Here is a 57,671-nt window from a genome sequence, read left to right on the forward strand (position 1 = left end):
ATGGTAGTCCTACTCCGTTGGTGGTCGCTTTGAGTAGTACATCCGGTTCACCAACCTATCAATGGTATTCCAATACTGCTAATTCAACAGTGGGCGGTACCTTGATCAGCGGAGCAACAAATGATACATTTATACCCCCATCAGCTACTGTGGGAACAATTTATTATTATTGCATTATTTCGTTAAGTTCCGGAGGATGTTCTGGTTTGACCAGCAATGTAGCTACGGTTACAATAAATCCATTACCCACAATTACGGTTCAACCTCTTGTCACTCAAAATAGTTGTGTGGGTGTTACCATTCAGACTCCTTTTTCAGTAAGTTACGCCGGAGGCCAAGGAACACCAACCTATCAGTGGTTTTCGAATACTGTAAATTCCACAAGCGGTGGAATAGCAATAGCTGGAGCAACGAATGCAACCTATTCTCCACCCGCATTTACTACTTCCGGAAATTACTTTTATTATGTAATAATCACTTTGGATGGAAACGGTTGTGGTACAGTGACCAGTACGGTTGCAGAGGTAATCGTTTTTGATGATCCCATAATTACATCGCAACCAATAGTTTCACAAATTTTGTGTCAAGGAGCAACAGCCCAAACCTTAGAAGTTACCGCAAGTGGTGGGAACGGTAGTTTTACTTATCAATGGTATAGTAATGTGAACAACAATAACACAACGGGGACAATTATTACCGGTGCAACAAATGCAACTTATATTCCAAGCACAGCAGCGGTTGGTACAACCTATTACTATTGCATAGTTTCACAAACAACACCGGGATGTAGTGTTACTAGTGCTACTGCTTCCATTACAGTAAACCTCTCTCCTAACATTGTAAATCAACCTCAGTCAAGTATCGTTTGTTTGGGCGGAACACCTTCAACTTTAGCGATATCATTTAGTAATGGAGCAGGAACAGTCTCTTATCAATGGTATAGCAATACAACCAATGATATCACCACTGGAGTTGCCATACCAGCCGAAACAAATGCAACTTTCGTTCCTCCAGCTAATGCAGTAGGCACTTTATACTACTATTGTTTAGTTTCTTTTTCGGGCATTACCGGTAGTTGTGCTACCATTTCAACCAATACTGCTAGCGTAACGGTAATATCGGGAGCAACGATTGACCAACAACCGACAAGTACTCAAAACTTATGTATTGGCGTAACAATCGCAAATCCATTAAATATCTCTTACACTGGAGGAACAGGAACACCTTCCTATCAATGGTATTTTAATACATCCAATTCAAATATAGGCGGAACATTACTTTCAGGGGCAACAAACGCTACGTTTACACCACCGGTTTTTACAACATCTGGGAGCTATTATTACTATGCTACTATAAACTTTTCTGGAAGTGGATGTGGTGCAGTAACGAGTGATGTTGCTGAGATAATAGTAGTGAATGACCCTGTTGTTGCTTCTCAACCACTACCTAGTCAAACTTTGTGTCAAAATGCAATTGCCAGTACATTAACTATTAGTGTTACTGGTGGAGTTGGCAGTAGTTATAATTACCAATGGTATGTGTCTACAACTAATTCTACAACATCAGGAACAGCAATTACGGGAGCGACAAATGATACTTTTACACCACCAACAGCTACAGCAGGGACATTATATTATTACTGTATTGTAACACAATCTAACGATACGGGTTGTAATGTAACCAGTGAGGTTGCAATGGTAACTATCAATTTATCTCCCGCAATTGATATACAACCTCAACCGAGTATAATCTGTTTAGGTGAATCTACAACTGAATTGAATTTTACTTTTATAAACGGATCGGGAACTCCAACTTACCAATGGTATTCAAACACTATTAATTCAACTAGTGGAGGTTCGATTATAAGTGGTGCAACAAATGTAACTTATAACCCACCCGTATCTGCTGTAGGAACTGTTTTTTATTATTGCGTAGTAACATTTCCAACGCTAACTGGAGGTTGTGAAATCATCACTACAGCTGCCGCAGAAATTACAATTAATCAAGTGCCAATTATAAATGATGAAATAACTACTATTTGTAGCGGCACATCATTTTTAATTTCGCCAACAAATTCAGGAGGAAATAATATACCGACCAGTACAACTTACGTTTGGTCTCTTCCTACTGTAAACCCCAACGGCTCAGTAACAGGTGCATCAGAAGAAACTACACCTCAAAATGAGATTAATCAAACGTTAATTAATATTACGTCAAATGTAGCAACCGTTACCTATACAGTAACACCAACTTCCGGCGTTTGTACAGGTGATGCTTTCACAATTATAGTAACAGTCAACCCTTCCATCAATCCAAATACCATTGTAACTAATAACACTTGTTTTGGAATTAATAATGCTTCCATCAGCACCGCTATTACGGGAGGCGTCCCTTTTCCATCAGGTAATCCCTATTTAATCAATTGGTCGGGACCAAATGGATTTACATCAACTGCATCAACTATTACCAACTTACAACCCGGTACTTATTCCATAACCGTAGATGATGCAGGCGGATGTCCTTTCTCTGACTCATATACTATTACAGAACCGGATGATATACAAATTATTATCGATAGCGAAAATGATGTTACTTGTTTTAATAGTGCCAATGGAAGTATCAACATTTCTGCGACTGGAGGAACCGGAAACTACTTTTATACTTGGACTTTTAATGGATCGCCTTTTGGTACAAATGAAGATCTATCAGGTTTGAGCCCGGGTACATATGTTGTCTCAGTGACTGATATAAATAATTGTGGTCCTAAAACAGCCTCCTTTATTATCACTGAGCCTCCTTTGTTAGAAATCAATTTGGTTACTCAAATCAATGTGGAATGTTTTGGCGACACAACAGGGTCAATTCAAGTAGTTGCAACCGGTGGTACTGTCGCTGGTAATTATAATTTTTCGTGGTCTGGCCCTAATGGATTCACTAGTACAACACAAAACATAATAAACTTATCTGCTGGAGTTTATGAGTTAACAGTGACTGATGATAATAACTGTACAGCAGTACTTTCTGTTACATTAACCGAATCACCTGAAATTATTATTTCCTATTCCAAAACCCCCATTTCTTGTTATGGTGCCAATGATGCAACCTTAACTGTTACATTATCAGGAGGTGTAGCCCCCCTTCAATTTACTTGGAATAATTTATCGACCAGTCTGAACCAAATCAATCTTTCAGCCGGAGACTATGTTATAACAGTAACAGATGCATTAGGATGCGAAAGAATTGAAACCATAAATATTCCGGAAGCTCCTATTTTTACTGTAAATCCTATTGTAAATAATGTTAGCTGTTTTGGTGCTAATGACGGAAGCATTAATCTAAATCTTACAGGCGGTATTGCTCCGGTTAGTCTGCAATGGAGCGATGGAAGTACAGCTGGCTTGATAAGAAATAATTTACCCCCTGGCATATATTCAGCAACAATCTCAGATGGCACACCTTGTTTTATAACAAGAACTTTTACTATTATTGAACCACAAGCTTTAGTAATCACTTCTTCCTTAACTCAGCCTCTGGACTGTTTAAATGCAGCAAGCGGGAATATTAACCTTATCGTTTCAGGCGGTACTCCACCTTTTACATATCTATGGTCAAATGGTTCTACAACTGAGGATTTGTCTGGTTTGGTCGCAGGAAATTACGGTGTAACGGTTACTGATGTAAACGGTTGTGAGGTTTCAGGACAATTTGCTTTAATACGTCCAAATCCATTGGCTGTAACTGTAGAAACCGAAACTGATGCGGATTGTGAAACTAGGGATGTTATTCAATATTACATAGCTGAAGCTTCCGGTGGTGTTCCTCCCTATACATATCAGTGGTCAAGCGGAACAATTAGTGGTACACAAAACGAAATTATGCAAACAAGTGTTAATGGCATGGTGATACTAACAGTTACAGATGCGATTGGTTGTTCAATAGACTTCAATGTAAATGTTGAAAATCCTGTCATTGGAAACCCCAACATAACATCAGAATCTTTCGGTTTTTTAACCTATGGTATTTATTCTGTGAACGATCCAATTCAATTTTTTAGTAATGCAACGGGGAATTATGAAAATATAGTTTGGGATTTTGGAGATGGAACATTTTCAAATGAAGAAAACCCAGTTCACACCTACTTACTGGAAAGAGAATACATTGTTACCTTAACGGTTACTTATCCATTCGGATGTGTTTATGTACGAACTATTTCTCTTCTAGTTGAAAAAGGATATTTATTAGTGATTCCTTCTGCATTTACACCCAATTCAGATGGTGTTAATGATACGTTTAGACCCGTTTCAAAAAGATTAAAAAAGCTTAAAATGGATGTTTACGATTCATGGGGATCGATGATCTATTCTGAATCGGGAGATGTTCTTGTGGGTTGGAATGGAAAAATAACTGACGTTAATGCTGAAAACGGAAATTATTATACGATGATTACCGCCGAAACTTTTTACGGTCTAACCATTGAAGAAAAACAAACCTTTGTACTTATTAAATAATATATAATGATTCGACATATAATTTTCGGTTTAGTTTTTTTATTTACGTCAAATGTAAATGCACAAGACCCTATATTTACTCAATTTAATTTAGTACCTGAAACACTTAATCCTGCATTTACGGGTATAACAAATACTTGGAGTGCCGGTATCATGCATAGAAGACAGTGGCCTAATGGTAATACTAAAATGGATACTCAATTTGCGTATGTAAATAATTTGGTAAGCGATCAAGTTGGTTTGGGCATCACAGTTTTAAATCATAATGAAGTATTCACTAACTACAATTATTTCAAGTTTAATGGCGTCTTCTCCTATATTTTAGAGCTTAACTATGATTGGCGAATTCGATTTGGAGTTGAAAGCGGATTTGGTAGAAAAGATTTTAATTTTAACAATCTATTGTTGGAAGACCAAATAGATACCGATACAGGAGCAATTAGTTCAGGAAGTATAGATCCGGGTGTTTTGGATAATAGTAATAAAATTAATTTCTTTGATGTAACAGCGGGCTTTGCCTTTGATACCGAAGATGCTTGGTTTGGTCTAGCTGTTAGACATTTAACTCGTCCGGATATTTCGTTTAGAGAGAATGGTAATGTACCATTGAATTTGTTTTTTACACTACATGGGGGATACTATTTTGAAATTCAAAACTCACCAGCTTCTATCATTCCTGAAGGTTCAAACTTACTAGTTACTGCAAATTACATGCGACAATCGCAATACAACAGGCTTGATATAGGAACTATTTTAGAAACAGATTTTTTTGGCATTGGTGCTTTCGTTGCCACCAACCCAGAAGGCAGAAGTAGTAATAGTCAACTTTTTACCTCTATCAATCCTATCGTTTATCTTAAAATGGGTGAGTTCACTTTTGGTTATTCGCATGATTTTAATACTTCTAAATTTCGACAAAATCAAGGTGTGCATGAATTCTCCATTACTTGGCAATCTAGTCGTGATTGCAGTCGATGTGACAATTATAAAGTTAAACTCAAACGACGAGGGAGTGGCTACCAGAGAGCTTGGTGGTAAAATTAAAATTCACAAATCTATACAATGAAAAAAATTATTTTAATTCTTTTTATTAATTTAACCTTATCAGCCCAACCTACCATCCTCTCTTGGAATCTTGCCGACTTTGGCTCTTCCAAATCAGACAGTACAATTGTTTTTATTGCCAATCAAATTAAAGATTACGATATAGTTGCTTTACAAGAAATAGTAGTTAACCCCACTGGTGCTCAAGCGTTGGCTCAGTTGGCAGATGAACTCAACCGCACCGGCAACAAGTGGGATTATGCCATTAGTGACCCGACCAGTAGCAGTGCATACAAAACGGAACGGTATGCTTATTTGTGGCAGACGGCAAAAGTGCAGTTGATTGGGAAACCTTGGCTAGAAAAAAAGTATGCGTTGGAAATTGACCGTGAACCGTTTTATGCTACATTTCACTACCAAGATAAAGAATTTACGGTGGTGAATTTTCACGCCATTACCAAAAAAAGACAACCTGAAACCGAAATTAAGTATTTTAAATTTTTACCGGAACAATACCCTCATTTAAACTTACTCTTTGTGGGCGATTTTAATTGTCCGGAAACACATACCGTATTTAATCCGTTAAAAAAAATGGGGTATGCTTCCGCTTTTGAGAATCAAAAAACCACCTTGCGTTCCAATTGCATTGAAGAAGATTGTTTGGCTTCGCCGTATGACAATATGTATTATCGGCTGGATAAAATAAAAATTGTTCAGCAAGGTGTTTTAACTTTTTATGTGCATTTTGATTCGCTAAATGATGCTCGAAAAATATCTGACCATATTCCTATTTGGATTCAATTTGATTTACTTTAAAAATTCGACATTATGAAAAAAATACTACTCGTATGTTCTCTGCTGCTACTCTTTTTAAGCAGTTGCAGAAAAGAAAAACTAGACACGAAAACTGATGTTACGCCTAAACCTTTCTATGCACCCTCCACAGTTTTGGAAGAACCGGAGGCAGAACCTACTTATCACGAAGATACCTCCACCCAGTATGAATACCGCATTGGCAAATCAGGCGATTACACCTACAACTATGATGTAATTGGCGAAGATAAGAAGGGTACTAAAGTGAGTGGCAACATCACGATCAAAGACAAATATGGCAATGGACAACTAACCAATTCAAATGGTGAGAGTTTTGAAGTAACCGCAGAATGGATTGGTTATGGAAAATTATTGGCTAAGGATGAAAAAGGGAATGAGTATTTTTTGGAAGCTGAATGAAATTGAACCCTCGAAGGGTTTGAAACTCTTCGAGGTTGTATTGTACCAAAGGAATTAGTATTTTACCACCTCATTTTTTCATGAGCATATAGGCACAATATAAAAACATTTTTATATATTTGAACTATGAGTACAACAGCCAAACCAAAACACATCGGGCGTAATATTAGCCGCATTAGAGAAATGCGTCAAATGAAGCAAGAAGCGTTAGCCATAGCCATTGGAGTCAGTCAGCAAACTATTTCTAATATTGAAAATAGTGAAAATGTAGATGATGAAAAATTACTTGCTATAGCTCAAGCACTTGGCGTTACAAAGGAAGCGTTACAAAATTTTAGTGAAGATGTAATGTTTAATTTTTTCAATAGTTTCAATGATGCGGATTTTACAAATAGTAACGGAGCATTTGGAAGTATTGCATGTACCTTCAACCCACTTGACAAAGTAGTAGAATTATATGAACGTTTGGTTCAAGCCGAAAAAGACAAAGTAACTTATTTGGAAAAGTTATTAAACAAATAATCTCCATTTTTTTCAAATTTCCCTTTAATGCCTTTCTTTTTGGAAGGCATTTTTTTAGAAGGACCTTTGTCTAATCACTAATCAAGTTTATTTTTTTCATCCCAACTAAACGTGTATATTTATATTTCAATTTAAATGACTGCAATGAAAAAACTACTTCTTGTCTTACTCTTTCCACTTTTATCAAGCTCCGGGAGTGCAGATGACGTTTATATCTGCGACAGCAAAAACGCCACCAAATACCACAAAAAAGAGTTTTGTCGTGGCTTGGGTGCTTGTAAAAAAGAAACTAAAAAAGTTACTTTGAAGGAAGCAAAAGACTTGGGATTAACGTTGTGTGGTTGGGAGGATTGACAGCAAATCATTAAATTAACCCGTTGGGTGCAACTAAATTTAGGAAGAGTTTTGCCACTAATGCACTAATTTTTTTAGGATGATTATTCGATTTAATTCGAATTTTCATCATAGATGAACAAATTATCGCGGATGTTTATTTTAAAATTAGAGAATTCGTGGTAAAATAGTTACAGTATTCTTGAATTAAATAATTACACCTAACGGGTTAAATTACTAACTAAAACCATGAAACAGTATTTTCTTTTTATATTTATTTTTTGGGTGGGAGTTACTTTTTCTCAACAAAAAATACTCGAAGGGAATTTTAAAAACCTGAAAGGGATTTCAAAATATACCGTAACCTTTGATTATTCAGGCTTGCAAGTGCATGGCTTTGATTCGGAAGAAGAGTATCTGAAAGAAAAAATGGAAAAAAGAGCCCATAAAGAAGGTGAAGCAGAAAAATTCAAATCGGATTGGTATGCTGATCGTTCTGCTAAATATGAGCCAAAATTTATTGAATACTTCAACAAGCGTTTTGATAAAGGTGAAATCATACTAGCCAAAGACAGTAACGCTAAGCACACCATGAACGTAAAAACCACTTGGATTTATCCCGGTTATAATGTGGTTGCCGGCAATGAACCTGCCAAAATTAGTGCAATCATCACCATTTTCGAAACTGAAAATCCAACAGATATTCTTTTGAAAGTAGAATATACCCGATCAATTGGTTTAGAGGAAGGAATGTTTGATTTTGATCAAGGCTACCGAATTGCCGGAGCGTATGAAAAACTGGCAAAAAATATAGTGATGCAGTTAAAAAGGTTATTATAACAACCCAATTACAAAGATTACATTTATTTAAGTACATTTAATTCCTGAAAAAATATTCATACTATGAAAAAGATACTGCTTTTGTTGTTGGCTTCTGCACTACCCTATTCCGGTTTTGCTCAAAAAAGTAAGAGTGAACGCTTAGACAGTTTGTTTACGGCTTTGCACACCAAAAAAGCTTTTAACGGTAATGTGTTGATTGCCGAAAAAGGCAAGATTCTTTTTGAAAAAAGTTTCGGACTCGCGAACGAACAAACCGGACAAAAAATAAATCCGCAAACGGTATTTGAATTGGCTTCAGTTTCCAAACAGTTTACGGCTATGGGCATCGTTTTATTGGCCAAACAAGGGAAATTGAACTATGATGATAAGATGGCGAAGTACATTCCTGAACTGGATTTTTATGGCGACATCACTATTCGTCAATTGCTTCATCACACGGGTGGACTTCCCGATTACATGGAGTTATTTGAAAAACATTGGGACAAAACTACGTTTGCCGTGAATCAGGATATCGTGAATTTGATGGCTACCCACAAACCTGCTGTGGTTTTTCAACCCAATGAAAAATATGAATACAGCAATACCGGCTATGCTTTGTTGGGTTTAATTATTGAAAAAGCCTCTAAAAAAACATTTGGAAACTATTTGAAAGATAATATTTTTACTCCCTTGAAAATGAAAAACACATTGGTTTATAGAAGCCGATATGCTCCACAAAAAATAGAGAATTATGCGTTAGGCTATGTGCCTGACAGTTTGGGAAAAAAAGTGTTAACTGATAGTTTTGGCAAAACCTTCTACACTTATTACCTCGACGGAATTGTGGGTGATGGAATGGTGAATTCTACTTTGGGCGATTTGCTTTTATGGGACAGAGCTTTGTATACAGACAAATTAGTTAATGCTACCGACAAAGCCCTCATTTTTAACTCTAGTAAAACCACCAACGGAGAAGAAACCAATTATGGTTTTGGGTGGGCAGTGGCCAAACATGAAAAGTATGGTAAAATTGTCAATCATTCCGGGGGTTGGGCTGGTTATATTACTTTTATCGAAAGGCATATAGACCATGACAAAACCATCATTTTACTGCAGAATAATGAATCTGTTTTAACGGTTTTACCACATAAAGAAGTTCGTAAAATTTTATATAATGAAAAGATAGAAAGCAATAGTCTCAAAGCAGTAACGCTAAAATCGGAAGATTTAGATGCCTATCTTGGCGTTTATGCCAGCGAAGGTTTTCCGCTAAAACTTACCATTTTTAAAAATGATAACGTTCTTATGACGCAAGCCACGGGACAAGGAGCCATTCCGATGAGTGCGTTTGAAAACCACACGTTTACTTTTGACCCGGCGAATATTAAGCTTATTTTTAATCCGGAGGAAAAAACAGTGCAACTAAAACAGGGTAAAATGGAAGTGTTGTTTGTGCGTGAGTAGTTAGAAATATTATTGCTGATTATTTACGAAAAAATGCTCCATTTAGAAGACGCATCTTTTTTTGGATTTTAAATGAATTGTCTTATTGATAGTTCCCCTTTTAGAAATTAAAAAGAGTACTAACAATTAAAAAATAAAAGAACTACTTTATATTATAACTCCGCAATTGCGTAAATAGAAATCACCATGCGTATACGAACATTTGAATCATTTTGGTTAGTAAAAAATGGTATTTTATACAGTTACCCTTCGCTGCAAGAAAACCTTGAAACAGAGATTTTAGTGATTGGTGGCGGAATTACCGGAGCTTTGATTAGTCATGCTTTGATGGAAGCCGGACACCAAGTAATGTTGATAGACAAAAGAGATATTGCCATGGGAAGCAGCAGTGCAACCACTAGTATGCTGCAATATGAAGTGGATGTTCCATTGTATGAATTAGCCGAAATGATTGGCGAAGAAGGTGCGGTAAAATGCTACAAAGCAGGCGTAGAAGCGATTCATAACTTACACACATTAGTCAAAAAAACTAAAGTCAAGTGTGGATTTAAAATGCAAAAAAGTTTGTATGTGGCTCACAACAAAAAAGCAGCAGTTTGGCTGAAAAAAGAATTTGACATTCGGAACAAATATAATCTTGGCGTAAAATGGTTGGATGGCAAAACGATTGAAAAAAAATATGGACTCATCACGCATGGTGGAATTTTATCCGATGTGGCGGCGAGTGTTGATGCCTATCAGTTGGCTCATGAACTCATTCAACTGAATGTGAAAAGAGGAATGAAAGTGTATGATCAAACGGATATTGAAAAAATAGATACAACCGACTTTCGACCCAAAGTGATTCTAAAAAATGAACATGTGATTGAAGCGAAAAAAATCATTTGTTGCACCGGTTTCGAAAGCACTGAATTACTAAAGGAAAAAATTGCAGATTTATTTTATACGTATGCAACGGTGAGTGAACAAGGCATTTCGTTAAACAAAAATGTTCAAAACACACTTATTTGGACCACTGATGATCCATATTTGTATATGAGAAGCACCGATGATGGTCGTTTTTTAATTGGTGGTGAGGATTCTAACTTTAATTTTCAATTCTTTCAACAAAAAATCAAAGAGCGAAAAGCCGATAAATTAAAAGCAAAACTATTGGAGTTAATGCCTGATGTAGTATTTACAGAAGATTTCAGTTGGGCCGGAACTTTTGGCAGTACAAAGGATGGTTTGCCCTACATTGGTAAAAGTCCTGAATATGAGAACACTCTTTTTGTGTTGGGTTTTGGTGGAAACGGCATCACTTTTTCGGTGCAAGGAATGGAAATGATTGTTGATTTCTTGAACGGAAAAGAACATGAATTGGCAGAATATTATCGATTTGGTAGATAAAAAAATGATGATGAGTGAATTTCCAATATCTTCCGATATACAATTCATACGTAACGTTTATGGTAAATGTGGTTTGAATTTGACAAACTTTAAAATGCATTCTGAAAGTGTAGAATATGGAGCTTGTTCATTTGAACTTAATAATCAAGTAATAGAATACCGTGTTTCCAAAATTACACCCACCAAAACAGGTCAATTTGTAACGATTTGGAAACGAAACAACGAAGGCATCACGGCACCATTTGACACTTCGGACACAATAGATTTTATTGTAATAACAGCAAAAAGCGGTGACAAAATCGGGCAATTTATTTTTCCAAAATCGGTATTGGTGGAAAAGGGGATAATCACAAACAACGGAAAACAAGGAAAAAGAGGAATTAGAGTTTACCCTCCTTGGGATGTTGCAACTAGCAAACAAGCGGAACAAACACAACGTTGGCAAACAAAGTATTTTGTGCTAATTGAACCTGAAAACACTCCAGTACTTGAATTGAAAAAAAATTAAAAGGTGCCTTCCAAAATAATTCGATTTAGATGCCGCAAGGCTAACAACTAATTTTATCAAAAAATAAAAAACTCACTCCTCTCCAAATAAATAGAAAGAAGTGAGTTTATAAAATATCGTTGTTTATTTTTTCTTTTTAGAAGTAGCTTTTTTTCCTTTTGATTTCGCTTTTTTTGCCTTTTCTTTGGCTTTCTCTTTTTCTTTTGCCTTCTTAGACTTCTCCTTTGCTTTCGCTTTTTCTTTGGCTTTTTTAGCTTTTTCTTTGGCTTTGGCTTTTTTTGCTTTTTCTTTTTTCAGTTCTTCTTTAAGTTTCTCTCGCTCTTTTTTATATTTCTTAAGTTGATTTTGAATTGATTCCGGAGTTTCAACTTCCTTTTCTTCAACTTTGCTTATTGTTTTCACTTTTGGCGTTCCGTTTGCAGGTGTTTTTGAAGCTGGCGTTCTGCTACTAGTAGCAGATATATTTGCAGCTGTTTTTGGAGTTGCGGTCTTGGCAACAGTTGTTTTTGCTGCTACTTTTGGTGTGGCAGGCTTGGCAGTAGTCGCTTTTGCTACAGCAGGTTTTGCAGTAGTTGGCTTTACAGTAGCAGGTTTAGCTGCAGGTTTTGTTGCCGTTCTTCGTGGTGTAACTGTTTTTTTTGCCTCCGGTTGCTTATTCTCTGTTGCTGTTTTTTTTACTTCATTTGAAGTAGCTTCGGGTGATTTATTTTCTTCCATATTTTTTAATGTAAATTAATTGTAAACGTATTGATAATTACGTGTTAAGCAAATTTAAGTCATTTGTGTTAAAGGGCAATGTTAAGTTTTTGGTTTGGGTGAAATGTTAACATTGAGAATGGGAAAATGTGTCAATTTGAGAATGTGTCAATTTGGGAACGGAATACAAAAAGTGTGTTTTGAACTATATTTTAGTATTTTAGTGGAGAAAACAACTACTATTTCATGAATCTAAAGCAACTGAAGATATTCCCCGAAAACAACTATTCAATCGAATTAACAAATGATAGCACATCTGCTATTTCAAATTTAAAAAATTGTACTGTATCAAAAGAACAGTATGTTACAAATTGGAATAATCAACTATTTATTGGCAAAATCAAAGAAAATGAATTTGAACTAAAACTATCAAAAAAGTTGTATGGAGATTTTTGCATTGTACACGGAAAATTGGAAAATAAAAAAGGAACGTTAGAAATTCAGACCGGGAAAATCTTAAAAATACTATTTATTTTGATAATTACATTCACTCTTTCCGGAATGGTTACAGCGATGGTTCAACATAAATTTGAGCTGCTTTTTAAGCTTATGATTGCAATTGTAATTATACGATTTATTTTTCTGGAATTAGGTTTTAGATATGTTTCCAAAAGACTACTAAAAAGATTGACTGAAGAACTCAAAATAAAAACGCTACAAGAAAAACGATTTTAATTACTTGTTTTTCTAAAAAGTAAGTGGTTATATTATCTAATTATAATATGAACCGCAACAAGTAAATTTACGCAATTAAAACCCCTACGACGCATGAAAATCAATTCCTTCCCATCCATTTCAGATAAAAATTCAAAGGTATTGATTTTGGGTACAATGCCCGGGATTGCTTCATTAACGTTGAATCAATATTATGGTCATCCGCGGAATGCGTTTTGGAAATTGTTATTTACACTATTTAATGAGCCCTACTCGACCGACTATGAGGTTAGAAAAAAATTAGTTTTAACCCACAACATTGCCCTTTGGGATGTACTGCAAACCTGCGTGCGAGAAGGAAGTTTAGACAGTGCCATTGAACAAGAAATTCCGAATGATTTTACCATTTTTTTAGCTTCGCATCCAGAAATTCAAAAAATCTTTTTTAACGGACAAAAAGCAGCAAAGTATTTCAAAAAGTATGTTCAAGTATCCAGTCACTATCAATTGGTAACTTTACCTTCTACTAGTCCTGCGAATGCTGGAATTTCGTTTGAGGAAAAATTAAGTATTTGGAAGAATGTGGCAATTTGACAATGTGTTAATTTGGGCATTAATTTTTTTAAAAAAATACTGCCCGTACAAGTAAGAAAAGTAGGTTTAAGATTTCTTAATTAATACAGGCAGTACAAGCAAAAAAGTGATTCTTACATAGCTTTTTCGTTGAGTCTATTCTCTGCTAACTTATTCAACTTCTCATCAGCAGCATATTCCTCATCTAGCGTTTTCTGCAGTTTTGCAGCAACATCGTCATGACCAAGCTCTTTTGCATATCTAACAGCTGTTCCATAGCCTGAAATTTCATAGTGTTCTACACGTTGAGCTTCGGCAATTAATCCGGCATCCATTACGTTCTTATCTTCCACTTCTTTCATAAAACTGTCTGCTTCAGCAATCAACCCTTTCATGGCTTTACAGGTTTCACCATCCGTAGTAATGCCCAAACTATCGCAAATTTCATTTAGCCTTTTTTGTTGCCCTTTCGTTTCTTCAAGATGATCTGCAAAAGCTTTTTTTAATTGACTGTCATTCGCTTTCTAAACCATTTTTGGCAATGCATCCAACAACTGACTTTCTGCACTAAATAAATCTTTTAATTGGTGTTCAAATAAATCTTCTAAGTTCTTCATAGTATAAGTGTTTTTGTTTATTTGATAAAAGTAGTTTCAAATCGTATTTCGGATTAATCGAAAAAAATCAAATCGTAACTCAAATGAAACAAAATAGGCTTTCTTCATTTTTTGTATGTTTGTCTACTTGCAATAAAAAAAGAAAATTTTATTATGGTTTAAATCATTTTCAATGCACTCTTTTTGCAACGTTAATAGCATTCGGGTTGAGGGTCGTAAAATCAAGGTTAGCACAAAATCATATTTCTTTATAATTTCCTGTTCATCGGTGATTATTTTGTGTAAAATTTTCTCATCATCACACGTAGAAAAAAACCAGTTAAAATCAAACCATATTTCTTGTGCATAAGCAGAAATGCTATGTTCATCCTCTTTCGGATACTCTAAAAAGTCTAATTCTCCCTTAAATTCAGAAGCAAAATCTTTACTTTCCATAGACTTTTTATGAAAAAAAAGTTTAATTTCACTCTTAGATGTATGTACTGCTGCAATCATAAATCCCCTTTCATTTTCTTGAATGGATACCAAAAGCATTTTTAATTCTTCACACAACGATTTGTCAATTTCCATAAATATTATCGTCTTTGCCAATTACTGTTAAGCATTTCATCTCTCAGAATATCGTTATAAGATTATCTCATCCTACTTTATTCGCTTCATTTTAACTATTGCTATGTACATATATGAGATGAAATTACAAGTATCCTATTTCAACAAATCTAACGGATTAGTATTTAAATTAGTTACATTAGATTTTTAATTTGTTACATAATTATTGTATAATAATTATGAGTAAGTTTAGGTATCAGAAACAAAACATCAAAAAAAACCCCAAACTCAAGCAACTTGAGTTTGGGGTTTTTTTTAAATAGAAGTGTAAATTATTTTTTAATCACTTTTAGTGTTTGCACCTCATTATCCACTTGAACTTTTACCAAGTAAGTTCCGGCAGCGAAATTTGAAACATCAATAGTCGTTTCGTTTGCGTTAATTGATTTAGTAAATACTTCCTGACCCAATAAATTGTATATCGATACAGAAGAAATTCCTTGTTCAAATGAAATGTTTAAAATATCATTCACTGGGTTTGGATAAACTTTTACAGTATTTGTTTCTGTAAAATCGCCAATTCCTAAATTATTTGTTGGACAAGCAATAGGTGTTAGTGAAATTCTATCAGTTGTTGTACCATCTCCTAATCGTCCTTGTCCATTTAATCCGCATACTTTCAGTGAACCATCAGTATGTAATGACAAGGTATGAAATGCTCCTGCAGAAATTTGTAGATGATCAGTTGAATTTGTAGCACTCACCCAGATTCTATCAGAAGTAGTACTATCCCCCAGTTGTCCAAAATTATTTTGCCCGCAAATTAACATATTTCCAAATGTTGTTGTGCCAACTGTATAATACCATCCTGCTTCAATACTTTCTACTTGATCGTATACACCTGTTGGAGTCAGTTTGTTTGTAGTTGTACTATCACCCAATTGACCATTTGCATTATTTCCCCATGTGTAAAGTATTCCATTCGTTTTTAATCCAACTGAGTGAGCATATCCTGCGGCTACATTTGCCCAGTCATTTTCGGTTCCAATTTGTAAAGGAGTAATTCGGTTTGTGGTTGTGCCATCTCCTAACTGACCGGAATTATTATAACCCCATGCCCAAAGTGTACCGTTTGTTCTTATGGCTAGTGAAAAACCAGCTCCTGCCGCAGTACTTTGCCAATTAGTTGCTGTTCCTACCTGTGTGGGTACTGTTCTGTTTGCGGTTGTACCATCACCCAATTGACCATAATTATTATATCCCCAAGACCAAAGTGTACCATTGTCTTTTACTGCTAAGGCAAATCCTTCTCCTACAGTAACACTATTCCAGTTGGTTGCTGTACCAATTTGCGTTGGCGTGGTTCTATTTGTAGTTGTTCCATCACCCAATTGACCAAAGGCATTATTTCCCCAAGCCCAAAGCGTTCCATTTTCTTTTATGGCAATGGTAAAACCACCACTTGCAGAAACACTTTCCCAGTTGTTTGCTGATCCTATTTGGGTTGGTGTATTTTTACTTATTGTTGTTCCGTCACCTAATTGGCCGTAACCATTGTCTCCCCAAGCCCATAAAGTGCCATCTGTTTTTATACCTACTGAATGGGTATAACCGGCACTAATTGTTTGCCAACAGCTAGTAGCAGTACCAGGTGTAGTAAAAGAACCTCCATAAGCCCAATCACTTTGACTGCTTACACAGTCTGAAGAAACCCACCAGTAGTATGTTGTGTTCGGTAATAAATCGGTTAAATCTGCACTTGTAGACCCAGTACTTCCATCCATACCACCAATTATTGGAGTAGTATTATATACATAAAGATAACCCCCATTTGGTGCTGATGTAGATGGTATCCAACCAATTACAGCTGATGTTGAAGAAAGAACTTCACTTCCAAAATTAGTTGGCGGATTACAAGACGATACATTTGCACACGTTATCGAACGAACTCTAGCGGTATTCTGCACTCCACAATTTGCATTGGTGTGCAAATAATACCTGATTAGTCCAGTTGTAGCATTTGAATTCCAAACTAATGGTGTTACTCCACTAGCAAAAACCGTTGTTCCGGTTGCATTTGTAATAGTAATATAATCAGTAGCAATCGAGCTGGTAAAAGTATATTGTTTATTTGACTGAATATTCACATTAGTAAATTCTCCAGCCCATGCATTGGTGACAATTTGTTCAGTTTGTCCCGAACAATTTGGTGTAAAAGTCGCTTCTGGAAACAATCCATAACTTGCACCATTACAATTTGAAAATGCAACAGTCGTAAAACTTCCTCCTGCTACCCAATCACTTTTTGTACCATTACAATTAGAACGTATCCAATAATAATAAGTAGTAGATGCAGTTAAACCACCTAACACTGCCAATTGAGTACTCATACTACCAGCTGTCTGATTGGTTGTAGAAATTGGAGCAGTAGTAGTTGTTGCAACATAAATTTCATACGTTGTTGGTGCAGGTGTTGGTGCATTCCATGTAAATCGACACGAATTAGACGTAATGTTTGAAACAGCTAAATTGGTTGGCAATCCGCAACTAGACGAAGCCGTACATTGAATAAATTTTGTTCTTCCGCTGTTTTGAACACCACAATTTGCATTGGTGTTAAGATGGTATCGTACAACTCCAGCTGTAGCACCAGAATTCCAAACTAAAGGCGAAGTACCACTAGCCAGTACTGCTGTTCCAGAAGCGTTTGTAATGGTAATATAATCCGTTGCAATAGAACTTGCAAAGGTATATTGATGATTTGAACTTACGTTAACATTCGAATATTCACCTGCCCAAGCATCTGTAGCAATTTGTTCACTGCTTGGCGAACACGTTGGTGTAAATGTTGCTTCTGGATATAATCCGTAAATAGCACCATTGCAATTTAAAGCGGCAATTGTTGTGAAACTTCCACCCGATACCCAAGCACTTCTTGTTCCGTTACAATTGGAACGTACCCAATAATAATAAGTTGTAGATGCTAACAATCCATTTAACGACCCTACTATATTGCCATTGCTCGTTTGAGTAGCTGCAGTTGTAGCAATTGGAGCAGTATTGCTTGTAATGATGTAGATGTCATAGGAACTGGCAGCCGGTGTAGGTGCGTTCCAAGTCAATCGACAGGAATTAGACGTAATGTTTGATACAGCTAAGTTAGTAGGCAAACCACAACTTGTTGATGTTGTACATTGAATATATCGTATTCTATCTGTGTTTTGTGCACCACAATTAGCATTTGCATGCAAATAATAGCGTATCACTCCGGCAGTGGATTGAGAAGACCAGCTTAAAGGTGTTGTTCCGCTTGCTAAAATTACATTTGAATCATTCGTGATCGTAATAAAATCAGTTGAAACAGAACTAGAAAAAGTATATTGTCTATTGGCTACTATATTTACGTTTGTAAATTCACTTGCATAAGCGTTTACAACAATTTGTTCGGTTGTTCCGGTACAAGCTGGTGTGAAATTTGCTGCAGGCCATTGACCATATAAAGCAGCGTTACAACCGGATAAATTGTTGGTTACAAAGTTTAAAACTGGTGTCCAATTACTTTTTGCAGTTCCACAATTTGATCTAACCCACGCATAATAGGATGTTGCAGGAGTTAAACCACTCGCAATGTTTACATTGGTTGTTGTTGATGTATAACTAGGTGTAGTCGTTGCAATTGGTGCTACATTACTGGTTGACAAATACACTTCATAACCATTACTAGGCACAGATGTTGGTGCCGTCCAACCGATAATACACGAAGTAGCTCCTAAATTATAAACCGTTGTATTGGTTGGGGCATTACAGGTTGGTGCTTGCAGTGTACCAAAGAATCCACCCAAGACCCAATTGGATTGTTGTTCGCCACAAACTGAGGCAACCCACCAATAATAATCTGCATTTGGGTTTAAGTTTTCTATTGAAATAGAAGTAGAAGCCGTAGCATCTTGTATTCCTCCTATCACATTGGTTGTATTATAACGAATCACATAACTATCAGGTGCCGGAACTGCTGGCAACCAATTTAGGGTAGCGGTTGTAGCGGTAATATTATTAGAATACGGTTGTGTTGGAGCGTTACATGTTGAAGCACTAGGTGTCATTTTAGTTAAACCAAGTTGCAATGTACCTGCCCAAATAGTTCCGTTCGATTGCGTTCTAACTGTGCTTATATAGTTATCAGGCAAGCCAGAGTTGGCAGTATAAGAAATACAGTCGGTAAAGTTTTGCAAACCATCTCCTTGAAATGCAATCCATACTTTGTTGTTGCTATTTACATCCAAAGCGTTAAGTTGATAACCCGCAAGACAAGAAGTGCTTTGATAATATAATTCATAAACACCACCATTGATGGTATAGGTCATTAAACCATCAAAAGCATCAATATAAATAGTATTGTTTGCTATTCGTAGTATTTTTTGTACTCCATCAGTAATGATGTTAAAATCTGTTCCATTAAATTTATATAATAGATTTCCTGTTGATACCCAAACACCGTTATCGCTATCTGTTGCAACAGAATTAATATTGGTTAGTGAGTTATAAGTTGTCCAAGTAGTTCCGTTGAACTTTGAAAGTCCTGAAGCAGTTGCTACCCAAAGATTGTTTAAACCGTCTACTGCAATGTCGTTAATTGTATTGTTCGGAAGTCCTGAATTGGAAGTTGTGTAATTGGTCCAAGTGGTTCCATTCAAACGGCTGATACCATTGGATTGTGTTGCCATCCATTTTCTATTCAAACCATCAATTTGAATTTTTACAATTGAGTTGGATGCAATACCTGAATTACCGGTATTATACTTGGTAAAAGTAGTTCCGTTAAAAGTAGATACTCCTGAAAAAGAGGCTATCCATAACAAACCGTTTGCATCTACCTTAATGTCACCTACGTAGTTGCTGGCAATTCCCGAATTGCTGGTATTGTAAATAGTGTAATCATAGTTTTGCCCGAAAGAGCAAACTGAAAACAGGATTAGTAATAAAAAGTAAATTTTTTTCATGTAGTGGTTATTGATTACTGTTTTAATTAATGATTATTTATTTTTTTCAAAAAAGAGACAAACATAGCTAATTAAAATTGATTATGAATAGGAAATTAGCTATGTAGATGTTAAATTTTAAAAACAAAGAAATGATTATTTTGAAGTATTATTTTTATAAAATTACTTCTCCAATTTAATTCGGAAGCTGTCATTCCATTGTTCATTAAATCGCATAGCATCCATGTTTTTAGTTCTGTTTTGCTAGGAACAAAAGTGGCTAATTTTAGTGTTGTCATCGTAAGTGTTTTAAATTAACAATTACTCTTTAATAACTTTCACTGTTTTTACTTCATTAGCAGAAGTTACTTTTACTAAATAAGTTCCTGCAGATAAACTAGCAACATCGATTGAAGTTTCGCCGTTGATTAGAGATTTTGACAACACTTCTTGTCCTAGTAGATTGATGATTGAAACGGCTGTAATTTCTTTGTCAAACGAAAAGTTTAAAATATCTTTAACTGGGTTTGGGTATATCACAATTTTTGAAAACGAAAATTCATCACTTCCTAAAACAGTTTCAATATAAATTACATTTTTAAAGATTGGACTCCAGTTCCCATTACTATCTTTTATTCGTGAATTGAAAGTGTGAAACCCTACAGGATTTACAATTGGAATAGCTATTTTTTCAAGTTTTTCAAATGCAGTATTAAAATTTCCATCGGTTGCTAAAAAAGCTATTCCATTTCCTTCTCCTGGATCAGTATCCCAAAAATATTCTGCTTCTGATAAACTAACTATAGATGGTGTTGTTGTAGTGTCAACATTAATAACATTTGTAAAAACAGGACTCCAAATTCCTAAATCGTCTTTTATTCTAACTGAGAATTTATGTAGCCCAACACTGGGAGCATTTAAACCAGAAACAGCAATTTTTTCAAAACTAGTATTAAAATCTCCATCTACTGTTGAAAGTGCTATTCCATTTCCTTCTCCAGGATCAGCATCCCAAAAATATTCAGCTTGAACTAAATTAATCGTTGCTGGTGATGTTGTTGTCTCTACTTTTATAACATTTGAAAAAACAGGACTCCAAATTCCTGTGTTATCTTTTATTCGAATAGAGAACTTATGCAATCCAACACTCGGAGCACCTAACCCGGAAACAGCAATTCTTTCAAAGCTATTATTAAAATTTCCATCTACTGCTGAAATTGCTATACCATTTCCTTCTCCAGGATCGGTATCCCAGAAATATTCTGCTTGTATTACAGATGTAAGTTGGGCAGAACAAATTCCTACAGTAAAGCAAAATAATAAACTATAAATATATTTTTTCATCTTTATGTTTATTTATTTAGAATATCCTGAACCAGTTGCATTCATTTCTGTTGTGCCTGTATAAATTCTTCTTGGAGTGTTTAAAAATGAAATTCTTGGTTTATTTCCAGGATTAATTGGCCAATAGTTAGCCCAAGAGTTTGATCCGCCTAATGGACCAACATCATTAATTGTTAAATCTAGATCATAAAATTCTTCATCTGTTAGTCCACCATTTACAATAGATCCGGTTGCAGTTTGTGTAGTCAAATTTAAAGTATAAGATGAATTACCCAAATTATTGTTTAAAATATCAACTCCAGTGGTATTAAAAGTAGTACTTGAAATATTATTATTCGCAATTACTGTTGCATTATTAGTGTTAACATTAATTTTATTTACAGAACTGCTTGAAGCACTTGTGTTTAAAATATTATTATTAAGTACAATGGTTCCATTTGGTATTGTTGAACTCAGCAACACTTGAACTGTATTATAGGAAGTAGATACAACTCTATTATTCTGTATATAGTTAGTTGAAGATGTTTTTAAATCCGAAATGACTAAAGGGTTACCTGTTGAGTCACTAATATCGTTATTTAAAATGTTTACTGCATAAGCTGATGTACTAGACTCTAAACGTCCTGAATCATTACCTACAATAAAAACATCCGTTGTGGCTAAAGGTGCAATATCATTATTAAGATTAATTCGACCACAATTGTTACCTGCAACTTCGCCATGAACAAAATATAGTATTGTACACTCGCTACCAAAAACATGTACAGAAACATTTTTAGTATTATCTAAATCAAAGTTACTATCAGCAATACTGTTGATAATATTGATCGTAGATCTACCGCCTGTAATTGTAGTTGACGTTGTACTGATGCTACTTTGAAAGGCATACATATTATTTATTGTTACAACTCTGTTCACAGCTGGAGCTATTAAAATTGTACCTTGAACGTAATACCTGCTGAAATTTGTTTCTGATACAAATGTTAATGATTTATTGATTGTAATGTTTTCTAAGTAGGGTACATTTCCTGATTTTGGTTTAATGATAATACGGTCACCATCATTAGCTGCTGTTATAGCTGCACTTATGGTCGAATAAGCACCGCCTGCTCCTAAATCTCTAACGTACAAATCGGCCGCAGAAGCTATTGAACTAAAGAAACCAGCAATAGCCAAAAAAAATAATTGTTTTTTCATTTTTTTATTCATTTTTTATTCTCCTACTCATATAGCTTTTCGGAATCGCTTCGTTTGTATGGTTTCTGAACTCCATAAAAAAGTTTTCTAAATACGAAAAAAACAATTTTCATGACCAAAAATAAACCATATGAAAACAGAAATTTTAACCAATGAACCAACGTAATGTATTACAACATTAACGTAGAAAATCGGAATAATAACGTTTTATAAAAAGAGCTATAAATTTTCAAGCAAAACCATAAACTCTTCTTTTTTGCGAACAGAAAGCGGAACAGCGGTTTTGTTTTTCATCACAATCGTGTTTCCTCCTTCCGATTTAATGAAGTGATCAAAATAAGCCATGTTGATTAAGTGCGACTTGTGTGTTCTAAAAAAGTTATGTGGACTCAACAAAGTCTCGTACTCTTTTAAATTGGTAGAAACAATGAGTTTTGGAGAATTTATAAAATGAAAAGTAGTATAATTTTTGTCTGATTCGCAATGCACGATATCCTGAATGTTGATGGAATAAATTTTATCGGCCGTTTTAAGAATTAGTTTTTGAAGGTTTTTAGGACGCTCTAAATTCGAGAATAAATTATGAAGTTTCACATCAAAAACTTCTTTACTTAACGCTTCTTTGGCTTTTTTTACTGCTTCTGTTAATTCTTGACTATCCAATGGTTTCAATAAATAATCAATTGCCGAAAAGCGAAAAGCTCTGATGGCAAAATCTTCATAACCCGTAATAAAAATAACTTTAAAAGCAATCGGGCTCATCTTTTGCAACAGGTCAAAACCGGTGCCGTCGGGCATTTCAACATCCAAAAAAACCAAATCGGGCGATACTTGTTTAATTAGTTTTATTCCCGAAGCTACCGAATCAGCTTGCCCAATAATCGAAATACCGGGGCAAGAAGATTTAATAATCGCGATGTTTTCTTTTCTTATTTTTTCAATGTCGTCAATAACGATAGCTCGTAGCATAATTGATTTTAGTTTTCGTAAATATATGGAATTTCAAAAACAACTTTGGCTCCTCCAACAGTTCCTTCTGACGTGAATAGGTTATCGGTTTGCACGACAAAGTCTTTATTTTTAGTATACGAAACCAATCGTTCTTTAGTAATAGTCATCGCCAATGATTTGTGATTAGTGACTTTTTTATCCGTGCCAAACCCTTTGCCGTTATCAGTTACTTCAAAAAACAATTTGTCTTGTTTTAAATAGAAATGAACGTCAATTTTACCGTTTTCTGTGGTATTACTCAATCCGTGTTTAATGGCATTTTCAATAAACGGCTGGGCCAACATTGGTGGTAAGAAAATCGATTCTTTGTCAATTCCTTCTTGCACATCAATGGTAAAGTTGAATTTATTGTCATACAAAAGTTGTTGAATGGAAAGATAATTTTCAATCATTTCAACCTCTTCTTCCAACGAAATATAGTTCTCATTTGAATTTTCAAGAATTTGTCGGGTGAGTTTAGAAAATTTGTCTAAATAATTCACCGCTTCATTGTTTTGTTTATTATTGATTAAACCGCGAATGTTTTGTACTGAATTGAAAATGAAGTGCGGATTCATCTGAGTGATAAGTAGCTTTTGTTTGATTTGGTTTTTCTCCAAAACAGTAATAGCTTGTTTTTGTTTGTTGTTTCGATAATAAAAATAAGCTGCTAACAGAAGTAGTACAAGTACAGCAGAAAGAGCAATGAGCCAATTGTTTTTGATGGCTGCCTTCTTTTCGGCATCCAATTTTAATTTTAATTCCTTTTTATCAAAATTGTACTTGAGTTGTTGCTTTTCCAATTCATTTTTTGATGATTCAACGTTCTTATAACCAACAATTTTGTTGTGAAGTTGATACATCTCCAATGCTTTTTTATAATCGTTTCGCATTTCACTCAATTTAAACAAAAGTTCGCTTCCCACCTCTTGAAGATCGATGCTTTCTGTTTTAATACTCAAATCTAAACCTTTGGTTATATAAAAATAAGCTTGCTCATAGTCCTTTTTTTCAAAATACAGTTGTGCAATGCCGGTATAACCATTGGCTAAACTCTTGTCATCTAAATCACCTTCGAGTGCTTTTTTGTAATACGCCTCAGCTTCATCAAATTTTTGCTCGGCCAATTTTACACTGCCAAGGCGACTCAAAACATAACTAACTTTAAATGAACTGTTTGAATTTTTAGCAATAGCTAAAGCTCTATTTAAATTATCTAATGCTTCGGTATATTTTTTTAGGTTACGATAGGCTACACCAATAATAGAGTACGTCACAAATTTTGTGTTTTCGTTGTTTTCCACGTATTCATTGCTCTTATTTGCTTCACAACAAACAATAACTTTTTTACCATACTCTATTGCTTTTTCATGATCGCCTTGAATAGAATAAAGTCCGGCAAGGTTAGAATAGACCGATCCAATTTCCACAACCGGATTTTCACCGGGATGCTTTTCAAAATAACGAAGAGCCTCAAACAGGTATTCTGCTCCTTTTTCAAAATGTTTAAACTTTGCATACAATCGACCTTTATCCATCACGGAATAGTACATATCGTTATATAATTTTTCCGATTTAAAAAGGGCAATACTTTTGTCTATCGCTGCCAAAGCGGGTATAAGATCTCCTTTGGCTTTGTGCTCTTCCATTAAACTACTGTAGTAATTGGCAAGGCATTGCACGTAGGCCGTACGCACTTCTGGTGAGCTTTTTTTCTTTAGGCATTCCAACGCATAACTCCCTTGCATTCGGTTGAGAATGTAGTGTTTTTCATCTGTCTCGTGATACTTTTGCATCTTTGCAGTTAGTATAGCAAACAGCTTAACAGTGTCATGCACTTTGGGGTTTTTGAGAAGCAATTTTAACGAATCAATCGTTCTATCTTGCGAAAAAAGAGTTGAAGTAAAAAAAAGAATAGTTATCGTTATAACTAATCGTAAAGTTTTATGCATAAAGTTAAATTGAAAGCGTTGTAAAAATTTGGTGGCTAATGTAGGAAATAAAAAAATATGCAAAATAAATTTAACTAGTACTTGGAAAGTAAAAAAACAATTTAACCCTCGAAGAGTTTTGAATCCTTCGAGGGTTAATAAAATCTGCATACAGTAAAAATCGAAAAATTTACTATTTTAAATATAAAAAAAACAAAACCTGTAAATTAGTACTAATTCCCTCTATAGGTAGTATATCCAAAAGCGGATAGAGTAATCGGAACATGGTAATGACTTTTATCTTTAATTTGAAAAACTACTTCAATAAAGGGATAAAAACTTTCCGTTTTACTACTTTTAAAGTAGTCGCTGGTGTAATAAGTTAGTTTATAAATTCCGCGATTATCATTTTCATTCGCTAAGAAATCTGTAATTCTGCCATTGTGGTCTGTTTTTTTCTCATCTACAAAAATCCATTTCTTTGTTTCCTCATTCATTTGCTCCAGCTTAATTGTTACTCCTGTGGCTGGTAAACCTTTTGAAACATCTAAAATATGACTTGATAATTGATGTTTACTATCTTGTGCAGCTGCAAACATCGAAATTAAAATAAACAGAAAAGAGAAGATTGAATTTTTCATAATTTGTTAGTTGTTATAGTTTATACTAATTTATAGTTGTTATACTAAATTCAGGGATAGCTGCTGCTTTGGCAATGATGTCGTCGTTTTCCGGACTCCCTCCGCCTGCAACACCAACGCTTCCTATCAACTTTCCATTATACAAAATGGGACGTCCGCCACTTAAAAGTAAAAGTTCCGGTAAAGTAGCTAGATTTTTAGTATCTAAACTTTGTTCTGCATTTCTCAATAACACCCACGTAGATGTTTTTGTTGATAATGCCGTAAAGGCTTTTCGTCTTGCAGCTTCTGTATTATGCGGACCAACTCCGTCGCCTTGTGCAACCAATATACTATTTCCTGCATCATCCAAAATAGCTATTGAAACACTTTTGTTTAATTCTTTTGCTTTTTGATTGGCACGAATCAACAATTCAAAAGCAGCATGTTGTGTTAATTGAAAAGAAGGTTGAATGTAGGTGTTTTCGGTTTGTTGAGTTGATGTGTCTTTCTCTTTTTTCTGACCATAACCAATGGATGAAAATAGTGCCAATAATAGTAAGAAATAGTTCATAGCTGAAATTTTTCTGCAAAGTTAATGTACAGAAAAAAACTAATTGTTGCTCTAGAGCAACACTTTTATAATTTTGATTTTATTCGGCTAAGTGTAGAAGGTGATAAACCCAAGTAGGAAGCAGCCATTTTATTGGAGACCCGAAGTAGTAATTGTGGTTGATTTTTTATTACCCATTTCACTTTTTCCATGGCATCAAAACCTTGAAAACCGTAGATTCTTTTTTGTGCAACAACAAATCCAAGTTCGAGAATTTCCGTATAAATTTTGGCAAATTCAGGAAATTCATGCACCAATTTATAAAAATCCGACCTGCTCACAAACAACAATTCAGATTTTTCAATAGTTTGCAAAAACTCTTCTGCCGGTTTTTGATCTATAAAACTGGGAAGTGCAGTAACAAAATTTCCCTCATAAGCAAAATACCTCGAAATTTCTTGTCCTTCTTTTGTAAATGTAAATAATCGAACACAACCACTGCTAACAAAATAATAACTATTCGCAATGTCGTGATAAGCAATTAAAATTTCGTTTCGTTTGGTCTGAACAGATTTAAAATGCGAGCAGATATAGTCAATAGAATCTACATCCTTTTTCATTTTACCTTTCAAAAACGTTTTTAATACTGTAAACAAACTAAAAAAATTTAATTAACAAAATCAGTTCAAAGTCAAACGTCAATTTTATAACTTACCCGCTTTAACTGTGTAAATATAAGTAGTATTAAGTAGTCAACTAAAATAAAATTTATAAAAGAACTTGTATGGGTAAACCAAACCCTTTCAAAACAGGTTATGTTCTTACAACTCTTTGCAGTTAAAAAAAGATAGCGTAATCAAAAAAAACATTACCACTACCCATCAATTTCCAAATAATAGTATGATTATGAATAAAATACTCAATTGTGGGGATGTTTTTAATTTATAAATTTAATAAGTTTGAAAATAAATCCAGTCAGCCGAAAAGGGAAGTATAGAGTAGGCATAAAAATCAATGCTATGTTAACAAAAAAATTAAAAAAAGCGGGATATGATTTAATTGAATCTCCCGTTAGAAATCACAAACTTACCCAATTATGGTTAAAAAAAGATTTTGATAAAATTCAGATGTATTATGACCAAATCAGCTTTGCTATGAAAAGTGATGTTGAGTTAACGGTTATAACAAATTCTGCATTAACAGTAAATTCTACCTCAAAAAACGAATACAATTTCAATATTGGTTTAACGGCTCTTGAAGAAATTCTCAAATCGTTGGGTCTTGCAAATTTAAATCTATCGGCCGAAATTAAAAGTGGAAAAAAAGTCTCTATCAGCTACGACAACTCTATAACGAAAGAAATTCAGCTGGGTCAATTAGAACAATATTTATCAAATTATGATTTTTTACATCCCAATATCTTACTCTACAACAACCTAAACAAGAACGATGTAATTATTGTAACCGGCGTTTTGTATGCAAAAAATTTAAAAGTTGAAATTGAAACCGATTTAGAAATTTCTGCAGAAGTAAAAGCAAAATTAACCGACTTGGCAGAAGGCAAAATCGACTTTAGCTCTAGTTCAACCAAAAAATTAGTCATGACTGCCGAAACCGGCGACCACTACCCCATTGCTGTAAAAGCAAGCAGATTAAATTTCAACAAAGGTATTTTTAAAAACCATAAAATGATTACGGATAATAGAGATATGTTTTAATCAAATAGTCACTTTTTAAAATGTACCTTTAAAAAACTTACTGCTAGAGTGAATAGTAAACAAAAGTGCTGAGAAGAGAAAGCTTTAAAAGTGTAAGAGTTCATAGCTACCGGGATTCTTACGCTGTAAGAATGACAAGATTGTCTATTTACATTGTACCGAATAGTAGCTTAAAAAAACAAATTAATAAACTATATACAAATGGGACTATTTTCAGCATTATTAGGCAACGCAGGAGCCGTTAGCCAGGAAGAATTAATAAAAAAATATGGGCAACTCCTCACCGATTCGGAAGAAATTGAATTGGGATTTAAGCTCATTCGAGATACGTTTATCTTCACTAACAAACGGTTGATTTTTGTGGAAGTACAAGGTATAACCGGAAGCAAAACCGAATACAAATCGATTAATTACAAAGCCATCACACGATTTAGCATAGAAACAGCAGGAACATTTGACTTGGAAGCAGAATTAAAAATTTGGATTTCAAGTGAAGTTCAACCCAGCATTCGAAAACAGTTTAACAAATCGGTCAATGTGTATGATGTACAGAAGGTGCTGGCTCATCATGTGTTGAAATAAACCCGCGAAAGGTTAGAAACCCTTCGAGGGTTGAAAAAATCTTAAAAAATTTTAAATAAATTATGCGTTACGTCATCGCTTTCTTCCTCCCTTGGCTTTCCTTGCTTTTACAAGGAAAAATACTTTCGGGTATTATTTGTTTACTTCTTCAAATCACGATTATCGGTTGGATACCTGCCGTGATTTGGGCTTTTACGGCATTAAATCGGATGTATGCGGATAGGAGAACGAATAAAATTATTAAGGAGATGAAGCGGAATTAAAAAAGAACAGTAAAATTACAAAGTTTGAAATACATGCCTCGAATTTGGCACTCACCAATCCGTGAACATCTGCTTTCGCAAAGCGAATCAAAAATCTGCGTCAATCCTCTTAATCCGTTCAGATGCAATCGGAATATCCGTGTTAGATTCATTAAGCAGTCATGACAGAAGTGCTATAAAATAAAAAACCCCAGCGTTAACTGAGGTTTCCTTTGTAGCGGGAACAGGACTCGAACCTGTGACCTTCGGGTTATGAGCTAATTTTCCTACTTTTAAAAACTGCCTTTTTAACCCGCTAAAACGTTGACTTTATTTAAAATCGTGTACGGAATTGTGTACGATTAATATTCATTTTAACTGGTACTAAGGTAGTTTTTTTTGGTAGTAAAACGGCGTTTATTTCGGATATTTTTTAATGCTATTTTTTTAAATTTTTCTGATCAAAAAATAATATTGGTGTAAATTAAATTTTATTATTTTAGTAGAACTATAGCTACTTCTTTAGAGTTGGTTTATATTATAAAAAAACAACTATCTTTAAGTTATCGGCAAGTTAAAAATACTAACAGTAAAAGACAGATTAAAACATGAAACTGATTTTTAAATTAATTATTCTAACTTGTTGTATTTATAATTCTACCCTACTACATCCTATAAAAAAGCAAAGGTTTCTTTTACTATTTTCGCTTTTTAGCTTTCTCACTTATGCTAATGACGGAGCATTTTTTGCAAAAGGAAATCAATTGATTCCTATATTTGAAACCAACATAAGTGTAAAAAAAGAAATCTTGACCGTCAAAAAAGTTCGTAATCAATTTATTGAAGTATCCGTTTATTATGAATTTTTCAATCCAAAAGAAGCCAAAACAATAACCGTGGGTTTTGAAGCTTTTTCACCGGAGGGTGATGCAGACGGAACGCCTAAAAATGGAAAGCATCCTTACATGCGGGATTTTACAGTAGAGGTAAACAACAGCATTTTAAAGTACAATGTGGCGTATGTTGCGGATTCATTATACGCTAAAAGCGGAAAAATAAAGTCGTTGGATTTGGCAATTTTAGATGAAAATCAAAATATTAACGATGTCAATTTTTATTATGTCTATCATTTTGAAACCCATTTTAAAAAAGGATTGAATATCATCAAACACACCTATAACTTCAACATATCCCGTTCTGTAGAATATAACTACAACTTTGAATATGTTTTAACCGCAGCCAATCGTTGGGCAAATAATCAAATTGATGATTTTACGCTAATTATTGACATGGGTGAATTTGAGACATTTTCAATTCCGAAATCCTTCTTTAAAACTACTGATGATTGGTTAATTAACGGCATCGGAAAAGTGGAAAACATCAAAGAAAATCAAAATACTTTGTTTGAAAAAGGTGCTTTAAAATTTCATTTACAAAAAGGTACACTTATTTTTCAAAAAAAGAATTTTAAAATTGAGGGCGAGTTGTTTCTCTTTGCTCAAAATTATTTTGGTTTTCAAAATTTTAGCTACCTCCCATTTTCCTATTTTCAAGATGATAAAATCAATTCACCGGAAAATGATTTCCATCGAAGAGTTTTGAAAAATTTACCTTTCGCAAGACGTGGTTATATTTTTCAAAACCAAGAACTGAACCATTATTTCCAAAAAATGGATTGGTACATATCCAATCCCAATTACATACCGGAAGTAGAAATGCTATCTGAAAATGAAAAAAAGTGGATAGAAAAATGGAAATAAAAAACGATAATTTTATGAAACACGTTCTATTTACAATTATAACTTTACTATTTATAAGTTGTTCAACAAAAGATAATGACAAGATGGGATTATTTGACAAAATATTTGGACGAAACAAAAAAGCACCACAAGAATCCGAAAAGTTTAAGATGGTAAATCCAAATGACCTTTGGTTTACTTTACCAACAATTTCAAACGAATTTCCTCAAACTTCACCAAAAACAAAGGATACGGAGTTTGACATTTATATTCATGAAGACGATTACCGACAAAATGAATTTTTAAATGGTAGTGCTTTATCTGCTATACAACTCGAGTTTAAAGAGATAAAAGAAATTTGGGATAATCATAGTAAAAAGGCTGAGGATTATACATTATTCAAAAATTGTCACGTTAGAAAAACAATCGGTTTGCCTAATTTGACAGTCAATTTTAACGAATTGAAAACGCTACTGAAATTCAATTCGGTTGGACAAGTGATTATAGATGGGAATGCACTTGTAAAGGGTTTTGCATTTAAAACAGAAAATACTACTTACTTTGGGACACTAAAAGACGATCAAGTAATTGAACTTTGTATTGCTAAGTGGAACGAAGCTACGAAAAACGAAATTTTAAAAATAAATAAAACCTTTAATTTAGTGTTTGTTAATTGGTATCATTACGAAATAATAAAAAATGATTAACGACAAACAAGTGGTTGAAATAAGTAAGTTGGAGTTTAATATATCTTAATTTTTTAAAAAGAGAGTTATGCAAATACATGTTGTTTTAATTTTTTCCATTATTGTATACTCTTGTTTTCCTCAATTAAGTTTGGCACAAAGTCAAAATAAATCAGAACAGAGTAAGACAAATAGTAACTCGAAAGCGTCGATAGACTCTTTTTATTTAGAAAAACAAGCATATAAAAAACTTGGCCAATTAGTTTTGAATTCTGATTATCAAAAATCATTTAACAGTTTTATTGACACAATGAATAACTATTCAGGAAGTGATTTATATTATACAAATTTGAATTTTATACTCGAATTTATTGAGAAAAACAACATCCCTTTTCTAATCAGAAAAAATAAAAATAATAGCTTTTTTGATAGTACACTTGAAGTAACTGAACTAATGAATAAAAATTTCAACATACAAGTAGATCTTTCATCTGCTTCAGAAAAGTATCAATGGAATGATTTCAACTGCACAATTGAAAGCGATAAACTATTAAGGAACTATGGTTTTCAATATGGCTTTGTTGATACAGAAAGTGATGAAAATATTATTTTAATTCACAAAGTTTCAGATGAAAAAACTGTCCGTACTCTCGTAAAAGAAATAGGATACAATTATTTTATAGCAGATGAATAAAATCTCTGAAAAAATGCACTTTAAAAAATATGTAGTATTGAAATACAAGCAGTAACACTATTTTTTTTATTTTAGTAAAATGATAGGACATTGGAAAGGTTATTATAAGTTTGAGAAAGAGCGAATTCAAAAGATGATAGGTTTTGAAAAGACCTATTTTGAAATTACCATTGAAAAATTTGACGGAGTCAACTTTAGTGGTAGAGTGAATGATGATATTGCCACCGGAGGAATGGAAGAAACCGGTAAAATTATCGGTAAAATTGAAAAGAATAAAATTTCATTCCAAAAGTTAATGCCTATAAATGATCAAATTAATCTGAAAGGAGAAAGAATAAAAACAAATAAAAAACATCCAACCTTATATTATTTTGGCACATTTTCCGAAAATAAAACCACAATTGTTGGCACTTGGAAATTCAAACGAAGAATTGAATTTATCTTTGGAATAATTCCAATACTATTCAATCCCGGAAATGGATTTTGGGAAATGAATTTTAGTAGTGAAAAGAGATTTTAAAAAAGTTAATAAACATGGGTTGGAACACATCATTAATTATAATCGAAAACAAAGAAAATTTCTCAAATGAAAATGAACTTTTAGAACTATTGGGCTTCATCAATTATGAACAAATTGAAAATACTACGTTTGATGAAATTTTAAACCCTAAAAACAACCAGATTGGCATAGGCTATTATAACGGAAATATTATCATTTGTGACGGCTATAAATTAACAACAAAAGCTATTGAAGAGGCTAAAAACTTGAATTTAGCAGCCTACGAAAAAAAGTTAGTCAACCAATTTCCAACAGCAGAAATTGTAACGGTAAGTTGTGTGAGTTCAGTGAATTTTCAAGGCTATTCCTTAATTCAAAACGGCGAAAAAAAACGACTGAAATACGTAGCCGAGGATACTAAGCAGGAATTCGGTCAACGATTTGAAGAAGAAATTGAAATCTATCAAAACGCCTACGAAGAAAACGGAAAATTGTATTGGAAAGATGAAGAGGATGAGGATGAAGTCTATTTTGAAGACCAACTCATGGAAGATTTTACTTTTAAAATCGCCAAACGACGATTAGGCGTTCAAATAGATACGGAAGAAGCAGACGATTTGTTTGAAAAAACTACATTCCACGTATATCAGCCAGCTCATCAAAAAAAGTCAATAAACCAACCAACAAAAACATCAGACTTTAAATGGAAAAAATATATACTAATAGCAGCAATACTGATTATAATTAGAATAGTGTTGAAACTCCTGTAAATGTAAAACTGATTTAACAAAAATACCCTATTTGTTGAGCTGATAACCTATTTAAAACAATAGAACAATGAATAAAATTTTAATTGTACTTGCTTTTTTAATTACTTTCCTGAGTAGTACAGCTCAAGAGAAGTATAAAAAAAGTGCATCAAAAGTGGTATTACAAAAATGGACTACAGAGGATTGTGATAACACATACGATCCCTACCGATTAGTCAACAGAATTACTCATTTTGAGTCTAATAATGGAATTACCTCCATTACCGTGAATTTTTCAGATAATTGTTGCATTTCATTTAGACCGGAAATAGCCTTTCAAAATAATAAATTAATGCTCCTTCCTTATAAAGAACTTAACGGTGAACTTTGCACTTGTAATTGCTGCTTCTCTATTAACTATGAAATTACAGGATTGGTAACCGAAAATTTTGAAGTGTATTTTAATAATGAAAAAATAGAACTTTCAGATGACCACTACTCAACAGTAGAACCTAGAAGTGAATTATATAAAGGAGAAACAATAAACAAGCTAAATAAATATGGCTTTGAAGAAGGAATTTGGATTGAATTCTATGAAAACGGCAATCAAAAAAGTGTAAAAAAATATCCCGAAAGTTCATTATATTTTGAACCAATACCCCACCTATATGAAAGATTTTATGAATCGGGAGCATTAAAGTTTAAACACAAAAACGACACAATAGCTGCGTGGTTTGAAGACGGAGAACTTGAGTCTGAAATCACCATTTTTTCCAAAGGAGATACGGTTTTTGAAAAAAATATAAAAAAACACGACAATCGAAAAATTCAGCAAAGATATTTAGAGAGAAGGTATCCAATAGTCCAACGAAGTGAATTTAACCCTTCATTTCAAGATACTATATCCACTCGCGATTATCTTTATAAAGAGGAATATTTTGAGGATGGTAGACCAAAATACATTCAACAAAAAGACACTAGTTATACGTGGTTTGAAAATGGAAAGATAAAATTTAAAAGCTACAGTTCCGGCAATATGAGATACAACGAAGAAGGTCTTTTAGTTGAAAAATCATTTAATTGGAAAGTTCCCGGAACAAAAACTAGCGGTGATTTAACCCAATACCTCTATGTGGAATATAATGCAAATGGAAATATTGAAAAAATACTTTTTATCAGAGATGAATATGATGAAATCTTTCAAGGATTTTCACCTAATGTCCGTTATCATTGGAAATGGAATACAAAGTTTCAACTAATAGAATCGCCAAAAAAATGGAAAGAAGCATTACCATGGAAAAAAATAAATGAAATAAATCAGCTCCTTTCAAAGTATGAATTAGATTAAACAGTAAATATTTCACATAAAAAAACCTTAAATCAATACAACCCCACCTCCCTAATAAAACACATCATCTTAACAAATGCAATCGCCTCTTCATCAGTGGGGTTGTTACTAAAATTACAAAATTTTCAAAACTTCGCATAGGAGGTGCTCGCATTCAATTTGAAAAAGCTATTCTAATCTTTCCAACATATTCATTACAATTTAGTAATAAAACTACTGTACAAATCTTTAAATTGAAATCCCTCTGTCAAACGCTCCTTGCTTAATTTATTGTATTCTACTAAACCCCATAAAATTAATTCCTTTAAAAAATACTTGTCTTCAATAGGAAAAGAAGGTTGGTACCGCTGAATTAAATCTTCCAAGGGTTGAATCTTATCCAATTGTTTTTGATACACGTCATCGGGGGCATCATCAAGTAATTCAAAACCGGTTTCAGCAAAAAACCATTCGAGTACTTTCGCATACGGACTCGCATCAGCATCGCGTTCGAGTTTTTCTATTTTAGGAAAAAAAGCGGGAAAGAAAGTGCGGATGGAATCAGTAATAAGGTGTTGTGCCACAACAGCAGCCCCTTCTTGCTCGCCTTCATACACTAATTCTACTTTTCCGGTAATAGCCGGAATAATGCCCATAAAATCAGACAAACGAACCACTGTTTGGTCGTTGCCGGAAAGTAGTGCTCGTCGCTCTGCCGTACTAATTAAATTTTCATAAGCCGTGATACTCATCCGGGCACTCACGCCACTCTTGGCATCAATAAATTCACTTTCACGAGCTTCAAAACTAATTTGTTCCAATAAATCTTTAGCGATGGAGGGAACATAAACCGCATCTGTTTGTGTGGTATTTAATTTGGCCTCTTGCTGTGTGATATTCCGAGCAACCGCCAGCGTTTCGGGGTAATGTGTCAATATTTGCGAACCAATACGGTCTTTTAGCGGAGTGACGATACTTCCTCGATTGGTGTAATCTTCCGGATTGGCAGTAAAGACAAATTGCATATCCAATGGCATGCGGACTTTGAATCCGCGAATTTGAATGTCACCTTCTTGTAATATATTGAACAACGCCACTTGAATTCGAGCCTGCAAATCGGGCAATTCGTTAATCACAAAAATGCAACGATTAGCCCGGGGAATCATTCCAAAATGGATCACGCGATCATCAGCATAGGAAAGCTTTAAATTAGCTGCTTTGATTGGGTCAACATCGCCAATTAAATCAGCTACGGTAACATCCGGAGTGGCCAATTTCTCTGCAAAACGCTCACTTCGATGCAACCACGCTATTGGTGTAGCATCCCCTTTCTCCGCCAGCAAAGTAGTAGCATAACGTGAAATGGGGTTTAACGGATCATCATTAATTTCTGAACCGGCTACAATAGGAATATATTCGTCTAATAATTCAATCATTTTACGAGCCAATCGTGTTTTGGCCTGACCGCGAAGACCTAATAAGTTGATGTTGTGTCGCGATAAAATGGCACGCTCTAATTCGGGTATAACGGTATTTTCAAATCCATGCACACCTTCAAAAACAGGAACTCCGGCTTTAATTTTGTCTCGTAAGTTATCACGCAATTCGTCTTTGATGCTTTTGGATATATATCCGGATGCTTTTAATTCAGCTAATGTTTGTATGTTTTTCATTTTTTTTCTGTTGTCGGTTGGCTGTTGTCTGTTATCGGTTGTCGGTTATCTGTTGTCGGTTGTCTGCAGTTAGTAGTAGTACATTCCATTCTAAATTCTAAATTCTAAATTCTAAATTCCCTACTTCACCCTCTTCTTTCGATTACTCTCATAATCTTCAAAAATCATTTCACCCAATCCTTTAAGTCCGGTGTAAAATGCTTTTCCTTGATTGGCTTCGGTAAAATGGTTCACAAACTGTTGTAAATAAGGGTCATTGGCAATCATAAACGTGGTAATTGGAATATGCAATTTTCGTGCTTGTGCAGCATGGTTATAACATTGTTCTACTATGTACTCATCCAAACCATTGCTGTTCATGTAATAGGTGCCGTCTTTTTCTCTCACGCAACTGGGCTTTCCATCCGTGATCATAAAAATTTGCTTATTGGTGTTTCGTTTTCTGCGAAGCATGTCCATTGCCAGTTGCAAACCCGCCACCGTGTTGGTATGATAAGGGCCAACCTTAAGATACGGTAGTTCTTTGATGGCAATTGGCCAAGCATCGTTTCCAAAAACTAAAATATCAAGTGTATCTTTTGGGTAACGAGTGGTAATGAGTTCTGCCAAGGCCATAGCCACTTTTTTGGCCGGCGTGATGCGGTCTTCGCCATACAAAATCATACTATGACTGATGTCGATCATCAAAACGGTACTCATCTGGGCTTTAAAATGAGTATCTTCTACCACCAAATCATTTTCTGTTAATTGAAAATCAGCAATTCCATGATTAATTTGAGCATTGCGAAGACTTTCGGTAAGCGAAATACGGTCTAAGCAATCGCCGAAATGATAGGCACGAAATTCGCCGGTTTGTTCATCACCGCTTCCGGCATGCTTGGTTTTATGGTTTCCGGTTCCGGATTTTTTTAAATTACCAAAAATTTGATTCAACGCTTGTTGCCGTATGGCACGTTCTGTTTTAGAAGTAATGCCGGTTCCTGACGTTCCATCATCTTTAATTTCTTCTCGGATGTATCCTTTTTTCTTTAAATCTTCTATAAAATCATCAATCGTATAATTTTTATCGGTAAGTTTATATTCTACATCCAATTGACGAAGCCAGTCGATAGCCTCGTCAAAATCACCTGAGGTGTGTGTAATTAGCTCCTTAAAAATTTCAAATAATTTGTCAAAAGGTGAAACGAAAGGTGCTTCGTAGTTTTTGAAGAAAAACCCTTTTTTACTTTCTTTTTTCATAACCATAAAATTACTAAAATCGAACGCAGTCTAATGTACAACGAATACTAATTTTTAGTTAAAGTAAATAAGATCAATATGCTTTGAGTAACTAAACACTCCCAACCTATTTTACCATCCCTTTTGTTGAAGGGAAAAATTATTTCCGGAATGATTTTTAAGATTACTATATTGAAATAATTAAAAATAGGACATTTAACACAACCGATGATAAGCGTTGCAGCCTATTTTGGATTCATGATGGATAGTTGCGTTGATAAGGTAGAGTTCAACTCAAAAAAAGCTGAAATGGATAAAAACCAAAATAAATTAGTGAAATTTGAATACTGAATTAATACGAACCCTGTGAAGGAAGAATAGATTTGCTCAACAAAACTGGCTATAAAAAACGGCTAATCCGTTCACAAATGAACTTTAAAAATCAATACAACCCCACCTCCCTACTAAAACACATCTTCTTAATAAATTCAATCGCCTCTTCATTTGTAATAGCATGATGAGATTTAATTTTATTTTTACGAGTTTTACTTTTCACCCTCTCCCCGATCATTTTATACAAGCGAATTTGCTCCTCTATGGAGAGCTGTTCGGCTATGACTAAAATGTTTTCGGCAACCATTTCAAAAAAGTTTTTTCAAAGGTTACACTTTTATGATTTTCTAAAGTTGGATTGTGTAATGTAGTGTATGGCTAGTGTACGATGGTGGACAATACTGTATGATAGTGTACGATAGGGGACAATAATGTATACTCGTTTTGGCTATCCTCTCACCTTTTTAATTTACTTTGAAGATTATTTTTTACTTTTATAAGCAAATTACAATCACAAAAACAGAATTAGTTTTTAGTATAATTTCACATGAGATTAGAAGTATCGGTTGACAAAGCAATAAAAAGAGGTCATTTAATGGTGAACGTTCCGGTGGTTTTAATGATCATGGGTTGTCCAGCGTTAGGATTATACTTATCCGACCAAAATTATATTCCTAAATGGGGTAGTGCAATTGCCTTTTTAATTGGATTTATTTTAGCTTGGCTAATTTGGAGTTATATGATAACCAAATGGAGAATTTGGGCTTTTGCCAATGTACACAATGTAAACGAATTAAAAAAAAGAGCAATTCAAGAAAAATTAATTTGGGAAGACGGAAATGTTTTTGAGAAAACCGAAATCAGAAACGACCACGACAAAAATGAATTAAAAAAGATTGCGAAGAAATTTGAAAAAGAAGACACTTTTAGAGAGGATTATTCACTTCCTCCAAAAAAAGAAATCAACTTTTCTAAGGTAACTATGTATGTAGAGATGGGTGTTGCCTTTTTTATAGTTGCTCTTGGCGTTTATTATTTTCTTCAAGGGGAAACAAAATTCTTACTGTTGGGTTCTATTTTGTTTTCTGTCGGAGTTTATACCTTATTTAAAGAATCTAAGAAAGTATTTAACGCTAAACCACAAATCAGCATCGACAGTAAAGGAATAACAACCAGTAATGTGCATTTTAAAGACTGGTCTACCATTGAAGGTGAAGAAGTAATTCAAGAAGGTTTTGGTAAATCTTCCAAATCCTATCTGACTTATTTTTATGACGAAGATGGATTTGAAAAAATTGAACTTGATCCGTTAAACGTATCACATAGCGAAATGGAAAACATTATCAGAACCTATCGAATCAGGCATACTAAAAATTTACGATAATATTTTTTAGCTATGTATACATGCTCTCTTTTCTACTAAAACACATTTTCTTAATAAATGCAATCACCTCTTCATCTGTAATAGTTTGCTGAGATTTAATTTTATTTTTAGGTGTCTTACATTTCACCTTCTCCCCGATCATTTTATACAAGCGAATCTGCTCCTCTAGAGAGAGCTGTTCGACTATGACTAAAATATTTTCGGCAACCATTTCAAAAATGTTTTTTCAAAGGTTACATTTTTATGATTTTCAGAAGTTGGATAGTGCACTATAGTGTATGGCTAGTGTACGATACTGTATGCATAATGTACAATACTGTACAATAGTGTCCTTTTAAGTCATATAAAGTTCCCGAGAGTAATTTCCGTGCAGTTTTCCCGGGATGATTCCCGGATGTTTCAGGACAGTTTCCAGAACGATTCCCGGAAATTCGAGGAAATTCGAGGAATTCGGAAGAGGTTTTCTTATAGAAAACTGTATCTATTTTATAATGAAATCATTTTTACGGAAAGAATTAAATTTTTAAAGAAAGTGTTTTTAAGAATAAATAGACTTGAAACGGAAGCGTTATCAATATATTTTTTATTTTAGTAAAATGGTAGGACATTGGAAAGGACATTACACCTATGAAAACAAGCAATTACAAAAAGTAATAGGCTTTGAAAAAACCTATTTTGAAATTACTATTGAACATTTTGATGGCGTTAATTTTAACGGAATTGTAAAGGACGATACCGCCACCGGAGGAATGAAAGAAACCGGAAAAATTATCGGTAAAGTTGAAAATGATAAAATTTCATTCCAAAAGTTAATGCCCATAAATGATCAAATTAATCTGAAAGGAGAAAGAATAAAGACAAATCAAAAACATCCAACCTTATATTATTTTGGCACATTTTCCGAAAATAAAACTACAATCGTTGGCAACTGGAAATTCAAACGAAGAATTGAATTTATCTTTGGAATAATTCCAATACTATTCAATCCCGGAAAAGGCGATTGGGAAATGAATTTTAATAGTGAAAAGATTTAAAAAAGAGTGATTAAAAAACCGAATCAAGGTAAATTTTAAAATCTTACTTATATTTTATTAATTAAAATAGATCAAAAAATGAAGAAGCTCACTAAACTAATTATTATTGGATTGACACTGTTTCTTAGTTCATGTGCCACATCAATGTCTCCTATTGAAGTAAACAATAGTCTCCCAACACTAACAAAATCAAAATTTGTTTCACAATCACAAGTAGAACAAGTTTTTGAAACTAATAAATGTAAGTATCTTGTTAAGAATAGAAGTTATGTTGCTCCGATTGGACTTACTACAAAAGATGACTTGAAAAACGGTGCAATAGGAATTGACGAATGGGTTAACATCGATGGAGGGAACGCTTATGTTCTTAAGAATTTTAAATGGATAACTGTTGACCATAATGGTTCAACTCAGCTTCATTTAGAATTTGACACTTTACTATGTGAGGAATAGTTTAAAACATTTTAAAAATGAATAAAATTTTAATTGTACTTGCTTTTTTTATAACCTTTTTGAGCAGTCTTGCTCAAGAAAAGCAGAAAAAAAGTGCCTCAAAAGTGGTTTTACACAAATGGACTACTGAGGATTGTGATAACACCTACGATCCCTATCGATTAGTCAATAGAATTACTCATTTTGAGTCGAATAATGGAATTACCTCCATTACAGTAAATTTTTCAGATAATTGTTGTATTTCTTATAGTCCGGAAATTTCATTTCAAAATAATAAACTTTTTCTTCTTCCTTATAAAGAACCTAATGAAGAAATTTGTTCTTGTAATTGCTGTTTCTCTATTAACTATGAAATTACTGGATTAAAAACAGATGATTTTGAAGTGTATTTTTATAATGAAAAAATAGAACTTTCAGATGACCACTACCCAACAGTAGAACCCAGCAGTGAATTATATAAAGGAGAAACAATAAACAAGCTAAATAAATATGGCTTTGAAGAAGGAATTTGGCTTTCATTTTATGAAAACGGCAATCTAAAAACTGTAAAAAAATATCCTGAAAGTTCATTATATTTTAAACCGAGATTCTACCTATATGAACGATTTTATGAATCGGGAGTATTAGAGTTCAAACACAAAAACGACACACTAGCTTCTTGGTTTGAAGACGGAGAACTGGAGTCTGAAATCACCAATTTTTCCAAAGGAGATACGGTTTTTGAAAAAAGTATAAAAAAACACGACAATCGAAAAATTCAGGAAAGATATTTAGAGAGAAGGTATCCAATAGTCCGACGAAGTGAATTTAACCCTTCATTTCAAGATACTATAACTATTCACGATTATTTTTATAAAGAGGAATATTTTGAGGATGGTAGACCAAAATACATTCAACATAAAGACACTAGCTATACGTGGTTTGAAAATGGAAAGATAAAATTTAAAAGCTACAGTTCCGGCACAATGCGGTACAACGAAGAAGGCATTTTAGTTGAAAAATCATTTAATTGGAAAGTTTCCGGTACAAAAACTAGCGGTGATTTAACCCAATACCTCTATGTAGAATATAATGCAAATGGAAATATTGAAAAAATACTTTTTATCAGAGATGAATATGATGAAATCTTTCAAGGATTTTCACCTAATGTTCGTTATTACTGGAAATGGAATACAAAGTTTCAACTAATAGAATCGCCAAAAAAATGGAAAGAAGAATTTCCATGGAAAAAAATAAGTGAAATAAATCAGCTTCTATCAAAATATGAATTGGATTAAATTGTAAATGTTTCACATAAAAAAAAACCTCAAATCAATACAACCCCACTTCCCTACTAAAACACATCTTCTTAATAAATGCAATCGCCTCTTCATCTGTAATAGTTTGATGTGATTTAATTTTATTTTTACGTGTCTTACATTTCACCTTCTCCCCGATCATCTTATACAAGCGAATCTGCTCTTCCAAGGAGAGCTGTTCGGCTATGACTAAAATGTTTTCGGCTATCATGATTAAATTACAAATGATGTTCTATTAATCTATACTAACTTGTCAGCAATGAAAATTGGATATAAATTTTTCATAGTTCAAAGGTTACATTTTTCAAAACAGGCAATTATTGATAATGTTGGACTATGTCGTATTATGTCGAACTCTGTTGGACTCTGTCGTGTTATGTCGAACTCTGTCGAATAATGTTGTATAGAATCGTATTGTCATTCGGTAATTTTGACAAGTGTTAACATTTTTTCGGTTTCACCTTCTCCCCGATCATTTTATACAAGCGAATCTGCTCTTCTATTGAGAGCTGTAAGGCTATGACTAAAATGTTTTCGGCAATCATTTTCACTATTTCAAATTACTCATCCATACATTTAGAATATAAATGTCCTTTAAACGGATTATGCAATTAATTACTAGTCAAAGATTATACTTTTCAAAATTTGTAAAGTACAGTTATGTAAGGATGGGTAAGGTTGTGTAAAGTAATGCACGGTTTTGTATAGTTGTGTTAGGTTATGAAAGGTTATGTCAAGTTTATTTTGGTAAAATGGTTACCGAAAATAGCCGTAGAAAAGCCGTAGAATTACCGTTATTGAGCCGTCGAAAAGCCGTTAAAAAGCCATTACGGAGCCGTAGTGAAGCCGTTACGGAGCCGTCAAAAAGCCGTCGAAAAGCCGTAAATCGGCTATAATTCGGTACATTTTTATACTAAAACCGAAAAATTGCAGTACAATCAAATAAATACGGCTTTTTCAAAACCCGTAAACAATAAAAATAATTAAAGTGGTAAATCAAATTTTAGTATTTTAGTAAAATATAAGTTGACAATACAATGAATTACAGTATTCCAGATAAAAGAGAATTGACTAAATCCGAAATTGAATTTCTGACTTATATTACCTCAAATTAAATACGTTTTAAGTGAATATAGAGGTTTAATCGTTGAAGTTTTTGAAGTTGAAAATTGGTATCCCAAACAACGAGGAAAAAATAAAACAATAGACAAAGAAAAGAATATTAAAATTCAAATAGAAGTTACAGGCTACGGTTTTAATGGAGTTGTAGCACCAAAAGAAATTAGAAACTTGTATATAAATAAATCTGTTGCACACACTAAAAAGCGAGGTGCCGCACAAGTAATTAGATATAATTTATAATGACAGAAGAAAAAACAGCAGGTAACAGCAATTTTCAAAAATGGTGAGTTTTGGTCTTAAATGAAGCTTTGTATTTCGTTTCAAATTCAGTGCTGGCAGACAGTTTAGTGCTTCGAAATAAGCTTCTTCGCCAAGCTTGAAATTATTCTCTTTTTTATTTTTTCTATTCTCTTTTTTCTATCTTAGCGATTCCAAAAACAAAAACCTGCCGGGAGGTGGGTGTACTCCTTTGAATTTTTTAGAGAATGCGGAAATCCGTAAAGAAGATGTAATATATCTAATTAACTTTGAGAACAATAATTTAGAAGCAATATTTGTAATATTTTATTGAAATGTAGTTTTCAACACATTCAAATTTTGGATAGGTTATATTGTTAAAATTTTTTAGATTTACAAGTTGACATTCTAAAAATTGTAAGAATTAATTATTTCATATTCTTTAAATAAAAATTAAATCATTAATGAACATCTTCAAAGTACACAATCAAATCATAAGTGATTATAAATCATATATTAATAGCTTTCTTTTTATAAAAGATGAAAGAATAAAAATAGAAGTTGATAAAGAACTTGAAGCGGGTAAACTATGGCCTGAACCTCTTATCCAATTTAATCCAACTTTTGAAAAAGGAACAAGTATAGACCAATTAACAAAAGATGGCATAATTGATACAAGACTAAATGACGTTTTTAAAGGTTTTGATTTGTACAAACATCAAGTTGAAGCAATACAAAAAGGTGTTGAAGGAAAAAGTTTTATTGTTACTTCAGGAACTGGTTCAGGAAAATCGCTGACTTTTCTAGCTACAATTTTTAGTGATTTACTTAAGCATGAATATGCTCCTGGTATAAAAGCTATTTTGGTTTATCCAATGAATGCATTGATTAATTCACAAGAAAATGAAATTGAAAAATATGCAGCAAATTATCTAAAGAATAGTGGCAAAAAATTTCCTTTAACTTTTGCAAAGTATACAGGTCAAGAGGCTTCTAAAGACAGAATAGAAGTACGAGATAATCCTCCAGATATATTATTAACTAATTACATGATGTTAGAACTTATGATGACTAGAGCATCTGAGAGAACTATGCGTGAATCTATTTTTAAAAATTTAAAATATTTAGTATTTGATGAATTACACACGTATCGTGGAAGACAAGGTGCAGATGTTTCTTTATTGAATAGAAGAATTCATGCATCGTGTCAAAATAATGTCATTTGTATTGGAACATCAGCAACAATGTCTAGTGGAGGAAATATATTGGATCAAAAGAAATCAGTAGCAAATGTTGGTAAACAAATTTTCGATAAAGATTTTGAAACTTCTCAAATTATTGGGGAATATTTAGAAAACACAACAATAACTGATAAAGTTGACTTAGTTGAATTAAAAAATACTTTAAAAAAGGAAATTAATAGTTCAGATGAAGCTGATAAATTTATTTCGAATCCGATTGCAATATGGTTAGAGAACAACATTGCATTAAAAAAATTAGAAGACAATGCTGTGCAAAGAGCTACTCCTCTTAAACTTGAAGAAATTGCAAAAAAATTGGCTGATGATACTAATGAACCTATTCAATATTGCAAAGATAAATTGATACAGTTTTTAATTTGGACAGAAGCCTTGAATGAAACTGCTTCCAAAATGGAAAACAGAAAAAGTTATTTGCCATTTAAATTTCATCAATTTATTGCTCAAACTGGTAATGTATCGGTAACTTTAGATATCCCAGAAAAAAGAGAAATTACTCTTGATAATACACTTTACCTTCGGGATAAAAACACCAACGAGGAATTACATGTTTATCCTGTATTATTTAGCAGATATTCTGGTCATGAATTTATTTGTGTAAAAAAAGATTATGATTTAGGAAAATTATTTCCAAGAACACCTAATGATTTGCCTCAAAAAATATCTAAGCAATCTCTAAAAGGAAACAAAGAACTCGGTACAAAAAAAAGAGAATTGGGATGGTTGGATTTCGAAGATGGATACATCTTATTTGACAACGGAACTACAATTTGGAGTGATGAAAAGATTTTAGAGTTACCTGAAACTTGGAAGACTAAATCTGATAACACGAAACTAGATAATTTTTACGAAACAAAAATACCCCAACGTATTTGGATTGATAAACAAGGTAATTTTTCTGAAAATGAAGATAAAACTAAATATCCGGCATGGTTTATAACTTGCAATCTATTATTAGACCCAACATCAGGTGTAATATTTGATTCCAAAATCCACGAGTTCACTAAACTGATGCGTTTAGGTAATGAAGGCCGGAGTACGGCAACAACTATTACAGCATTAAGTACAATTAAAGCCTTGAATGAACAAGGACTTGATGCAAGTTTACAAAAGTTACTTAGCTTTACAGATAACAGACAAGATGCTTCTTTACAATCTGGTCATTTTAATGATTTTATATCAACTATTCAATTAAGGTCTGCTATTTTTTATGCTTTGAAAGAAAGTCCAGAAGGACTGAATGCGAGTAACATTGCTAATAGAGCAGCAATCACTCTAAATTTAAAAGAGTCAGAATACGCTAGAAGACCATCTGAAAATCCTAAGTATCCTGATGAAAAAAACAAAGAAATGCTCGAGGAGTATCTATTTACTAGAATAATTTATGACTTAAGGAGAGGTTGGAGATATAACACGCCAAACTTAGAGCAATGTGCTTTATTAAAAATTGATTACAAAACAATCAACCAACTTGCAAAAGACGATGAAGAATGGAAAGATATTATTTTAATGAATTCTGTTTCTGCAGAAGTTAGGTTAGAAATTTTGGACCAAATAACTACTTATTTTAGAACTTCTTATGCTTTAGACCATCGTAAATTGGAAGAAAGCAAAAGAGCAGAATTAGCCAATGAAATTAAGGACAAATTAAAAACGGAAAGCAACTGGTGTTTGGATGAAAATGAAAAAATTGAAGCACCAGTTACATTAATTCCAAGAGGCGTTGGAAAAACACCTTACGGATTAGAAGTTGCTGGTTGTGGCCATTTAAGTGCTTTAGGAAAATATTTTAAAAGATTATTTATCAAGCATATTGGCGAACTGCCTTTTCGAGGAGAAGAACTATCGGATTATCTAGTGAAGATTTATGAAATAATGCAGTCTGCACAAATTCTTCATTCTGTTGAAGTAAAAGGATCAAAAGGAAGTGTAAATGGATATCGCCTTCGTTTAGATCAAGTGATTTGGAAAATTGGAGATGAAAAAACAGTTGATATGGATAAAGTGCGTATCAATGCAATCGAAGATTTAGAAATTGCACCTAACACGTATTTCCAAAATTATTACAAGGTAAACTATTCTAATCTAAACAAAAGCATCTATGGTGCTGAGCATACCGGACAACTACAATCAGCAGAAAGACAACAGCGAGAAATCGATTTTAGGGCTGGTAAAATATCTGCTTTATTTTGTTCTCCTACAATGGAATTAGGTATAGATATTAGTAGTATGAATGTAGTTCACATGAGAAATGTTCCACCGGGTCCAGCAAATTATGCTCAAAGAAGTGGACGTGCAGGAAGAAGTGGTCAAACAGCATTAGTGATGACTTATTGTTCTAACAGTTCTCCACATGATAGAAATTATTTCCAAAATGCTACGGAAATGGTAGCTGGAGTTGTTGCTGCACCGAAATTAGATTTATCGAATCAAGAATTAATTGAGTCGCATCTAAACGCCTACATTTTCATGGAGTTAGGTTTAAATCAAGTAAAAACTTCAGTGGCTGAAATTTTAGATTTAGAACAAACACATGTACTTCCTATAAAAGAAGATATTAAGAATTATATTCTTGAGCAAATCCAAGAAAAGAAACATCATTGGATTGCTCAATTCAAAAAAACATTAGTCAATATATTACCAGAACTAGAACAAAGCACATGGTATTCTGAAAAAAAATTAGAATTACAAGCCACTAAGTATTTTGAATTACTTGATAATAGTTTCAAACGTTGGAGAGAGTTATATAGAAATGCCAATCGATTAATCGAAAAAGCAAGATTAGTTATGGATGATCCAACGATTAAATCGGGAGCTCAAGAAAAAAAGAATGCCAATAGAGATCACTTTCTTGCACAAAGACAACGCGAATTATTATTAAACGATACATTGAATAATAGTTCACAATCAGAATTTTACATTTTTAGATATTTAGCTGCTGAAGGTTTCTTGCCTGGGTATAACTTTACAAGATTACCGGTTCGAACATTTATCGGTAATCGAGACAAAGGAGAGTTTATTTCTAGGCCTCGTTTTATTGCATTGAAAGAATTTGGTCCAAACAATCTGATTTATCACATGGGTAATAAATACAGAGTAAATAGAATGATGCTTACTGATTCTGAACAATTGTTACATAGATTAAAAATTAGTAAAACTACAGGATATGTATTCCTAGACCAAGAAGGTTTAAGTGTGAATAACGACCCAATAACAAATCTTGAATTAAATAGTGACGACAGAGTTGAAACTAAAACCAACATTTTAGAACTCTCTGAAAGCCAAACTAAATTAATGGAACGTATTTCATCTCAAGAAGAAGAAAGAGCATCTTCAGGATATGATATTGAACAATATTTTTCTTTTTCTGGAGGAATTAGAAATACACAAAAGTGTATGCTTTCATACAATGGTGAATTATTATTAGAATTGCGATATGGTCCTTCAGCAAGATTATTACAGTTGAATCGCAAATGGAGACGCTCAAAACCTGGCGATGAAAACGGTTATAATATTGGACTAAATACAGGGTTTTGGAAAAATCCAAATGAAGAAGAAAAAGAGCCCGAAAAAGACCCAATTAAAAAAGTACATGTCTTTGCAACAGATATTGCAGACGTTCTCTATATCCAACCAGTGAAGACATTAGCTTTGGATGAAAATGGAGTTATTACGTTAACTTATGCTATTAAAAGAGCCATAGAAAAAGTATTTCAAATCGAAGAAAGTGAGTTAGGTGCTTGGAATATGGGTTCAGGTGAACATGCCAATATATTGTTGTTTGAAGCTGCCGAAAGCAGTTTGGGTGTCCTTTCAGAACTAACTAAAAATCCAGTTAAATTAAAAACGGTATTTGAAGAAGCCTATAAAATTTGCTATTATAAGCCTGAAACAAGAGAAGATTTAAAACCGGATGCTTTGCGTGCCTCTTATGATGATTTATTATCCTATTACAATCAACGACATCATGAAGTAATTGATAGAACTTTAATCAAAAAACCATTAGAGTTATTAATGGATGCAACCATTGAAGTAGGTAAAAATGAACAACAAAATTACCACAAACAGTTTGAGTTTCTTAAAGCTGCATATGATAAAAATTCTGTAACTGAATTAAAGTTCATTCAATTTTTATACAATAAAGGTTTATCGCTACCCGATAGAGCACAATACAATTTAAAAGAATATTACATATCAGCAGATTTTGTATACGACAATGAAGATTTGGGCACCCAAACTTTCATTTTCATTGATGGTTCTGTTCACGATAAAGAAGAAGTAAAAGAAAAAGATTTAAAACAAAGAACGCTATTAGCCGATGCAGGTTATGATGTAATTGTTTGGAGATACGACCAAAGTTTAGAAGAAGCAATTGCCACAAGAAAAGATATTTTTAGAAAAGTAATAGAGAATGAATAAAGAGCATAAACCAGGTACACTGGTAAATTATAGAGGTCGTGATTGGATTGTGATGCCATCTGATGATCAAGAAGTTTTAAACATAAAACCGCTTGGTGGCTCTGACCATGAAATTACAGGAGTATATTTACCATTAAAAATTGAAGGTCAAAAAATAACCAATACCGAAATAAAATACCCTTTAAATAAAGATATAGGCGATTTCGAATCAGCCAAATTGTTATTTCATGCTTCTAGGTTGTCCTTCAGAAATGCAGCAGGACCGTTTCGTTGTATGGGTAAATTATCATTTCGCCCTAGGTCGTATCAAATTGTGCCATTAGTAATGTCATTAAAGCAAGAAGTTACAAGATTATTAGTAGCTGATGATGTGGGTATTGGTAAGACCGTAGAAGCATTAATGATTTTAAAGGAAGCTATTGAGCGTGGTGAAATAGAACGATTTGCCATCATTTGTTTACCACATCTTTGTGAACAATGGAAAGGAGAATTGAAAGATAAACTAGATATTGATGGTGAGATTATCCGTTCATCAACGATTGCTAGTTTAGAAAGAAGATTGCCAGATGATAGAAGTGTATTCCACCATTTTCCTTATCAAATCATTTCTATAGATTACGTAAAACAAGCATCCAAAAAAGGAATATTCTTGACTGATTGTCCAGAATTTATAATTGTTGATGAAGCACACTCTTGTGCATTACCGGCAGGTTCAAAATCAAAAACACAACAACAGCGTTACAATCTATTACATGATATTGCTGAAAACGAAAAAAGACATCTTCTTTTATTAACCGCTACACCACACAGTGGTAAAGATGAAGAGTTTCGTTCCTTATTGGGACTGTTGGATAAAAAGTTCAACAAACTTGATTTTGAAAATATTACACCGCAACAACGTAAAGAATTATCAAATTACTTTATTCAAAGAAAAAGAGCCAGTATAAAAAGATGGCATGGCATTCAAGATACGCCTTTCCCAGAGAGAGAAACGAAAGAGATTGGGTATAAACTAAATGCGGCTTACAAAAATTTTTATTCCGAAATATTGAGCTTCGCACAAAAGATCACCCAAAAAGGAGATAATGACAAAAAAGGTCTCTCTCATTATTGGGCTGCATTAGCTTTATTACGTGGGGTAATGTCTAGTCCTCAAGCAGGATTAGAAATGCTAAAAGCTCGAAGAGAAAAGCAATTATTAGTGGAAGACATTCCTGAAGAAAACCCAGTGTTTTATTCTGAGGAGAGCGACTCTGATACGGTAGAGACCGATTTGATAGAACAATTGGAATTACAATCAGAGGACGTGAGTACTATTGACGGATTAATCAGTCAGATAGAACAGCTCATGACTTTAAAGAATGACCAAAAGGCAAAACTAGCGGTGGAACAAGTAAATGATTGGTTGAAATCAGATGTCAATCCCATAATATTTTGCCGTTACATTGCTACTGCAAAATATTTAGGCGAATTACTTAAAATAGCATTACCCAAAAATATCGATGTGCAAACCATCACTTCTGAATTTGCGGATGAGCAACGCAAAGAGATGATCGATGCCATGGGGAAAAGTGAAAAACGAGTATTAATTGCTACCGACTGTTTATCGGAAGGGATAAACCTTCAAGAGCATTTTACAGCGGTATTACATTACGATTTACCTTGGAATCCCAACAGATTAGAACAAAGGGAAGGTCGTGTGGATAGATATGGACAACGAGCAGAAATAGTTTATGCATATTTACTTTGGGGAGAAGATAATCCTATTGATACGGTAGTATTGAAAGTATTAATTAAAAAAGTTCGTGACATTCAAAAAGCAACTGGTGTTTCAATTGTAATCGGTGACGATAATAAATCAATCATGGACACCGTATTGAAAGAAGTATTACTTGACCCTTCAAAAGCGAATTATTCTGCCAACCAAATGCTGATGGATTTCGGAGATGAAGTAACCAACTTAGATAAAATCATTACCAACCAACTGGAACAAGCCAAAGAAAAAGCAGAAAAATTGCGAAGTATTTTTGCTCACGAAAGTATTGACCCAAAAACTATTGAAGCGGAACTACAAGAAGTAGATGAAGTAATTGGAGATGTTACCACCGTAGAACAATTTGTAGTGCAGTCGTGTAGAACTTTGGGTGCCATTGTTAACAAAGATAAACTAGGATACAATCTTGACCCTTTTAATTTACCTGAACATTTAAAAAGAATTCTACCGCAAGTAGCCAATATCCCTTTAAGTTTTGAATCGCCTACACCCAGAGGTCGCATCTATATAGGTCGTAATCATAAGTTCGTGGAACAATTAGCACAACTCATTATGGCATTGGCATTTGAGCCAAAAGACGGAATTGGTCACATTGCCAGAGCAGCCGTAATCCAATCGGAATCGGTACAAAAAAGAACGACTATTGTGCAATTTAGAGTGCGTAATGTGATTAAAGAAATTGGTAGAAACAGAGAATTAATCGCCGAAGAAATGTATCTATGGGGTTATTCAGGTTCTCTTGACAATAAAGAAATATTAGACTATTCCTCTTGTAAAAACTTGCTTTTAGAAGCTCAAAGTGCGGTGAATATCCCACACGAAAGACAAGAGCAATTGTTTGATCAGGTTGCAGATACTTATAGTTCGTTAAAAGATGAAGTACAAACCTTATCTCAAAAAAGAGCCATGCACCTGGTAGAATCACACAGCAGATTTAAAGAACTGGTAGGCGGAAGAAAATTTGAAGCGGTACATCCTGTATTACCGCCCGATGTGATGGGTATATATGTACTAATGCCAAAACCTAAAACATTGTAAGTATGAGTTTTTCGAGCATTAACATACAAGGAAACATCATTTCTTCTGAGATTTTAGACAAAATCCGTTCAGAAGAAAAATATAAATTTCAAACTCCCGAAGCTTTCGGCTTAGCACGAAGTGCTTCCTTGAGAGATGAAATTGGTATGGCTTGGTCTATTATGCGAACGCATTGGCAAGCCTATAAAAAACGTTTAGAAACACTACCGCAAGGTGATAGCGGTACATCATTAACCCGAGAAAAGTTAATCATTCCATTATTAATAGAATTAGGCTATCAAATGGGATTGCAACGATCCCAACTCATTAATGGTAAATCCTATACCATCAGTCATAGTGCTACTAATAAAGATGATTTTCCCATTCACATTATGGGATATAATGACAATTTGGACAAACGCAGAGATACTGGCAGTCAAAAAGTTTCGCCTCATGCGTTAGTACAAGAATACCTCAATAATACCGAACATCTATTTGCTTTAGTGACCAATGGACGTCAATTGCGTTTACTACGTGATGCCACTCGTTTGGTGCGTATGAGTTATTTGGAATTCGATTTAGAACGGATGTTTGAGGAAGAACTTTATGCTGACTTCTCGCTCCTATTTCGAGTGTTACATGCTAGTAGAATGCCAGATAAAATTGATGCTGGTGCAGAATCCATCATTGAGTTTTATCATCAGGAAAGTATGGCTTCGGGTACGCGTATTCGAACCAAATTGAGTGAAGCGGTAGAAGATTCCATTAAAACCTTAGCCAACGGTTTTCTTTCTCATCCTAAAAATGAAGAATTAATAGCATTAATAGAAAATAATCAACTCAATGCCAATACTTTTTATACCCATCAGTTACGATTGATATACCGCATTTTGTTCTTGATTGTATTGGAAGAACGCAAGTTGATTTATCCTGAAAATTTATCTGAAGAAGAACAACGCTTCAGAGAAATCTATTATAAATATTACAGTATTGAGCGTTTACGTAAACTAACCGAAAACCGGGTGTATGTTGATGGCGACAAATACGATTTGTGGGAAAGTTTAAAAACCACTTTTCTACTATTTGAACAGCAAGAATACGGTAACAAAATTGGCATTAAACCTTTGGGCAGTGGCTTGTTTGCTCCAGCTGCTCTAGGTACACTAAAAGAACAATTTTTAAGTAACGCCAACTTAATTGAGGTACTAAAACGCCTAACCACATTTGTAAACGACCAAAAACAATTGGTTCGGGTTAATTACTCTGATTTAGATGTAGAAGAATTTGGTTCTGTTTATGAAGGATTGCTGGAATATGCTCCAGTTATAGAAAAAATTGGTTTAGAATACCACTTTGCTTTTGTAAAAGGTGATGAACGCTCAAGTTCAGGTTCGCATTACACACCCGAAGAATTGGTAAAACCGCTTATCAAACATTCGTTAGAGTATATCATTGCTGATAAACTAAAAAAAGCCAATCCTGAGGAAGCTTTGCTTTCAATTACAGTATGTGATGTAGCTTGTGGCTCGGGTCATATCTTGCTTTCGGCAGCTCGTAAAATTGCAGCTGAATTAGCTTCCCTTCGTGAAGGTGCCGAACAACCGTCACCGGCTTACTACCGTGGTGCCATACGAGACGTGATTAAAAACTGCATCTATGGAGTAGATTTAAACCCATTGGCGGTAGAACTCTGTAAAGTAGCACTTTGGTTAGAAGCACACGAACCAGGTCAACCGATGAACTTTTTAGACCATCACATTAAGTGCGGAAATGCTATTGTAGGTTTAGCCCATTTTGAAGAATTAGAGAATGGTATTGCCAGCGAAGCATTTAAAACATTACCTGGTGACAACAAAGAAATAGCTGCTGCCTTTAAAAAACGTAACACTTTAGAACGCAAAACCAAAGAACAATTAAGTACTTATGACGTTGCCAAAGTAGACGATGATTTAAAAGGGTTACAAAAAGAGTTTACCTCGTTTTCTCAATTACCGGAAAACACACCGGAACAAATTGCCCAAAAAGACAAAGCCTACCAAGACTTAACCCAAGGAAAAAAGTGGTTTAGACTGAAACAAATTGCTGATTTGCAAGTGGCACAATTCTTTATCCCGAAAACAGAAGCCCATAAAGAAAAGCTGACAACACATAGTCAATACATGAGCTGTCTAAAAACGGAAGCTCAAATTTTAGATCGAGGAACTGCTTTGGCAACAAGTTTAGACAAACGTTTTTTTCATTGGTTTTTAGAATTTCCACAAGTTTTTCAAAATGGTGGCTTTGATTGTATTTTGGGTAATCCACCTTATTTAGGAGGAAAAAAAATAAGCGGAGCTTATGGAGGTGATTTTTTGAATTTTATTCATTACGAATATCAAGGCGTAGGAGGTCAATCTGATTTAGTTACATATTTCTTGAGAAGAATTAATGAAATAATAAACAATCGAGGTTTTTTAGGATTAATTACAACAAACAGTATTTCTGAAGGAGATACAAGATCAGGAGGACTGGATATTATTTGTTCTCAGAATGCAGAAATAGTTTTTGCAATAAAATCTACACCTTGGGTAGGAGAAGCAAATTTAAACGTATCACTTCTTAGCATAACAAAACAATTAAATTGCTTTAAAAAATATCTCAATGGAAAAGTTGTAGAAAATATTAGCCCCTTATTTAGTGAAGACAATGACTTCAAATTTCCAAATCCATTACTTCAAAATCAAGATTTGATGTTTCGTGGTGTTGATTTTGGAGGAACGGGTTTTATTCTTGATGAAGAAGAAGCAAAATTCTTGCTTAAAGATGAAAAAAATAGTAATGTAATCTCTAATCTATTAAATGCCGATGACTTATTAAATATACCTGACTGTAAACCAAAACGACAAATAATAAATTTTAGAGATTTTGAACTTTCAAAAGCTAAATTATTTACTAATGTAATGAAAATTGTTTTAGAAAGAGTTAAGCCTGAAAGAGAGTCAAAAAATGACAAAGCTGCCGCTACAAAATGGTGGATTTATAAAAGAAACAAAGCCGATCTATACAAGAAAATGGAAAATTTAGATACTTGTATAGTAATTCCATTTACTTCTAAATTTTTAATTGCGGAATTTACAAATACAAATTATGTAATTAGTAATGCCTTAAATATTATATCAAATGACCAAATAGAATTTTTAGGATTAATTCAGTCAACTATACATGAAGAATGGGCAAGGAAATATGGCTCTTCATTAGAAACTAGGATGAGATACACTCCAACAGACGTTTTCGAAACATTTCCTTTACCAAATGACATTAAATTGATTAGAAAAGTTTCGGAAGATTACCACTCAAATAGAAAAGCTATTTTAAATAATCAAAAAATAGGGTTGACAACTTTGTACAATAAAATGCATACAACAGAAAGTGAATTCAATTCCATAAGAGATTTTCAAAACGAGCTTGATTATAAAGTTATTGAAGCTTATGGTTGGCAAGACATTTCTTTGCGTCATGATTTCTATGAAGTCGATTACTTACCAGAAAATGACCGTGTACGTTATACCATACATCCAGAAGCTCGCAAAGAAGTTTTAAAACGGTTGTTAGAACTAAACCATAAAATCCATGAAGAAGAAGTAGCTGCTGGTTTGTGGGATAAGAAGAAGGAGAAAGTGGTGAAGGAGAAAGCAAAAGTACAAAAACAAAAAACCAATCAAGTGTCAATATTTGACACTTCAAATGATACAATTATGAAAGAGTTTACCAATACAGATGGCATTTATAAAATTGCAGACGTAGCTCGAATAATCAATAAACCAATTGAAAGAGTGAGACGTTGGTTCAATAAATTAGCAGAAATAGACTATGAAGGACTAGATAATTCAGTAAAAACAGATATAGATAATCGTCGTATCAGTTTCCACGGATTAATTGAATTGGTAGTTATTGGAGAATTAATAGATAATGATTTCAATATCAGAGCCATTTTTAAAGCAAGACAGGACTTGTCTGATAAAACAGGAAAGCCATTCCCATTTGCAACCAACAATGTAAATCAAAAATTAAAAGTTTCTGGAAGTGATATTACTTGGGATTTTGAAGACGGTAACATTACATTAAATGGTAAAAACCAATTCAATTTAGATATTGTTAGAGAATTTTTTAGAGATATTGAATTTGACACATCTGGTATTGCACAAAGAATAACACCTTCAAAAGGGTTGAAACGTATTGAAATTACCCCAAAAGTTGGTGGAGGAAAACCTTCAATAATCAGTCAAAAAGGAGTAAATGTTGAAACTATTTTACACTTCTATTCGGGACCAGAATCAATTGAGGAAATCATTGAAGACTATGAAATAAGTAAAGAAGACATAGAAGCAGTATTAGCCTATCAATCATAAGTATGATGAAAATATATATTGACTCAAATTATCCTAAACCAGTAGTTAAACTACTGGAAGATGTTCATAATCTTCAAAAGCAAAAAAAATATGAAATAGAACGTTGGGGTGACTATGAAATAAATGAAAATGATTTAAATAACTCAATTTTTCTTGTTGTAGATTTTCAGAAAAAAGGAATTTCAATTCCAATAATTAAACAATCAGAAGAAGGATACAAAACAATAGTTTGTAGAGTAATGGATGATAAGATTGACCGTTTTGAGTTCGCTATGACGGTTCTAAGAGTTTGGCCACATATTATTGAGAAATCATATTCTAGTAATAATTTGTTTTCATTTAAATATGGGGGTAAGAATTTAAAAAAAGTAAAATAAATGGTTACAATAAATTTTACACAGAATATAAATTGGTTTAACGACGAAAAATTTCTTGTAGGAATAGACGAGATCGAAACAATAGAAAATCAAGCATTTGATTTTCTTTTCGATGGTATCAAATACGAATGGTTTCAAGAGTTTCAAGATCAAAATTTAAGTCAAGTTTACGAAAAAATGACACCTTATTTTTTTGAAGGAGATTTTAGAGGTGAAATTCATAAAAGATATTTCAATCTTCAAAAATTAGGAATTTTTAGTAGATGGCTTTTGATTACTGTAACAGATGAAATAACAGATTTAAAAATAACGCAGTATATTGACAACAATGAAAACAGCGATGGCATTGTAAGATACATAAGCTCAATAAGTGCTTTAAGAAAAAACAATCCTATAGCTTTACAATTAGATACATTTTTTTCTTGGAATTCATTTGAATTTTCTAGTGTGGAGCAATTATCAGAAGCTTTAATTATTTCTGTTAATTACCATAATGAATTTCATAAGCTAAATGTTTATAATGTAGGTCAAGGTAGTTTATCTTCAATAGCAAGTCTTAATAACATTCCATTAGTTTATTATGACATGGGTGGCGGGTGGCGGTTTTTTAAAAATACCTACCTTAAAACCAAAAAATTATGTTTTTCATTTGCTAAAACAATAATACTCTCCCATTGGGATTGGGATCATTTAGAAACTGCTAGGAGATATAGCTATACTCCAGAGTGGGAAAAATTTCGAGATAAAACATGGATTGTTCCAAAGCAAAATATTACTTCTTCTTACATGAAATTTTTGTGCAAAATAGCTGCGATTAGTGATGTTTTAGTTTGGCCAGAATTTGGATTAGACAGATTTACTTT

Annotated in this window: 43 protein-coding genes and 1 pseudogene (2 of these 44 cut by a window edge); 30 read left to right on the plus strand and 14 right to left on the minus strand. The window is 33.7% G+C overall.

Annotated features, from left to right (window positions below; all coding sequences use genetic code 11):
* The 10 genes from AC23MC_RS00280 to AC23MC_RS00325 form a co-directional block, all read left to right on the plus strand.
* A protein-coding gene (locus AC23MC_RS00280; protein ID WP_487566549.1) for a PKD domain-containing protein crosses the window boundary here: on the plus strand, positions 1-4,508 show its 3' portion. Its footprint begins 2,482 nt before the window's first position; 4,508 of the gene's 6,990 nt are visible here — the last part of the coding sequence; the start codon falls outside the window, past its left edge; it ends in the stop codon at positions 4,506-4,508.
* A gap of 6 nt (positions 4,509-4,514) precedes the next feature.
* The gene (locus AC23MC_RS00285; RefSeq protein WP_487566548.1) at positions 4,515-5,546 is read left to right on the plus strand and encodes a PorP/SprF family type IX secretion system membrane protein; all 1,032 of its coding nucleotides are present in this window, start codon (positions 4,515-4,517) and stop codon (positions 5,544-5,546) included.
* Between the two features lie 24 nt (positions 5,547-5,570).
* Positions 5,571-6,368 (plus strand): endonuclease/exonuclease/phosphatase family protein, encoded by a 798-nt coding sequence (locus AC23MC_RS00290; protein ID WP_487566547.1) that lies wholly within the window; start codon positions 5,571-5,573, stop codon positions 6,366-6,368.
* Between the two features lie 132 nt (positions 6,369-6,500).
* Entirely contained in the window at positions 6,501-6,785 is a 285-nt protein-coding gene (locus tag AC23MC_RS00295) for a hypothetical protein (protein ID WP_487566546.1), read from the plus strand.
* A 126-nt stretch (positions 6,786-6,911) separates the two neighbouring features.
* Positions 6,912-7,307 (plus strand): helix-turn-helix domain-containing protein, encoded by a 396-nt coding sequence (locus AC23MC_RS00300; protein WP_487566545.1) that lies wholly within the window; start codon positions 6,912-6,914, stop codon positions 7,305-7,307.
* 144 nt (positions 7,308-7,451) lie between these two features.
* Positions 7,452-7,661 (plus strand): hypothetical protein, encoded by a 210-nt coding sequence (locus AC23MC_RS00305; RefSeq protein ID WP_487566544.1) that lies wholly within the window; start codon positions 7,452-7,454, stop codon positions 7,659-7,661.
* A 228-nt stretch (positions 7,662-7,889) separates the two neighbouring features.
* The gene (locus tag AC23MC_RS00310; protein ID WP_487566543.1) at positions 7,890-8,480 is read left to right on the plus strand and encodes a hypothetical protein; all 591 of its coding nucleotides are present in this window, start codon (positions 7,890-7,892) and stop codon (positions 8,478-8,480) included.
* A 63-nt stretch (positions 8,481-8,543) separates the two neighbouring features.
* Positions 8,544-9,926 (plus strand): serine hydrolase domain-containing protein, encoded by a 1,383-nt coding sequence (locus tag AC23MC_RS00315; protein WP_487566542.1) that lies wholly within the window; start codon positions 8,544-8,546, stop codon positions 9,924-9,926.
* 186 nt (positions 9,927-10,112) lie between these two features.
* A complete protein-coding gene (locus AC23MC_RS00320; RefSeq protein WP_487566541.1) occupies positions 10,113-11,315 on the plus strand; it encodes an NAD(P)/FAD-dependent oxidoreductase in 1,203 nt (400 codons plus the stop codon).
* Complete coding sequence (locus AC23MC_RS00325) at positions 11,281-11,823, plus strand: MepB family protein (protein WP_487566540.1); 543 nt, start codon at positions 11,281-11,283, stop codon at positions 11,821-11,823. Before AC23MC_RS00320 ends, AC23MC_RS00325 begins: the two co-directional genes overlap by 35 nt.
* Positions 11,824-11,946: 123 nt before the next feature.
* Here AC23MC_RS00325 and AC23MC_RS00330 read toward each other — a convergent pair whose 3' ends face one another.
* Positions 11,947-12,540, minus strand: coding sequence for a hypothetical protein (locus AC23MC_RS00330; RefSeq protein WP_487566539.1), 594 nt, complete (start codon positions 12,538-12,540; stop codon positions 11,947-11,949).
* Positions 12,541-12,765: 225 nt separating this feature from the next.
* Between AC23MC_RS00330 and AC23MC_RS00335 the strand changes: the two genes are divergently transcribed.
* Complete coding sequence (locus tag AC23MC_RS00335; RefSeq protein WP_487566538.1) at positions 12,766-13,254, plus strand: hypothetical protein; 489 nt, start codon at positions 12,766-12,768, stop codon at positions 13,252-13,254.
* A 93-nt stretch (positions 13,255-13,347) separates the two neighbouring features.
* Complete coding sequence (locus AC23MC_RS00340) at positions 13,348-13,827, plus strand: DNA-deoxyinosine glycosylase (protein ID WP_487566537.1); 480 nt, start codon at positions 13,348-13,350, stop codon at positions 13,825-13,827.
* A gap of 113 nt (positions 13,828-13,940) precedes the next feature.
* On the opposite strand, the pseudogene AC23MC_RS00345 reads toward AC23MC_RS00340, so the two are convergent.
* The 11 genes and pseudogenes from AC23MC_RS00345 to AC23MC_RS00395 all read right to left on the minus strand — a co-directional run bounded on the left by AC23MC_RS00345 (position 13,941) and on the right by AC23MC_RS00395 (position 27,206).
* Positions 13,941-14,423 (minus strand): annotated as a pseudogene (locus tag AC23MC_RS00345) (YciE/YciF ferroxidase family protein).
* 123 nt (positions 14,424-14,546) lie between these two features.
* The gene (locus AC23MC_RS00350) at positions 14,547-14,993 is read right to left on the minus strand and encodes a DUF2383 domain-containing protein (RefSeq protein WP_487566536.1); all 447 of its coding nucleotides are present in this window, start codon (positions 14,991-14,993) and stop codon (positions 14,547-14,549) included.
* A 311-nt stretch (positions 14,994-15,304) separates the two neighbouring features.
* Entirely contained in the window at positions 15,305-19,972 is a 4,668-nt protein-coding gene (locus tag AC23MC_RS00355) for a fibronectin type III domain-containing protein (RefSeq protein WP_487566535.1), read from the minus strand.
* Between the two features lie 110 nt (positions 19,973-20,082).
* Positions 20,083-20,250, minus strand: a complete 168-nt coding sequence (locus AC23MC_RS00360) for a hypothetical protein (protein ID WP_487566534.1) — start codon at positions 20,248-20,250, stop codon at positions 20,083-20,085.
* 22 nt (positions 20,251-20,272) lie between these two features.
* Positions 20,273-21,295 carry a T9SS type A sorting domain-containing protein gene (locus AC23MC_RS00365; protein ID WP_487566533.1) on the minus strand — a complete coding sequence of 341 codons (1,023 nt, stop codon included), beginning with the start codon at positions 21,293-21,295 and terminating at the stop codon, positions 20,273-20,275.
* Positions 21,296-21,307: 12 nt separating this feature from the next.
* Positions 21,308-22,492, minus strand: a complete 1,185-nt coding sequence (locus tag AC23MC_RS00370; protein WP_487566532.1) for a hypothetical protein — start codon at positions 22,490-22,492, stop codon at positions 21,308-21,310.
* 219 nt (positions 22,493-22,711) lie between these two features.
* Positions 22,712-23,461, minus strand: coding sequence for a LytR/AlgR family response regulator transcription factor (locus AC23MC_RS00375; protein WP_487566531.1), 750 nt, complete (start codon positions 23,459-23,461; stop codon positions 22,712-22,714).
* A gap of 8 nt (positions 23,462-23,469) precedes the next feature.
* Positions 23,470-25,278: a tetratricopeptide repeat-containing sensor histidine kinase gene (locus tag AC23MC_RS00380; RefSeq protein ID WP_487566530.1), complete on the minus strand. Its 1,809-nt coding sequence runs from the start codon at positions 25,276-25,278 to the stop codon at positions 23,470-23,472.
* Between the two features lie 368 nt (positions 25,279-25,646).
* Positions 25,647-26,054 (minus strand): hydroxyisourate hydrolase, encoded by a 408-nt coding sequence (gene uraH, locus AC23MC_RS00385; RefSeq protein WP_487566529.1) that lies wholly within the window; start codon positions 26,052-26,054, stop codon positions 25,647-25,649.
* A 25-nt stretch (positions 26,055-26,079) separates the two neighbouring features.
* The gene (locus AC23MC_RS00390; protein ID WP_487566528.1) at positions 26,080-26,607 is read right to left on the minus strand and encodes a heme-binding protein; all 528 of its coding nucleotides are present in this window, start codon (positions 26,605-26,607) and stop codon (positions 26,080-26,082) included.
* 65 nt (positions 26,608-26,672) lie between these two features.
* On the minus strand, positions 26,673-27,206 hold the full coding sequence (locus tag AC23MC_RS00395) for a Crp/Fnr family transcriptional regulator (RefSeq protein ID WP_487570617.1): 534 nt from the start codon (positions 27,204-27,206) through the stop codon (positions 26,673-26,675).
* A gap of 399 nt (positions 27,207-27,605) precedes the next feature.
* Here AC23MC_RS00395 and AC23MC_RS00400 point away from each other — a divergent pair, with 399 nt between their 5' ends.
* From AC23MC_RS00400 to AC23MC_RS00440, 9 genes are all read left to right on the plus strand, one after another.
* Positions 27,606-28,304, plus strand: a complete 699-nt coding sequence (locus tag AC23MC_RS00400; RefSeq protein ID WP_487566526.1) for a gasdermin — start codon at positions 27,606-27,608, stop codon at positions 28,302-28,304.
* 201 nt (positions 28,305-28,505) lie between these two features.
* Complete coding sequence (locus AC23MC_RS00405; RefSeq protein WP_487566525.1) at positions 28,506-28,886, plus strand: PH domain-containing protein; 381 nt, start codon at positions 28,506-28,508, stop codon at positions 28,884-28,886.
* 62 nt (positions 28,887-28,948) lie between these two features.
* Positions 28,949-29,149 carry a YqaE/Pmp3 family membrane protein gene (locus tag AC23MC_RS00410; RefSeq protein ID WP_487566524.1) on the plus strand — a complete coding sequence of 67 codons (201 nt, stop codon included), beginning with the start codon at positions 28,949-28,951 and terminating at the stop codon, positions 29,147-29,149.
* Between the two features lie 587 nt (positions 29,150-29,736).
* Positions 29,737-30,888 carry a YARHG domain-containing protein gene (locus tag AC23MC_RS00415; RefSeq protein WP_487566523.1) on the plus strand — a complete coding sequence of 384 codons (1,152 nt, stop codon included), beginning with the start codon at positions 29,737-29,739 and terminating at the stop codon, positions 30,886-30,888.
* 14 nt (positions 30,889-30,902) lie between these two features.
* Positions 30,903-31,574, plus strand: a complete 672-nt coding sequence (locus AC23MC_RS00420) for a hypothetical protein (protein ID WP_487566522.1) — start codon at positions 30,903-30,905, stop codon at positions 31,572-31,574.
* 67 nt (positions 31,575-31,641) lie between these two features.
* Positions 31,642-32,247, plus strand: coding sequence for a hypothetical protein (locus tag AC23MC_RS00425; protein WP_487566521.1), 606 nt, complete (start codon positions 31,642-31,644; stop codon positions 32,245-32,247).
* Positions 32,248-32,326: 79 nt separating this feature from the next.
* Positions 32,327-32,767 carry a hypothetical protein gene (locus AC23MC_RS00430; RefSeq protein ID WP_487566520.1) on the plus strand — a complete coding sequence of 147 codons (441 nt, stop codon included), beginning with the start codon at positions 32,327-32,329 and terminating at the stop codon, positions 32,765-32,767.
* Between the two features lie 14 nt (positions 32,768-32,781).
* Positions 32,782-33,516, plus strand: coding sequence for a hypothetical protein (locus tag AC23MC_RS00435; RefSeq protein ID WP_487566519.1), 735 nt, complete (start codon positions 32,782-32,784; stop codon positions 33,514-33,516).
* A gap of 67 nt (positions 33,517-33,583) precedes the next feature.
* Positions 33,584-34,843, plus strand: a complete 1,260-nt coding sequence (locus tag AC23MC_RS00440) for a hypothetical protein (RefSeq protein WP_487566518.1) — start codon at positions 33,584-33,586, stop codon at positions 34,841-34,843.
* A 194-nt stretch (positions 34,844-35,037) separates the two neighbouring features.
* On the opposite strand, the gene AC23MC_RS00445 is transcribed toward AC23MC_RS00440, so the two are convergent.
* Positions 35,038-36,495 carry a magnesium chelatase gene (locus AC23MC_RS00445; protein ID WP_487566517.1) on the minus strand — a complete coding sequence of 486 codons (1,458 nt, stop codon included), beginning with the start codon at positions 36,493-36,495 and terminating at the stop codon, positions 35,038-35,040.
* Between the two features lie 120 nt (positions 36,496-36,615).
* A complete protein-coding gene (locus AC23MC_RS00450; protein WP_487566516.1) occupies positions 36,616-37,734 on the minus strand; it encodes a vWA domain-containing protein in 1,119 nt (372 codons plus the stop codon).
* Positions 37,735-38,593: 859 nt separating this feature from the next.
* Here AC23MC_RS00450 and AC23MC_RS00455 point away from each other — a divergent pair.
* The 9 genes from AC23MC_RS00455 to AC23MC_RS00495 all read left to right on the plus strand — a co-directional run.
* Entirely contained in the window at positions 38,594-39,430 is an 837-nt protein-coding gene (locus AC23MC_RS00455; RefSeq protein ID WP_487566515.1) for a LapA family protein, read from the plus strand.
* 596 nt (positions 39,431-40,026) lie between these two features.
* Positions 40,027-40,464 (plus strand): hypothetical protein, encoded by a 438-nt coding sequence (locus AC23MC_RS00460; protein ID WP_487566513.1) that lies wholly within the window; start codon positions 40,027-40,029, stop codon positions 40,462-40,464.
* Positions 40,465-40,542: 78 nt separating this feature from the next.
* Positions 40,543-40,917, plus strand: a complete 375-nt coding sequence (locus AC23MC_RS00465; protein ID WP_487566512.1) for a hypothetical protein — start codon at positions 40,543-40,545, stop codon at positions 40,915-40,917.
* Between the two features lie 17 nt (positions 40,918-40,934).
* Entirely contained in the window at positions 40,935-42,194 is a 1,260-nt protein-coding gene (locus AC23MC_RS00470) for a hypothetical protein (RefSeq protein ID WP_487566511.1), read from the plus strand.
* 1,844 nt (positions 42,195-44,038) lie between these two features.
* On the plus strand, positions 44,039-49,252 hold the full coding sequence (locus AC23MC_RS00475) for a DEAD/DEAH box helicase (RefSeq protein WP_487566510.1): 5,214 nt from the start codon (positions 44,039-44,041) through the stop codon (positions 49,250-49,252).
* Positions 49,245-52,064 (plus strand): helicase-related protein, encoded by a 2,820-nt coding sequence (locus AC23MC_RS00480; RefSeq protein WP_487566509.1) that lies wholly within the window; start codon positions 49,245-49,247, stop codon positions 52,062-52,064. The genes AC23MC_RS00475 and AC23MC_RS00480 overlap by 8 nt, the downstream gene beginning before the upstream one ends.
* Before the next feature lie 2 nt (positions 52,065-52,066).
* Complete coding sequence (locus AC23MC_RS00485; protein WP_487566508.1) at positions 52,067-56,431, plus strand: Eco57I restriction-modification methylase domain-containing protein; 4,365 nt, start codon at positions 52,067-52,069, stop codon at positions 56,429-56,431.
* Between the two features lie 2 nt (positions 56,432-56,433).
* Positions 56,434-56,808 (plus strand): hypothetical protein, encoded by a 375-nt coding sequence (locus tag AC23MC_RS00490; RefSeq protein ID WP_487570618.1) that lies wholly within the window; start codon positions 56,434-56,436, stop codon positions 56,806-56,808.
* Positions 56,809-57,671 carry the 5' portion of a ComEC/Rec2 family competence protein gene (locus AC23MC_RS00495; RefSeq protein WP_487566506.1) on the plus strand. 421 nt of this gene lie beyond the right edge of the window, so only the first 863 of its 1,284 coding nucleotides appear in the window; it begins with the start codon at positions 56,809-56,811; its stop codon lies beyond the right edge, outside the window.

This window comes from Flavobacterium sp. T50_26, from assembly GCF_057652995.1.

Coding starts and splice junctions, on each gene's coding strand:
- AC23MC_RS00310 (WP_487566543.1), top strand. CDS start 7,890: ATGAAACAGTATTTTCTTTTTATATTTATTTTTTGGGTGGGAGTTACT.
- AC23MC_RS00460 (WP_487566513.1), top strand. CDS start 40,027: ATGGTAGGACATTGGAAAGGACATTACACCTATGAAAACAAGCAATTA.
- AC23MC_RS00315 (WP_487566542.1), top strand. CDS start 8,544: ATGAAAAAGATACTGCTTTTGTTGTTGGCTTCTGCACTACCCTATTCC.
- AC23MC_RS00475 (WP_487566510.1), top strand. CDS start 44,039: ATGAACATCTTCAAAGTACACAATCAAATCATAAGTGATTATAAATCA.
- AC23MC_RS00420 (WP_487566522.1), top strand. CDS start 30,903: ATGAAACACGTTCTATTTACAATTATAACTTTACTATTTATAAGTTGT.
- AC23MC_RS00435 (WP_487566519.1), top strand. CDS start 32,782: ATGGGTTGGAACACATCATTAATTATAATCGAAAACAAAGAAAATTTC.
- AC23MC_RS00355 (WP_487566535.1), bottom strand. CDS start 19,972: ATGAAAAAAATTTACTTTTTATTACTAATCCTGTTTTCAGTTTGCTCT.
- AC23MC_RS00360 (WP_487566534.1), bottom strand. CDS start 20,250: ATGACAACACTAAAATTAGCCACTTTTGTTCCTAGCAAAACAGAACTA.
- uraH (WP_487566529.1), bottom strand. CDS start 26,054: ATGAAAAATTCAATCTTCTCTTTTCTGTTTATTTTAATTTCGATGTTT.
- AC23MC_RS00485 (WP_487566508.1), top strand. CDS start 52,067: ATGAGTTTTTCGAGCATTAACATACAAGGAAACATCATTTCTTCTGAG.
- AC23MC_RS00325 (WP_487566540.1), top strand. CDS start 11,281: ATGAATTGGCAGAATATTATCGATTTGGTAGATAAAAAAATGATGATG.
- AC23MC_RS00445 (WP_487566517.1), bottom strand. CDS start 36,495: ATGAAAAACATACAAACATTAGCTGAATTAAAAGCATCCGGATATATA.
- AC23MC_RS00305 (WP_487566544.1), top strand. CDS start 7,452: ATGAAAAAACTACTTCTTGTCTTACTCTTTCCACTTTTATCAAGCTCC.
- AC23MC_RS00375 (WP_487566531.1), bottom strand. CDS start 23,461: ATGCTACGAGCTATCGTTATTGACGACATTGAAAAAATAAGAAAAGAA.
- AC23MC_RS00400 (WP_487566526.1), top strand. CDS start 27,606: ATGTTAACAAAAAAATTAAAAAAAGCGGGATATGATTTAATTGAATCT.
- AC23MC_RS00450 (WP_487566516.1), bottom strand. CDS start 37,734: ATGAAAAAAGAAAGTAAAAAAGGGTTTTTCTTCAAAAACTACGAAGCA.
- AC23MC_RS00330 (WP_487566539.1), bottom strand. CDS start 12,540: ATGGAAGAAAATAAATCACCCGAAGCTACTTCAAATGAAGTAAAAAAA.
- AC23MC_RS00365 (WP_487566533.1), bottom strand. CDS start 21,295: ATGAAAAAATATATTTATAGTTTATTATTTTGCTTTACTGTAGGAATT.
- AC23MC_RS00405 (WP_487566525.1), top strand. CDS start 28,506: ATGGGACTATTTTCAGCATTATTAGGCAACGCAGGAGCCGTTAGCCAG.
- AC23MC_RS00285 (WP_487566548.1), top strand. CDS start 4,515: ATGATTCGACATATAATTTTCGGTTTAGTTTTTTTATTTACGTCAAAT.
- AC23MC_RS00415 (WP_487566523.1), top strand. CDS start 29,737: ATGAAACTGATTTTTAAATTAATTATTCTAACTTGTTGTATTTATAAT.
- AC23MC_RS00410 (WP_487566524.1), top strand. CDS start 28,949: ATGCGTTACGTCATCGCTTTCTTCCTCCCTTGGCTTTCCTTGCTTTTA.
- AC23MC_RS00320 (WP_487566541.1), top strand. CDS start 10,113: ATGCGTATACGAACATTTGAATCATTTTGGTTAGTAAAAAATGGTATT.
- AC23MC_RS00440 (WP_487566518.1), top strand. CDS start 33,584: ATGAATAAAATTTTAATTGTACTTGCTTTTTTAATTACTTTCCTGAGT.
- AC23MC_RS00490 (WP_487570618.1), top strand. CDS start 56,434: ATGATGAAAATATATATTGACTCAAATTATCCTAAACCAGTAGTTAAA.
- AC23MC_RS00340 (WP_487566537.1), top strand. CDS start 13,348: ATGAAAATCAATTCCTTCCCATCCATTTCAGATAAAAATTCAAAGGTA.
- AC23MC_RS00370 (WP_487566532.1), bottom strand. CDS start 22,492: ATGAAAAAACAATTATTTTTTTTGGCTATTGCTGGTTTCTTTAGTTCA.
- AC23MC_RS00300 (WP_487566545.1), top strand. CDS start 6,912: ATGAGTACAACAGCCAAACCAAAACACATCGGGCGTAATATTAGCCGC.
- AC23MC_RS00470 (WP_487566511.1), top strand. CDS start 40,935: ATGAATAAAATTTTAATTGTACTTGCTTTTTTTATAACCTTTTTGAGC.
- AC23MC_RS00290 (WP_487566547.1), top strand. CDS start 5,571: ATGAAAAAAATTATTTTAATTCTTTTTATTAATTTAACCTTATCAGCC.
- AC23MC_RS00350 (WP_487566536.1), bottom strand. CDS start 14,993: ATGGAAATTGACAAATCGTTGTGTGAAGAATTAAAAATGCTTTTGGTA.
- AC23MC_RS00380 (WP_487566530.1), bottom strand. CDS start 25,278: ATGCAAAAGTATCACGAGACAGATGAAAAACACTACATTCTCAACCGA.
- AC23MC_RS00425 (WP_487566521.1), top strand. CDS start 31,642: ATGCAAATACATGTTGTTTTAATTTTTTCCATTATTGTATACTCTTGT.
- AC23MC_RS00465 (WP_487566512.1), top strand. CDS start 40,543: ATGAAGAAGCTCACTAAACTAATTATTATTGGATTGACACTGTTTCTT.
- AC23MC_RS00455 (WP_487566515.1), top strand. CDS start 38,594: ATGAGATTAGAAGTATCGGTTGACAAAGCAATAAAAAGAGGTCATTTA.
- AC23MC_RS00390 (WP_487566528.1), bottom strand. CDS start 26,607: ATGAACTATTTCTTACTATTATTGGCACTATTTTCATCCATTGGTTAT.
- AC23MC_RS00395 (WP_487570617.1), bottom strand. CDS start 27,206: ATGAAAAAGGATGTAGATTCTATTGACTATATCTGCTCGCATTTTAAA.
- AC23MC_RS00335 (WP_487566538.1), top strand. CDS start 12,766: ATGAATCTAAAGCAACTGAAGATATTCCCCGAAAACAACTATTCAATC.
- AC23MC_RS00430 (WP_487566520.1), top strand. CDS start 32,327: ATGATAGGACATTGGAAAGGTTATTATAAGTTTGAGAAAGAGCGAATT.
- AC23MC_RS00480 (WP_487566509.1), top strand. CDS start 49,245: ATGAATAAAGAGCATAAACCAGGTACACTGGTAAATTATAGAGGTCGT.